Origin of the sequence: Amycolatopsis palatopharyngis (assembly GCF_003385185.1) — a bacterium.
GTDB classification, from domain to species: domain Bacteria; phylum Actinomycetota; class Actinomycetes; order Mycobacteriales; family Pseudonocardiaceae; genus Amycolatopsis; species Amycolatopsis palatopharyngis.
The window spans coordinates 57,672-114,543 of record NZ_PQHZ01000015.1 but is presented as its reverse complement, the minus strand read 5'-3'; the positions used below and the strand labels follow the sequence as shown (position 1 = coordinate 114,543).

Sequence of the window (56,872 nt, the reverse complement as noted above, 5' to 3'; positions counted from 1 at the left end):
ACGTCACGCCGATTTGGTTACCCTCCGTGCTTGTCCGGCGACATTGGAGCCGTGCACTGACCCAAGCGCGGGACTTTCCTCCCGTAACGCACCGCAGTGCGGTACAAACTTAGTGGTTACCTGACGATGCAGGTCTGACACAGAAACGGGATGGAGCGTCGTGGACGTCAAGAAGCTCCTCACATTCGCGGGGATCGCGCTGGTGCTCTACTTCGTGATCGCCCAGCCTGCTGGAGCGGCCGGGCTCGTATCGAACATCATCGGCTTCCTCAGGGATGCGGCAGAGTCGGTGATCAGTTTTGTCAGCAGCGTGTTCGCCTAGTCGCCGTTAGTCTTCGGGTATGTTCGCGCCCCGAGATCCCGATGAGTACCTGCTCGACACCGAGCGGCGGGTCATTCGGATCCGCAGGCATTGGGCGGCGCTGGCCTGGGATGCGTTCGAGGCCGTCGCGCTGATCGCGATCTTCGTCATGGTGTCCTACCTGCTGCCTCCTTCGATGTGGGTCGTGCAGAACGTGCTCTGGTACGCCGCCCTGCTCGTGGTGCTGCGGTTCGCCTACGTGGTGATGGAGTGGTGGGTCGAACGCCTGGTCGTGACCGACAAGCGGTTCATCATGACGACCGGCGTGTGGACCACCAAGGTGCTGATGATGCCGATCAGCAAGGTCACCGACCTGACCTACCAGCGCTCGTTCTGGGGCCGGATTCTCGGCTACGGGACAACGGTGGTGGAGTCCGCCGGACAGATCCAGGCGCTGAACCACATCGCCTACCTGCCCCGGCCCGAGGAGTTCTACGACACGATCTCCGAGCTCGTCTTCGGTGACAAGCAGAAGCAGGCCGAGCGTTTCTCCATGATCAAGGCCCAGCGTGCGGCCAGGGGAAAGCGGATGGTCGGCTGAGTCTGCGCCGGCGCGCTGTGGGCGGCCCGACGGGGCTCACGGCGCAGGGGAGCGGCCTCTCGTCCAGAATGGGCGGGTGCGCATCGACCTGCATACCCATTCCACGGTCTCGGACGGTACCGACAGTCCGGCCGAACTGGTCGCTGCCGCGGCGCGAGCCGGGCTCGACGTCGTCGCCCTGACCGACCACGACACCACCGCGGGCTGGGAACCGGCGATCGAGGCGTTGCCGTCAGGATTGCGGCTGATCCCCGGGGCGGAGCTGTCCTGCGTATCCGTCGACACCGATGGCAGGTACGTCAGCGTGCACCTGCTGGCCTACCTGTTCGATCCGACGTCTCCCGCGATCGTGTCCGAGCAACTGCGGCTGCGTGGCGAGCGCAGGGCGCGGCTGCGGTCGATGGCCGTACGCATGGCCGACGACGGCCTGCCGATCGATCCGGACGAGGTGATGGGCCTGCTGGGCCCCGACGCTCCCGCGGGGCGGCCACACCTGGCGCAGGCCCTGATGCGGGCCGGCGTGGTCGCCAGCGTGGACGAGGCGTTCGCGGGATACCTGGGCAACGGTCGCGGCTACTACCTGCCACGGCAGGACACGCCGGTCGAGGCGGCGATCGACATGATCGCCGACGCCGGAGGGGTGACCGTGCTGGCGCATCCGTTCGCCAGCTCCCGTGGCCCGACGGTGACGCCGAGGGTGATCGAGGCCCTCGCGGCGCGCGGGCTGGCGGGCCTCGAGGTCGACCACCCGAACCACGACGTGCGAACACGGGCCGAGCTACGGGAACTGGCGGGTGGCCTGGACCTGCTGCAGACCGGGTCCAGCGATTACCACGGCACGAACAAGACGATCGCGCTCGGGCAGGAGACCACGGATCCGGAGATGCTCGAAGCGTTGATCGCCCGGTCCAGCGGGGCCACGGCCGCGGTGGACGGGGCAGCCTGATGGCGCTGCAGGACTTCTTCGACCTCAAGCTCTTCATGGAGGCGTCGATCACGCTGGTCGTGATCATGGACCCGCCGGGGACCGTACCGGTGTTCCTCAGCCTCACCGGGCGCAAGCCGGTCGCGGCCCGTGCTCGCGCGGCTCGGCAGGCGGTACTGGTCTCACTGCTGGTGATCACGCTGTTCGCGGTGGCCGGGCAGGCGATCCTGGCGTATCTCGGCATCGGCATTCCCGCACTGCAGGGTGCGGGCGGGCTACTGCTCCTGCTCATCGCACTCGACCTGTTGACCGGGAAGAACAGCACGCAACCCGAGGCCGCGGAGGACGTGAACGTCGCGCTGGTCCCGTTGGGCACCCCGCTGCTGGCCGGGCCCGGTGCCATCGCGGCCACGATTGTGTTCGTCCGTCAGGCCGACGGTCAGATGGGTGCCTACATCGCCCTGGGACTGGCGATCGTCACCGTGCACCTCGTGCTCTTCGCCTGCATGCGTTACTCCGGCCTGGTGATCCGCGTGATCAAGGAAAGTGGCATCACGCTGCTGGCCAAGATCGCCGGTCTGCTGCTCGCGGCGATCGCGGTCGAACTGGTGGCCGATGCGATCCGGGGCTTCGTCGCCGGGGTCTGAGACTGTCCGGCCCCGTGGGTAGGGTGGATGGCCGGGGGTGAGCGGATGTCCCAGCTCGGGTTCGACTTCGGCGTGCAGCCGCGCAAGCTCGCCCGCGTGACGCCTGCTCGATTGTCCACGTTCGCGAGCTGTCCGCGCCGGTACCGGATGTCGTACCTCGACCGGCCGACGCCGCGACGCACGGGCGCGTGGGCACACAGCACACTCGGCGCGGTGGTGCACAACGCCCTGCGCGCGCTGTTCGTCCTGCCGCCGCGGAAACGGACCCCGGAACGAGCGGCCGCACTCGTGACCGAGCACTGGAAGAACGCCGGGTTCCTCGACGCGCGGCAGGCCGGGCACTACCGCGAACGGGCAAAGGGCTGGATCGCGGAGTACGCCGAACATCACGACGTCACCATCGAGCCGGTCGGTGTCGAGCGCTGGGTCTCGGCGCGCGCGGGTTCCGGCGCCGATGCGCCGGTGACGATGATCGTCGAGGGCCGGGTGGATCGCATCGACGAGCGCGATGGCGAGTTGGTGATCGTCGACTACAAGACCGGTCGCTGGGCTCCGGACGAGCGGGGTGCGGGAGCGGCAAGGGCGCTCGCGTTGTACGCCGTCGCGGTCGAGCGGGAACTGCGGGCGCCGTGTCGCAGAGTCGAGCTGCACCACCTGCCCAGCAACACCGTCGCCGGGTTCGAGCACACGCCGGCCACTTTGGATCGGCACCTGGCACAGGCGGAGGAGACCGCCGACGAACTCCGGGCGGCTACGGATATCCTGGCGGACGGCGGGCACCCCGAGGAGCTGTTTCCCGCGCGGACGGGCGAGCAGTGCGCCGCGTGTGATTTCCGGCCGAGCTGTCCTCAGGGGCAGGCTGCGGCGCCCGCGGCCCGATCGTGGGATCTGCTGGCGCCCTGAGCGAGGGGAGCGACGGGGCAGGCAAATGCAGGGAGGTCACGGAGCCGGATGCGCGCAACCGAGACGACGAGTGAGCTCGAACCGGTGAGCGGGCTGGGTGCCGGACGGCCGGACAGGCCCACTCCCCGGTCGGCGCGTGGTCGCCGGTGGCGCGGACTGACCGGCGCCCTCACCGCGGGTCTCGTGTTGCTGACCGTGCTCGTCCTCGCTGCCCAGGTCAACGGCCTGATCAGCGCCTCCGAGGGACCTGGCCCGTTCATGGTGGTGGGCCACGTCGTCGCGGTGTCGCTCGCCGTGCCGGCCCAGCGGATCGCCGACCGCACGAACGGCAGGCCGGCCGCACTGGCGGCGGGAGCGGTGCTGCTGCTGACCCTAACCACCCTCACCCTCTTCTGGTGGTCCTGACGCCGTCGCCCCGCCCGGCCCAGCCCCCTCACCTCCAGGGATGGAGCGTCTGCAAGTACGCCCAAGCAAGATCGAATCCGCAGTTTTCTGCTACCCACCCGGCAGCACGGAGCCTGCGGATGGTGGTAGAAAAAGCCGGTGTTGATCTTGCTTGGGCGTACTTGCAGACGTACCAGGGGTGACCGGGGTCAGGACGTGGGGGAGAGCCAGGAGCGCCACGTGGGAATGAGGATGTTCAGCAGGGCTTGGGGGTTCTCCGTGTTGGGGGAGTGCGCGGCGTTCTCCACCAGCGCGAACTCGGCGTTGAGCCGATCGGCCATCTCCCGCTGCGCGGGGATGCTCCATGCGTCGTCGCGCTCGCCGGCCACCACCAGCCGGGCAATGTCCGACTCGTTCAGCGCGCGCGCCAGTTCGTCGACCAAATCGGGCTCGGTGCGCAGCGCGTGGGCCATGCCGAGCAATCCGGACGCGCTCGAGGCGACGAAGCGCCTGCGGAGGAACTTCTTGAGCTCCACTGGGGTCGCCTGCCAGGCCGGGAACCGCTCGTTCACCCGCTCCCGCACGGCGTAGGCGGCCTCCGGCCCTTCGGTCCGCAACAACGGCTCACCCGTCTCGAGGGCGTCGCGCCGGACCCCCTCGGACAACCGGCCCGGCCCGCTGCCGAGCAGCGTGAGGCCCGCGATCTGCGCGCCAGCAAGCACCGCGCCCCTGACGACAAGGCCGCCGAAGGAGTGACCGAGCAGCAGCACCGGGCTGCCGTCCGCGCCGAGGTGCGCGACGAGATCGGCCACCACACGGCCGAGTGCCGAAGGCAGGTAGGCGCTTTCGTCGTCCGGCCCCGGCGACTCGTGCTGCCCCGGCAGGTCCACCGCCACGGCCTTGAACCCGCTCGCCGTGCAGCCGTCGAGTAGCGGGGCGAAATCCTCCTTCGAGCCGGTGTAGCCAGGGACGAGCAGCACTGTCCCCGCCACCGCACCCGAGGGTTCGGCACCCGCCAGGGCCGCGATCGGTCCGTACGGTCCGGGAAGGTCGGTCCTGGTTCCGTTGTGCTCCGCGAGCTGGGCGGCGTTGGGCAGTCGTCCCGTCTCTGTCATCGCAGGGCCACCACGGTGCCTCCGCGTTGTTCCAGCAGAACAGGACCGGTCGACGCGAGTGCCACCGGACCGGAGTGCCCGCGCCGGTCGACCCCGATCGTGCGCACGGTCTTGCCGTCGGCCTCGTCCATCACCGCCAGCCCTCCTTCGATGGGCACGACGAACTGGCCGGCGAACAACGTTCCCGCGCCAAGCGTGTTGTTCACCGTCCACTGCGGAGTCAGATCGTCCTTGGTCAGCGCCATTGTCCGTGAACCGGTGAACCAGTACACGTTCTCGTCGCCCTGCGCGGTCGGCACCACCCCACCCGCTGGCTCATCCGCCAGGTCGGCCGCCGGCAGGTTGAGCGGATACGCCGACCGTTCACGGCCTTCCGGGCCGTAGATCACCAGCCGATTCTGCTCGGGCAGCGCCACGGCGGCGGACTTCTCCGACAATGCGATCAGTCGTGCCGAGCCACCCGCCAGCACCGTGCTGAACTCGGGCTCGGGCTTGTCGCTCTTGTCCGGGGCAGCCTTGAACACGGTCAGCCGGTCCGCGGGGTCCTCGGGACAGCGCTCGATCACGCCGACCTTGCCCGAGGCCGCGGCCACCGTGCCGAAGGTGCATCCCGTTCTCGGCTGTTTCTCGGGGTTCACCAGTGCGGGCACGCGGCCGTACTCGCCACTTTTGACCAGGTCGTCGCGCCAGGTGTTGAGCAACCGGGTGCCGGTCGTGGTGACGTGCCCGTCCCCGACGACCAGCCGGGTGCCCGCTTCGGCGTCGCCGTTGCGCTGGGCGGTCCGCTTTCCGGTGGCTGGATCGAGCTGGGTGACCTCACTGCAGCCCGTGGTGCCGGCCACGCCGGTCTTGCGATGTACCGCGAGTACCCGGTCCGAGGCAGCGGCCACAGTGCACAGGGGCAGGTCTCTCCCGTACCGCCAGCGGACCTGCCCGGTCATGGCATTCCTGCCCGCCACCTCGCCGTTCGCACCGGTGACAGCCGTGGCTCCGTCGGCGACCGGCACCGGGGTAGCCGGGCTGGGCGCCCGCCACATCTCGGTGAGCATGCCCGGTACCGAAGCCGGTGCCTCGGGCAACGGAGGCGGCGGTTCCGCCGTCACCTGCACGGTTGCCCGCTGGTCACTGAAGGCCCAGATGGTGCCCGCGGCCAGTACGCACCCAAGCACGATCAGTGCGACCGCGACCCGGTCCCTTCTGGTACTCCAGCGCGAACGGCGCGCGGGCCGCCCAGCTCGTGGCCGGGCGGCCCGCGCGTCGGGATCGGGAGCGGGATCGGTGAGCACGTCCTCTGTACCCAGTGCCGCCGCCCGGACTTCGCCGGTGTCCGGCAAACCGTCCCGCGGATATCCGCGGGACGGTTCCGGCGAGTCGGGCCTGCGGTGGCGGCCTCCGGCATTCTCGGACGCGCTGTCACTCACGGTCACTCATGCCTTCTGCTCCCGACCAGACAGTTCTCGCTCGAAGGCCGGTCTGTGCCGGCCGAAGATCGCGTTCAGTCTGCCGAAGCCGACGTGTTGGCGCCGTTTGGTGAGCCGGAACGGCGACGACGGCGGCGACGGGCGGGCCGCTCACCGTTGTCCCCTGAACCGGAATCGGCCTTGTCGCCTGCCGCCGCCTGCTCCGTGCCGGGCTTGTTGCCGCCGCCCGCACCGCGGGTCCTGCGACGCGGCCTGCGAGCTTCCTTGCTCTGTTCGCCCTGCTGATCCGGCTCCGCCGAACCCGCGGCGTCGGCGGCCTCGATGGCGGCGGCCGCATCGGCTCCACCCCTGGTGCGGCGGCGCGGCTTTGTGGTGCGAGGCGAACGCGCCGAGTCCCGGGCGGGACCACTCTTACGCTTGCCGCCGAAGTCCTCCTCGCGCTCGGCCGACAGGCCCGCGCGGGTTCGCTTCGACAGCGGCAGCCTGCCGGTCGCGTCCGAGGGGATGCCGAGGTCGCTGAACAGGTGCGCCGAGGTGGAGTACGTCTCCACCGGCTCCGGCCTTTCCAGGTTCAGTGCGTCCGAGATGAGCTTCCAGCGAGGCATGTCGTCCCAGTCGACCAGGGTGATCGCGACGCCGGTCTTGCCCGCACGCCCCGTCCGGCCGATGCGGTGCACGTAGGTCTTCTCGTCGTCCGGCGACTGGTAGTTGATCACGTGCGTGACATCGTCGACGTCAATACCGCGAGCGGCGACGTCAGTGGCGACGAGCACGTCCACCTTGCCGCTACGGAACGCCCGTAGTGCCTGCTCACGGGCGCCCTGACCGAGGTCACCGTGCACCGCGGCGGCGGCGAAGCCCCGCTCCGCGAGGTCGTCGGCCACCTTCTGCGCGGTTCGCTTGGTCCGCGTGAAGATCATCGAAAGGCCGCGGCCCTCCGCCTGCAGCGTGCGAGCGATCAGCTCGGGCTTGTCCATCGAGTGGGCCCGGTAGACGAACTGGGTGGTCCGCTCGTGCACGGCACCCGCGTCGTTCTCCTCCGCCCTGATGTGCGTGGGCTGGGTGAGGAACGTGCGGGCCAGCGTGATGATCGGCCCCGGCATCGTCGCCGAGAACAGCATGGTCTGGCGCTGCTCGGGAACCATCCGCAGGATCCGCTCGATGTCCGGCAGGAAGCCGAGGTCGAGCATCTCGTCGGCCTCGTCGAGCACGAGGCCCTTGACCTTGCCGAGCACGAGGTGCTGCTGCTCGGCGAGGTCGAGCAGCCTGCCCGGGGTGCCGATGACCAGGTCGACGCCCTTGCGCAGGGCCTCGATCTGCGGCTCGTACGGGCGGCCACCGTAGATCGCGAGCGTGCGCACCCCGAGGTGCTTGCCCGCGTCGGTCAGGTCGTGGCTGACCTGGAGGCAGAGCTCACGCGTGGGGACCACGACCAGCGCCTGGGGCGTGCCGTCGCCGGGCACGGTGATCCGCTGCAGGAGCGGAATGCCGAAGCCGAGCGTCTTGCCCATACCGGTGCGGGCCTGTCCGATCAGGTCATCCCCGGCCAGCGCGAGCGGCAGGGTCAACTCCTGGATCGCGAAGGTGCGTTCGATGCCGGCCTCGTTGAGGGCCCGGACGATCTCGGGGCGGACGCCGAACTCGGCGAACGTCGGGGACTCCGGCTCCACATCGGGGCGGGCCTGGAGGGGGTGTGACGGGTCGACTGCCGGAACGCCGCTCTCGCTGTGCTCCAGCGCGACCGGGTCGGTGCCGTTGATATTGGTGTCGTCGTTCTCGGACGGATTCGCGGTCAGAATGATCGCCTCTCTCATACCAGCGCGCACAGCCAGGTATTTCGCGACACTCGACCGCTGGGGATGGGCTCCGGCTCCGTATTCCCGGGCCGAACCGCACCAGCGGGAATGCCGTTCGAGGCGTGCACGCACATGTTGTCGCTGAATCACAGTGGGAACGTCCGCAGGTAGCGGGTTCTGCATGATCCAGTTGTTGTCGCTGGATCGCCGGCAGGAAGACCGGGTCGTGATCCAGATATTCTGTTCGCGACCTGCGGCGGTGTGCCCGCTTCAGTTCGCTCCCGCCGCGCTCCGGCGATGGCCTGCACCACTCGAGTGGGAGCCGCCTCCCAGACGGACGCCCGGCAGGAGCACGGAAGATTCTGTCGTTATCACCCCACAGTGTACCCGGGCCACCCGGTATCGCGTGAGGATGGTCGCATCTGCCTGCGTGTCCTTCGTCATTTCCGATTGCTCTACGGTGGCAGTCGTGACTGAGGCTGGAAACGAGCGCGCCGCCGAGGCGGAAGCAAAGGTCAGCGCCGGCGTGGTGGACCTGATCGGTGTGCTGGCGTACGGCGAACTGTCCGCTTTCGACCGGATGTCCGAGGACTCCCGAACCGCCCCGACGCTGTCCGGACGTGCCGCGCTGGCCTCCATGGCAGCCGCCGAGATCGGCCACTACGCCCGGCTGGAGCGCTTTCTCGCCGAGCACGGGGTCGCGGTCGAGGACGCGATGAAACCGTTCGTCGCGCATATCGACGCCTTCCACGCTTCAACGGCCCCGCGCTCGTGGCTGGAATCGCTGGTCAAGGCGTACGTGGGGGACGGGCTGGCCGCCGACCTCTACCGGGAGATGGCCAGCTGGCTGGACCCGGAAACGCGGGAACTCGTACTCGGGGTGCTGGCCGACACCGGGCACTCGGCCTTCGCCGAACGTGAGGTCGCAGCGGGAATCGCGGCGGACGCACGGCAACGTGACCGCCTTGCGCTCTGGGGTCGCAGGTTGCTGGGCGAGGCCCTGACCCAGGCGCAGTACGTGGTCGCCGAGCGGGACGGTCTCTCGGAGCTGATCGTCACCGGTTCGGGCGACCTTTCGGGAATAGCCGGCCTGTTCCGCCGGTTGCAGCAGGGTCACACCAAACGGATGCAGGTGCTCGGGCTCGGATAGCCTGGTTGTAAGAGCACAGCACGACATCAGGCGGAGGTTTGCACGTGGAGGTCAAGATCGGAATCAAGGACACCCCGCGGGAGCTGGTGGTGGCCAGTGGCCAGACGTCCGACGAGGTCGAGGCGCTGGTTTCCGAGGCCTTGAACGCCGATGACGGTTTGTTCCGCATCTCCGACGAAAAGGGCCGCAAGTTCCTCATCCCGGCAGACCGGATCGCCTACGTCGAAATCGCGGCCTCGGACGTCCGTAAGGTCGGTTTCGCGGTCGGTGGCTGATCTTCGTGAGCTCGCGCCCACGGGCGCGGGCGTTTTCGGATAACTGTGTACGGGCCGGTCGAAAAGGCCAGGCGTGACGAGTGGGCACCGCGCACGAGCGGTGCCCGCTCCGCGTCCAGGCTGACGGGTATCGACATCGCGCGGGGTATCGCGGTGATCGGGATGTACGCAGCGCATGTCGGCCCCCGGCCCGACTCTGGGGGATTCGGGCTGTTCACGGTCTTCAACGGCCGGTCCGCGGCACTTTTCGCGGTGCTCGCGGGGGTGTCTCTCGCCCTGATGTCAGGTGGTCGAGAGCCTAGGACGGGTCTGGCGGCGGCCCATGTCGCCATGCGGGTCGCGACCAGGGCGCCGCTGCTGATCCTGCTCGGACTCGGGCTGGTGGCGCTGAACACCGGCTATATGAACATCCTCGCCTACTACGGCATATGTTTCGCGCTGGTGTTTCCCTGGCTTCGCTGCGGGTTTCGGCCACTGGCCATCGCCGCGGCCCTGTTCGTGACGCTGTCGCCCGCGTTGTCCTTCGTCGCGCGGTTCCTCATCGCGCCCCGTGAGGTCACCGACCCGGTGCCGGACGTGTCACTCGAACTGTTCACCTCGCTCGGCGGCTTCACCCAGGCGATCGTGATCCTGGTGCTGACCGGCGCGTTCCCCGCGGTGAACCTGCTCGGCTACGTGCTGGCGGGGATGGCGATCGGCAGACTCGACCTGCGCTCGCCCGGCGTGCGCCGGGGGCTCATCGCGGGCGGGGCGGGTATGGCGGTAACGGCATACAGCCTCTCCTGGGTGGCCACCCAGGTGCTCGGCGGCAGGCAGCTGATCTACGAGGATCTCCGGAGCCCAGCCGCCGCGGCCGGAATGTCGCCCGAGCAGTTCTTCGACGCGAACTACGCGAACCTGTTCGGCACCACTCCCACGACGTCCCCCGCGTGGCAGCTGCTTTCCACCAGTCACGCCTACACGTCGTTCGACCTGCTCGGCTGTCTTGGCGTCGCGGCCGCGGTGCTCGGCGTTTGCCTGCACCTGGGTGACCGGTTCAGCAGGCCGCTTCGGCCACTGGCCGACCTCGGCTCACTGGTGCTCACCGCTTATATCGGGCATTTCCTGGCGATCCGTCTGCTGGAGCCGGAGCCGGGCACGTTCGCCTGGCTGGCGTTCGTGGCCGTGGCCCTGGTGGCCGCCGTGGCGTGGCGGCGGTTGCTCGGCCGGGGCCCATTCGAGTGGTTGCTGCACGTGGTCTCGGGGTGGCCGGTCAGAATCGCGAACAGCGCCCGGAAGTAGCCCCCGCGTGGGGCGCACGCCCGGTCAGGACGTGGCCGCTTCGACCTCGTCGAGTGAGACGGGCACGTTGAACGGGGGCGTGCTCGTGCCCATGATCCGGTAGCGGTCCCAGGGGTCCGGGTCGGAAAGCTCCCCGTTGGCCGTTCCCTGCGGCGTTCGGATCTCGGCCTTCTTCTTCCGGCCTGCCGCGAGCGTGGAGAGTTGCTCGTTGGCCTTCACCCGGCCGTACCACCGGTAGTAGCCGTCGATCGGCTGGAAGTGACCGCGCAGTTCCACCTCGATCGCGATCTCGGTCTCGTCCACCAGCAGGGTCGCTGGGCCGCTGTAGCCGTCCTCGTCGTGGTCGTGCTCGCTCACGAAATTCTCCCTTGAACTTCAGCTGATCTCGGACTGCTGATCCGGCCCGCTCTGCCGGGCCAGGCGGATTACCTTGTTCTCCTCCAGCGGCGTGTTCGGGTCGATCACGATGCCGTGCTGGCGGGCGAGGCCGTCGATGGCGGCCCAGATGATCTGGGTCAGGTACTCCACCACGCTGTCCCGGCTCATCGAGTGGCGTTCCAGCCACCACTCGCCGGTGTTCTGCACCATGCCGACGATTCCGTACGCCCACGGTTCAGCCGCGCCGGAGTCCATGTTGAACATTCGCATGTAGTCGCCGAGCAGGGCGGTCAGCGCGGTCGCGATGATCTCCTTGTCCTCCGCGACGACGTCGGCGTCGACGGGCTTCTCCGCGAAGGATCCCCTGGCCAGCAGGCGGTAGAGATTCGGGTGTTCCTCGATGACGGTGAAGAACGCGTCGAGCGCCATCCGGATCCGGGGCACCGGGGCGAGTTCGGCGTTGATCGCCGGAATCAGCCGTTGCAGCAGGATCTCGGTGCCGCGCTGGCCGAGGGCGAGGAACAGGTCCGCCTTGTCGTCGAAGTGCCGGTACAGCACCGGCTTGGTGACGCCCGCCGCCGCGGCGACGTCGTCCATGCCGAGGTCGGGACCACGCTCGTGCAGCGCGGTCAGCGCCGCCTCGACGAACTCCGCACGCCGGGCCACCCGATGCTTGCGCCAGCGGTCCCTGCGGGCGTCTCCGGTGGGTTGGGCGTCCTCGCGCATGTGCTTGCTGGATCGCTTGCTGTTGCGCTTGACACGGTCGGACATGCCCAGCATGCTACCAGAGGTAACTGTTACCAGTGGTTACATAAACATGCGAGGAAGGCGGTGTCGGCAGTGACGCGGACGCTCAAGGATCCGACCAGGGAGAAGACCGCGGACCGGTTGCTGAAGTCCTCGGCGAACAAGTTCTACGACCCGGACGTCGACATCGACTGGGACGCCCCGCTGGTCGAGGGCAAGCGCTACATCCCGGAGTACCGCTCCTCCCTGTACGGCACCGACCTGTGGGATCGGTTGTCCGACGAGCAGCGCATCGAACTCGGCAAGCACGAGCTCGCCAGTATCGCGACGACCGGACTCTGGTTCGAGATCCTGCTGATGCAGATGCTGCTCAAGGAGGTCTACGAGCAGGACCCCACGAGCAGCCACGCGCAGTACGCGCTCACCGAAATCGCCGACGAGTGCAGGCACTCGACGATGTTCGCCAGGATGGCCGACCGCGTCGGCTGTCCCGCATACGGCCCGGTGCCCTGGCTGCGGCAGCTGGCGAAGCTGATGCCGACGATCAGCTACGGTCCCGCCCGCTACGGCGCCATCCTGGTCGCCGAGGAGGTGCTGGACCGGCTGCAGCGCGAGCAGATGAACGACCCCGAGATCCAGCCGCTGGTGCGGATGGTGAACCGGATCCACGTGCTGGAGGAGGCGCGGCACGTCACCTTCGCCCGCGAGGAGGTCACCCGCGGGATGGCGAAGCTGTCCAAGGCCGAGGTGCCCTACCAGCGCTTCACCATCGCGTTGGTGTCGTACTTCGTCACCAGGGCCTTCATCAACCCGGGTGTTTACAAGGCCGTTGGCATCTCCCCTCGCGAGGGCGTGCGCACCGCGCTGAACAATCCGCACTGGCAGGAGACCGTCCGGTTCGGCGGCGAGAAGATCATGCCGTTCCTACAGGAGAACGGCCTCGTCGGCGCACCGGGAATGCAGCTGTGGCGTAAGTCCTTCCTGTTGCCGGCCCGGTGAGTGAGGTGCGATTGCCGATGGCCGTGACCACGCCGCTGACCACGATCGCCCCCCTGCGCTCCGGTTCCGCGCGGGCCGGGAGCAGGCCCGCGGGGGAGAACTGCTTCGTGACCCGCGACGGTACGGCGCTGCACGTGGAGTCCGCGGGGCCTGGGGACGCGCCACTGACCCTCGTCCTCGTGCACGGCTGGACGCAGGATCACCGCACGTGGGACGGCGTCCTGGAGTCGGTTGCCCGCGACGCGCGCTCCGGGCCGGTCCGGGTGCTGCGCTACGACCTGCGCGGACACGGCGGATCGGATCCGGCGCTGGCGGGTACCGCCACTATCGAACAGCTCGCAGACGACCTGGCCGAACTCCTGGCCGACCGCGTGCCGCACGGCCGGGTCGTCCTCGCAGGGCACTCCATGGGCGGAATGACGATCATGCGCCTGGCCGAGCGGTATCCGGAGTTCGTCTCCCGGCGAGTGGCCGGGGTGGCCTTCGTGGCCACGTCCTGTGGGCAGATGGATCGAATCACCCTCGGCTTGCCCGGCGTCGCGGGCAACGGTGCCGCGAGGTTCGAACGCAGGCTCGCCGCGCTACTGAGCCGCCACCGCCGTGACCGGCTACCGCTGCGGCCTGCGATGGTCCGCCCGGGTGCCCGTTGGCTGGTGTTCGGCAAGCGGCCGCGCAGGTCGGACGTCGATTCGGTCGCCGATCAGCTACTCGGCGCCCATCCGGCCAGCCTCGGCGGATTCCAGGACGCGATCTCCCGGCACGACTGCAGGGCGGCGCTGGCCGCGCTGAGTGATCTGCCCGCGGTGGTGCTGGCAGGTGGTCGCGACCGGCTCTGCCCGCTGGAACACGCCAAGGTGATCGCGGAGGAACTGCCCTCGGCCGAGTTCGTGCGCTATCCGGGTGCCGGTCATATGTTGCCGCAGGAACGGGCGGACGAGGTGGGTTCGCGGATCGCGGGCCTTGTCCGGGTGGCGGCCGGAAGGACGAGGATCGTTGCGTAGGTCCCTGTTGACGCTCGCCGCGTGCGCGTTCGCGCTCACCGCATGCGGCGGGTCCCCTGGAGAGGTCGAGGACGGCGGGCCGAGCGCGCCGAACGGTCCGCCGTCCGTGACCGGGTCGGCGGCGCCAGGGGAAACCTCGGCCCGACCGGGCAACGCCGCCGAGCCCGTGGTTTTCACCGTGGCCGGCGGATCGCGAACGCAGGGGCCGGACACCGTCGAGGTGGGCGCGGGGGAGACCGTGCTGCTCGAGGTGACCGCTGATGTGGCCGACGAGGTGCACGTCCACGGCTACGACGAGACCCTCGACCTCGCGCCGGGGACACCGGGGCGGCTCGAGTTCACCGCCGACATCCCCGGCTCCTTCGAGGTCGAGCTGCACGAGCAGGGGCTGCTGCTGACCCAGCTCAGGGTGAGCGGATGATCCTGGCCCATGGGCTGGGTGGGCGGTCGGACCTGCCTGTGCCGCTGTGGCTGGCGCTCTACGGCGGCGCGATCGCGGTTCTGGTGTCGTTCTTCGCGCTGACGGTGTTCTGGAAGACCCCGAAGCTGAGCGGTGAGCGCTCCGGCAGGCCGCTGCCCGCGGTGCTCCAGCGGCTGGCGGACGGTGCGGGGTTGCGAGTCCTGCTGCGCGCCTGCGGTGTGCTCGCCTTCGCGGCGCTACTGGGCACCGCGTGGGCCGGTACCGGAAGTTCGGCGACGAATCCGGCCCCGACCTGGTTCTACGTCTGGTTCTGGGTGGGTCTGGTGCCGCTGTCGCTGCTGTTCGGGCCGGTGTGGCGGCTGCTCAACCCGCTGCGTACGCTCGCCGACCTCCTCGGCAGGGGACGATCCCGCGCGCCCCTGCCTGCCTGGGGCTACCGTCCCGCGATCGCCGGTCTGGCCGCGTTCCTCTGGCTCGAGCTGGTGTACGACCGGTCCGACTCTCCGCGCGCAATCGCCGTTTTCGTGACCGGCTACGCGGTACTGCAGATCGCCGCCGGAGTCCGGTACGGGCCGCGATGGTTCGACCGGGGCGAGGGGTTCGAGGTGTACGCCGGACTGATCGGCAGGCTCGCCCCCATCGGCCGTCGTGGCGACGGCGTGCTGGTGCTGCGCAACCCGCTGGACGGCCTCGCCGCAGGTTCGGGTGCCGGCATCACCCCGGTGGTGCTGTTGTTGCTCGGGTCGACGGCGTTCGACGGTCTCACCCGCCTGCCGGTCTGGACCGAGCTGACCCGGGAAGCCTCCCGGTTGCCGGGGCTGCTCCTCGGTACGGCGGGTCTGGCGGCGTCGGTCGCGGTGATCGCGCTGGCCTACGCGGGCGGTATCCGGCTGACGCGCCCCTACCTGCGGAGAAAGGCCGGTGGGCAGCCGGTCGAACCGTACGGCGCCTTCGCGCACTCGCTAATCCCGATCATGGTCGGCTATACCGTCGCCCACTACTTCTCGTTCGCGGTGTTCCAGGGGCAGGCCGGCTATCTGCTCGCCACCGACCCGCTCGGGCTCGGGCACGACTGGCTCGGACTTGCGGGTGGCCGGATCGACTATACGGTCGTCTCCGTGACCGCGATCGCGTTCGTGCAGATCATCGCCATAGTCGCCGGGCACGTCGCGGGCGTGACCTCGGCGCACGACAGGGCGATCTCCGTGCTGCGCAGGGACCACGTGACGGTGGGCCAGTTCCCGATGCTCGCGGTCATGGTCGGTTACACGGCCGCGGGAATCGCACTGGTCGCGGGGGCCTGAACCATGTTGCTGGCGGACCGGCTGGTGTTGATGCACCAGGGCGGATGGGACGAGATCGCGATCGTCGGCGGTCCGTTGCTCGTCATCGGAGTGCTCATCGCGGTGGCCCGTAAACAGCGTCCCCTCGACCAGGACCCCGAGGAAGACGACCCCGAAGACGCCCCGCCGGCCGATCCCGCCGACGGCCCCGACGGCCGCTAGGTCCCTGCCCTCCCGCACCGGATGGTGCGCCTGCAAGTACGCCCAAGCAAGATCATCTACGTCGCTAACCGCTACCAAGCCCGTACTCGCGCGAGGTCACTTGGTAGCGGTTGGAGCACTTGTTGACCTTGCTTGGTGGTACTTGCAGACACTCCTACCCCCGTGCGGAGGTGAGGTGCGGTGGGTCAGGGGTGCTGCTGGAGGGGGAAGCCCGCGCCGATGCCGCGCCAGGCGAGGGTCGAGGTGAGGGTGACAGCCTCTTCCCGGCTCATGGAGCTGTGGTGGGCTAGCCAGAAGCGGGCGCTGACCTGGCTGAGGCCCACGAGGCCGACCGCGAGCAGCCGCGCCCGGTCCTCATCGAGCCCGGCGTCGGAGGTGATCGTCTCGGTGATGGCGTCGACGCTGGCCGAGGTGGCCCTGTCGACGGCCTGCTGCACGGCGGGCTCCCCGCGCAGGTCGGACTCGAACACCATGCGGAACGCCCCGGCGTCGCCGTTGACGAACTCGAAGAACGCCCCCACCGCGTTGTGCACCCGCTGCTTGTTGTCGGTGGTGGAGGCCAGCGCCTCCTGCACCCGGCCGACGAGGTTGTCGACGTGACTCTCCAGCAGCGCGATGTACAGGTCCAGCTTCCCAGGGAAGTGCTGGTAAAGCACGGGCTTGCTGACCCCTGCCTGTTCGGCGATATCGTCCATCGCGGCGGCGTGGTAGCCGTTGCCCGCGAAGACGTGCTGCGCCGCGGCCAGCAGCTGCGCCCGCCGCTCGGTCCTCGGCAGCCGCACACCGCGACCGAGTTGTCCCGAACCCGAGCTGTCGCCATTGCCGTACGCGTGCGCTCGCGCCGTCTCCGTCATTCCGCCTGCCTCTCCGTCGACCCGCACCCGGATACTGTTCGCGACCCCGGGTGCTGCCTCGCGGGCGGGGTCACCACGGCGCGAGGCGCCCTTGAGATTACTCGTCGGTACGGCCGAAACGCCAAGGGTCGCGCGATTCGGTCTGAGGACCCATCCTGAAATGGTGTCCGAAACCCTGATCGATCCCGCCGATACCCCCCAGGATGCGCCCGGGGACCGGCCTCGGGTCCGTCCCGCGCTGACCCACGTGCCGATGTCCTCGGCTCCGCTGCCGCCCCTGGACCAGCACATCGAACCCTGGTCCGGAGGGTACGAACAGGTGGGCGAGGTGTCGCTGCACGTGCGGCGCACGCCCGGCGAGGGTAGCGAGACGGTGGTCTACGTACACGGGCTCGGGGGTTCCTCGACGAACTGGACCGACCTGGCCGCCCAACTTCGTACGCGGGCCGCCGGGGTCGCGGTGGATCTGCCCGGTTTCGGATTCTCCGAGCCCGCCGACGGCTTCGACTTCAGCCTCGCGGCCCACGCCGAGACGCTCGGTGAGTTCGTGCGGGGGCTCGAAGCGGGTCCAGTGCACCTCGTCGGCAACTCGATGGGCGGGGCGGTCGCCCTGCTGCTCGCCGCGCGCAACCCGGAACTGGTCCGGACGATGACCCTGATCTCCCCGGCGATGCCGGATCTCAGGCCGAATCCGCGCAGGCTCTCCGACCCCAGGATGGCGCTGGCGTACCTGCCCCTGCTCGGCAAGCGGGTACGGCGGCAGATGGCTCGGCTGACCCCGAGGGAACGTGCCGAACAGGTGATCAATCTCTGCTTCGCCGACCCGTCCGCGTTCTCCGACCGGCGCCTTGACGAACTCGCTGAAGAACACAGCGCACGAGCCGATCTGAAATGGGCCGCGCCCGCGCTGGCGCACAGCACGCTCGGCATCTTCCGCGCTTGGTTCGCGCGGGGGCAGGCCTCGCTGTGGTCGATCGCTCCGAAGGTCGAGATTCCCGCACTGGTGGTCTGGGGCACCGAGGACAAGGTGATCTCGGTCCGCCGCGCCGTGCGGACCGCGAAGGCCTTGCCAAGGGGCAGGCTGCTGGTGTTGCCGAGGACCGGGCACGTGGCGCAGATGGAACGACCGGTGTCCGTGGCGCGGGCGGTGCTCGGATTGTGGGAGAGCGTCGACGCGGACCGGTGGTGAGCCTGACTCCAGCAACTTTGCGCCGATCGGGTGACGTTCGATCTGTGATTGAGCCGCCGGTCGCGCTGAGCGCCACTGAGGGGTATGGCACGCTGGAGCCGTGGACCGGGTGACTCACGGAGTGCGAGGCGACGGCCGGCGGGCAGCGCAAGCGCCGCTGCCCCGGCGCACCCCCCGTGCGAAACCGGCGGCCTCGGCAGGCCGGGAGCAGCCCGAGTCGAGCGGCGCCAACCTCTTCGAGGACCGTTATCAGCCGGGTGTACGTCGCACCACCGCGGAACCGTTGCGCGCCTCTTGGCGGCCGGCGCCGGTCGGCCAGCAACCACCCGGCGGCAAGGGAAGCGGCGACAAGGGAAGCGGCGACAAGGGCAAGGAGCCGGAGCCGCCCCGGAAGAAACGCAGCAAACTGTCCGCCTACGGCTGGCGGGTCTACGCGCTGCCGGTACTGCTCGTGCTGACCGCGCTCGTGGTGTTCGATACGGCGACCGATCCGCCCCAGGCGGCCAACGGTGCCGAGAACACGGCGAGTACGGCGGCCGCCGCCACCGAGGACGCCTCGAGGGAACCGCTGGCAACGGAGAATCCGCCGGAGCCGGTGAACCTGAAGATCCCCACGGCCGAACTGCCGGACGGCGGGAAGTACACCCAGTCCGGCAAGGGCACCTGGCACGTCGTTCCCGGCAAGGGCGAGAAGGTCGGCAAGGGCGGCGAGTTGCTCACCTACACCGTCGAGGTGGAGGACGGACTCGATCCGGCCACCTTCGCCGGTGAGGACGCATTCGCGAACACCGTGGAGCAGATCCTGTCCGACCCCCGCGGGTGGACCGGCACTGGCGACGTGTCCCTGCAGCGGATCGACGCCAGCGCTCCGGAGCCGGACTTCCGGGTGAGCCTCACCTCACCTGACACCACCCATCGCCCGGACATGTGCGGCTTCTCGATCGAATACGAGTCCTCGTGCAACCTGTCGCTGAAGAAGCGAGTGGTGATCAACCTCGCGCGATGGGTGCGGGGTGCGAAGGCGTACGGCGGCGACATGGCGGGGTACCGCCAGTACGCGATCAACCATGAGGTCGGTCACGCACTCGGTAACGGTCACGAGGGCTGCGCCAAGGACGGCATCCTCGCACCGGTGATGATGCAGCAGACCTTCGGCGTCTCGAACGACTACGTGGCCAAGCTCAACCAGTACGACCCGAACCAGGGAGTTCCCGCCGACGGCAAGGTCTGCAAGCCGAACGCCTGGCCGAATCCCTGACAACCGACGCGAGCCGGCACCAGCAGGCTGTGGGACGGTCCGCGGCCGTATCGCAACCGCCACGGCCTGTCCACATGGTGGACGTGGGGAAGACGGACCCGGTCACGTGCGTTATGGATACTGGAACGCGATAATGCAGTCCGCGCCCCCGCGCGAGATGGAGGACCCGATGTCAGGCACCCTGCCGCCGCTGGTCGAGCCGGCCGCCGAGCTCACCAAGGACGAGGTGGCCCGCTACAGCCGTCACCTGATCATCCCGGATGTCGGGATGCAAGGACAGAAGCGGCTGAAGAACGCGAAGGTGCTGGTGATCGGAGCCGGTGGCCTCGGTAGCCCGGCACTGCTTTACCTGGCCGCGGCCGGGGTCGGCACGCTCGGCGTGGTCGACTTCGACTCGGTCGACGAGTCCAACCTGCACCGCCAGGTGATCCACGGTCAGTCCGACATCGGCAAGCTGAAGGCGGCCTCCGCTCAGGAGTCGATCGCCGAGGTCAACCCGTTCGTCCAGGTCCACCTGCACACCGAGCAGCTGACCAGCGACAACGCACTGGACATTTTCCGCGACTACGACCTGATCCTCGACGGCACCGACAACTTCGCCACGCGGTACCTGGTCAACGATGCCGCCGTGCTGCTCGGCAAGCCCTACGTCTGGGGCTCGATCTTCCGGTTCGAGGGCCAGGTCAGTGTCTTCTGGGAGGACGCGCCGGACGGCCGCGGCCTGAACTACCGCGACCTCTACCCCGAGCCGCCGCCCCCGGGGATGGTCCCCTCCTGCGCCGAGGGCGGGGTGCTGGGCGTGCTCTGCGCCTCCATCGGCTCGATCATGGTGAACGAGGCGATCAAGCTGCTCACCGGTATCGGCGAGCCGCTGCTCGGCAGGCTCATCAGCTACGACGCGCTGGAGATGCGTTACCGCGAGGTCAAGATCCGCAAGGACCCGGAGACCCCGAAGATCACCGAGCTCATCGACTACGACGCGTTCTGCGGTGTCGTATCCGATGACGCGGCGACAGCGGCCTCCCAGCACACGATCACGCCCGCGGAGTTGAAGGCCAAGTTCGACAACAGCGAGAACTTCGAGTTGATCGACGTCCGCGAGCCGCACGAGTACGAGATCGTCAACATCAAGGGCGCGAAGCTGATCCCGAAGGACCGCATTCTGTCGGGTGAGGCGCTGGCCGAGTTGCCGCAGGACAAGCCGATCGTCCTGCACTGCAAGTCGGGTGCGCGTTCGGCGGAGGCGCTCGCGGCCCTGCACGCGGCTGGTTTCAAGGACGCGTCGCACCTCGGTGGCGGCGTGCTGGCTTGGGCCAGGCAGGTGGACACGAGCCTGCCGACCTACTGATCCATGTGTCAGCGGTGGGGGAACGGTAACGTCGGTCACCGTGCCCCCACCGCGACAGCCCCCGCCCGCGCACGTGTGCGCGGCGTTCGGGGCCGATGTCACCGAGGCCGAGCCACTGCCCGGCAGTGATTCGTGGCGCTGTGGCCCGGTCGTGCTCAAACCGGTCACCGATCGGGCGCATGCCGTGTGGCTGGCGCGCACCCTGGAACAGCTGGAGGTGCCGGATCTGCGCGTCGCGCGCCCGATCCGTTCCACCGACGGCCGCCACCTGCTCGCGGGCTGGCGGGCCTACCGCTACCTCACCGGCACCGCCGAACATCGGTACGACGAGGTCCTGCTGACCGCGATCAAGCTGCACCAGGCGACCGCGCATCTGCCCCGGCCGTCGTTCCTGCCCGCGCGTGATGACGTCGCAGCCGTGGCCGATCGGGTGGCCTGGGAGGAGCAGCACCTCGAACTCGACGAGACCAAGGGTGGCCGCTGGTTCGAGGTGCTCTCGGGTGCCCGGCGGAAGGTGCACGGAAAAGACCAGGTCGTGCACGGCGAACTGTTCGGCACCGTGCTGTTCGACGGGGACGCGCCACCAGGGATCGTCGACTTCACCCCCTACTTCCGCCCTGCCGAATGGGGAGCCGCGGTGGCTGCCGTGGACGCCCTCGCCTGGGGCGGCGCGGAGGCGGACCTGCTTCACCGCTGGGCGCATCTGCCGGAGTGGCCGCAGCTGTTGTTGCGCGCGACGCTGTTCCGGCTGGCGCTGCACGCGCTGCACCCGCGCTCGACAAGGGCCGCGCTCGACGGCCTGCTGGACGCGGCGCACGAGGTGAGCGAGACGCTGTGACCGCTCAGCGACCCGTGGTGCGGATCCAGACCGAACTCGCCGTATCGGTCGAACCGTTGTGGGCACACGTCACGAGTTTCGCGGGGATCAACGACGAACTGCGCCCGTTGCTGCGGATGACGGTGCCATCCCGGCTGCGCGCGGGTGGATCGCTCGAGCTGGCTTCTCCCGCGAAACTCGGGAAGAGCGTGCTCCTGGTGTTCGGCGTACTCCCCGTCGACTACGACGACATCGCGATCGTGGAGATCGAGCCACCACACAGGTTCCTGGAGCGATCGCGCATGCTCAGTGCCGCGAGCTGGGAGCACGAACGCACGCTGACCCCGACCGAGCGCGGTTGCCTGCTGGTGGACCGGGTCGAGTTCCAGCCACGGTTCGCCGGTACCGGCGCCGTGCTGCGCGAAGTGGTGCCGCGGCTGTTCCGGCACCGGCACGCACGCCTCCTCCGCCGCTTCGGCCGGGTCTGAGCGCTGGCGCCGGATCTCACAAACAGGTCCGGGCATCGGCGGCGCAATGTCGCATGCCTGAAACATTGGAACGTTTCCGGGTAACACGTCCTGCCTAGCGTCGGTACTGCCGCCGACGAGCAGGAGGTATCCGTGACGCTGACGGCAGAGGGAACACGGGCGCAAGACGCGACGAGCCCGGCCCGGACCGACACCCATTGCCCGTACTGCGCGCTGCAATGCGCGATGACCGTCACCGCCAAGGCTGAGGTGGCGCCGAGGGACTTCCCGACGAACGCGGGCGGGCTCTGCCAGAAGGGCTGGACCTCGGCGGCGCTACTCGGGTCGCCACGAAGGCTGACCAAGCCCTTGGTCCGGCGGGACGGTGAGCTGCGACCCGCGAGCTGGGACGAAGCCCTGGACCTGGTCGCGGACCGGCTTCGCTCGATTCGCAGTGAACGCGGCGCGGACGCGGTCGCGGTGTTCGGCGGCGGCGGGCTGACCAACGAGAAGTCGTACCTGCTGGGCAAGTTCGCCCGGATCGCGCTGGGCACCTCGCAGATCGACTACAACGGCCGGTTCTGTATGTCCTCGGCGGCGGCCGCGGGGCTCAGGGCGTTCGGCGTCGATCGGGGTATGCCGTTTCCCGTCACCGATCTCGCCGGGGCTGACGCGGTCCTGCTCGCGGGCAGCAACCCGGCGGAGACGATGCCGCCGTTCACCCAGCACCTGCGCAAGGCGCGGGCTGCTGGCGGGCTCGTCGTCGTGGACCCGCGCCGCACCCCGACGGCCGAGCAGGCGAGCCTGCACCTCGCTCCCGCGCCGGGCACGGATCTGGCTCTGGCACTGGGAATTCTGCACGCAGTCGTCGCGGACGGGTACCTGGACCAAACCTATGTGGACAGCAGGACCACCGGCTTCGATGAGGTCTGGCACGCGGCGGCCGCGTGGTGGCCGGAACGGGCCGAACGCGTCACCGGCGTCGCTGCCGCCGATCAGCGCAAGGCGGCCCGGATCCTCGCGACCGCCGCGAACACCTATGTGCTCACGGGCCGGGGCAGCGAGCAGCACGCCAACGGCGCGAACATGGTGAGCGCCTGGATCAACCTGGCCCTCGCGCTCGGTCTCCCCGGCACGCCGGGCTCCGGCTACGGCTGCCTGACCGGGCAGGGCAACGGCCAGGGCGGCAGGGAGCACGGGCAGAAGGCCGACCAGTTGCCCGGTTACCGCCGGATCGACGACCCGGCCGCCCGCGAGCATGTCGCGGGTGTCTGGGGCGTCGACCCCGCGACTCTTCCCGGGCCGGGCCGGTCTGCCTACGAACTGCTCGACGCGTTGGGGACCGAATCCGGCCCGAGTGCGCTGCTCGTGTTCGGCAGCAACGTCGTCGTCTCCGCGCCCTCCGCGGGGCACGTCACCGACCGTCTTGCCGACCTCGATCTACTCGTGGTCGCCGATCTCGTCCTCTCCGAAACCGCTGCCATGGCCGATGTGGTGTTCCCGGTCACCCAGTGGGCCGAAGAGGACGGGACGATGACCAACCTCGAGGGCAGGGTGCTGCTGCGCAGGCGCGCGCTCGAGCCGTCGGAGGGGGTCCGCACGGACCTGGAGCTACTCGCCGGGCTCGCGACCAGGCTCGGCTTTCCCCCGCATGCCTTCCCCGCAGACGCGGAATCCGTCTTCACCGAACTGCGCGCCGCGTCGAAAGGCGGCCCCGCCGACTACTCCGGCATCAGCTACGAACGCCTGCGGGCAGGGGAGGCACTGCACTGGCCGGTGCCCGCCGATGACCATCCGGGTACTCCCAGGATGTTTCTCGACGGTTTCGCGCACCCCGACGGCCGCGCGCGTTTCTTCCCGGTCGAGCACATCGGACCCGCGGAGCCGCAGGACGCCGAGTTTCCCTTGCAGGCCACCACCGGGCGGGTACTGCAGCACTATCAGTCCGGTGCGCAGACCCGGCTCGTCGACGAGCTGAACGATCTGGTTCCGAGGTCCTTTGTGGAGATACATCCGGACACGGCGGCGCGGTACGGCCTGTCCGAGGGGGAGCTGGCACGCATCACCTCGCGCCGGGGTGAGGCGACGGCCATCGTCCGGTGCCTGCCGTCGATGCGGCTGGACCTGGTGTTCCTGCCCTTCCACTTCGCGGGTGACGAGCGGGCGAACCTGCTCACCAATCCCGTGCTGGACCCGACCAGCAGGATGCCGGAGTTCAAGGTCTGCGCGGTCCGCCTGGCCACAGCCCACACCGCGGCCGAGGAGGCGTCATGACATCGCGAAAGGTGGTCGTTCTCGGATACGGCATGGCGGGATCGCGCCTCGCCGAGGAGATCCGCAGGCGCGACCCGGAGGCACGAACGGTGGAGCTGACCGTGGTCGGGGCGGAGCGGGAACCCGCGTACAACCGGGTGCTGCTGTCCTCGGTGCTCGCGGGCACGATGAAGCTGGACTCGGTGCGGCTGCACGACGAGGACTGGGCGGGCAGGCAGGGCGTCGACCTCCGGACCGGGGTCACCGCGGTGCGGATCGACCGAGCACACCGCGTCGTGCACCTCTCCGACGGATCCACTGTGGACTACGACGGGCTGGTGCTCGCGACCGGGGCCGACCCGTGGATTCCGCCGACGGAGGGGTTGTGCTTCGACGACGGGAGTCTCGCCCCGGGTGTCGTCACTTTCCGCACGCTCGCGGACTGCGACCGGATTCTGTCCGCCGCGCGGGTCGGGGCACCGGTCGCCGTGCTGGGCGGTGGACTGCTCGGGCTCGAAGCGGCCCGGGGTCTCGCGGGCCGCGGCAACCTGGTGACCGTGGTACATCCGCCCGAGCACCTGATGGAGCGGCAACTCGACGCGGAAGGCGGCAAGGCGCTGGCGCGGACACTGGGCGAGCTGGGGATCGACTTCCGGCTCGGCACCACCGCGGCGCGGTATCTGCCCGGCGACGGGCTGAAGCTCGCCGACGACTCCCATGTGCAGGCCGACCTCGTCGTCGTCTCCGCCGGTGTGCGAGCCAACACCGCGCTGGCGGTCCACGCCGGACTCGCCGTGGATCGCGGAGTGCTGGTGGACGACGCACTGCGCACGAGCGACGGGCGGGTGCACGCGATCGGAGACTGCGCGCAGCATCCCGGCACGGTCTCCGGGCTCGTGCAGCCTGCCTGGGAGCAGGCCGAGGTGCTGGCGGACCTGTTGACCGGAACGGACGCCGCCGCCCGTTATCGCGGCACGGCCGTGCTCACCCGGTTGAAGGCGCGGGGCGTGGACCTGGCCGCCTTCGGCGACGCGCAGGCGGGGCAGGACGACGCGGGCACCGAGGTCGTCAGCGTGAGTGACGCGGGCAGGGGCCGCTACGCGCGGATCGTGGTGCGGGAGAACAAGATCGCGGGCGCCATCCTGCTCGGCGCACCGGAGGCCGCCGCCACGGTGACCCAGCTTTACGACAGGTCGACCCCGCTGCCCGACGACCGGCTCGGCCTGCTCATGGGCAGGGGCACACCGGGAGGTTCGGCGCCGGTCGCGGCGAGCCCGGCCGACCTGCCCGCGAGCGCCGTCGTATGCCGGTGCAACACCGTGAGCAAGGGAAAGCTCGTCGAGGCGTGGCGCTCCGGGGCGACGACCGTGCCGGAACTGGCGCGGGCGACGCGGGCCACCACCGGATGCGGGTCCTGCGCCGACGCCGTCTGTGGCATCGCCGACTGGCTCACCACCACCGCCTGACGCCGACGTCCCGATCCCGCGCCCGGCGCGATCGGACGTCCATCACGAAGCACAAGGAGCAGACCAGATGAGTGTGATTACCGACGAGCCGGCAGTGCGAAAAGGACGCTGGATCGAGAAGTGGGAACCGGAGGACCCCGGTTTCTGGGCGCGCACCGGAAAGCGGACGGCCTGGCGGAACCTGGGTTTTTCCATCCTCGCCGAGCATCTCGGGTTCAACGTGTGGATCCTGATGAGCATCGTCGTGGTGAGCCTCGGCGATGCCGGCTTCGCGTTCAGCGTGGGGCAGACGTTCTGGCTGCTGATCCTGCCGAATCTGATCGGCGCCGCGCTGCGCGTGCCGTACACCTTCGCGGTGCCGAAGTTCGGTGGCAGGGCGTGGACGACCATCAGCGCAGGACTGCTCACGATCCCGTGCACGATGCTGCTGATCGCGGTGACCACCGAGGCTCCGTACTGGTTCTTCCTGCTCACGGCGGGCGCGATGGGCTTCGGTGGCGGGAACTTCTCCTCTTCGATGGCGAACATCTCGTTCTTCTTTCCCGAGGGTAAGAAGGGCCTCGCGCTCGGGCTGAACGCCGCGGGCGGCAACCTCGGGGTGGCCGTGACCCAGTTGTTCGTGCCGATCGTGATCAGCCTCGGCACGGGGATCCAGCTGGCGTACGCCGCGCTGATGTGGATGCCGGTGATCCTGATCGCGGCATTGTGCTCCTGGTTCTTCATGGACAGCCTCACCCAGGCCCGTCCGGACGGCACCTCCTACAAACTCGCCATGTACAGCAAGCACACCTGGATCATGTCGCTGCTCTACATCGGCACGTTCGGTTCGTTCATCGGCTTCTCCTTCGCCTTCCCCTCGCTGATCAAGATCAGTTTCGTCGAGTTCGAGAACTTCGTGGCCCTGGCCTTCCTCGGCGCTCTCATCGGCTCGATCACCCGGCCGTTCGGCGGCTGGCTGGCCGACCGCATCGGAGGTGCGCGGATCACCCTGCTCAACTTCGTCGGGATGGCGATCGGCACCGTCGGAGTGCTGGTGGGTGTGGCGCAGCAGAGCTTCGCGCTGTTCTTCGGTTCGTTCATCCTGCTGTTCGTGCTCACCGGAATCGGGAACGGCTCGACCTACCGGATGATCCCGATGATCTTCTCGGCGAACGCCAGGTCCAGGGCGTCGGAGACCGGCGAGGACCTCGGTGAGCTGATGACCTCGGCCAAACGCCAGGCGGCCGCGGTGGTCGGGGTGGCTGGCGCGATCGGCGCCTTCGGCGGAGTGCTGGTGAACCTGGTGTTCAAGTTCTCCCTCGAGGGTGAGAGCAAGAGCCTGACCTCGGCCCTGAACGCGTTCCTCGCCTTCTACGGCGTGTGTGTGGCGACCACCTGGTGGTTCTACCTGCGCAGGAGTTTCGCCATCGCGCGCGTCCCCAGCCTCGCCTACGCGGGCGTCTGATCGGCGCACCCTTCGCTGATCCGCGAGGGGAGCTTCTCTTAACACCGGCGCAACGTCGAGGCAGCAGGTCCGACATGCGCCGCGATGACCATAACCACGAGAGGTGGAGGTGGACGATGTTGCCAAACCCTGGTGTGCCAAGGACGTTGGTGGTCGTCGGCAACGGAATGGTGGGCCACCGTCTGGTGGAGGCCGTTCGCGCGGAGGACACCGGCGGCGCATGGCGGGTGGTCGTGCTCGCGGAGGAACCACGGCCCGCCTACGACCGAGTCGCTCTCTCCTCCTATGTGGACAGCTGGGACGCGAGTGCGCTGGAGCTCGACCGCTCCGACTACGCGGGTGACGATCTGGTCGAGCTGCGGCTCGGCGATGCCGTCACCGTGGTCGACACCGAACGCAGGACGGTAACCACCGGCAGCGGACACGAGCAGGCTTACGACGCGCTCGTGTTCGCGACCGGTTCGCGGCCGTTCGTCCCGCCCGTCGCGGGACACGATCTGCCGGGTTGTTTCGTCTACCGGACGATCGAGGACCTCGATGCCATTCGTGCGGCGGCCGAGCACTCGGCCTCGGTCCGGGGCAGGCGGGCTGGAATGGTCGTCGGCGGTGGCCTGCTGGGATTGGAGGCGGCCAATGCGTTGCGGGGCATGGGACTGTCCCCGCACATCGTGGAGATGGCTCCGCGGTTGATGCCGCTGCAGATCGACGACGGGGGCGGCGCGCTGCTGCGCGGACTCGTCGCCGACCTCGACGTCACCGTCCACACCGGAACCTCCACGGAGCGGATCGAGTGCGATGGCGACCGGATGTTCGCCAAGCTCGGAAACGGCACCGAACTCGACGTCGACCTCGTCGTGTTCTCGGCGGGCGTGCGCCCGCGCGACGACCTCGCGCGAGCGCACGGACTGGCGGTGGCCGAACGGGGCGGCATCCTGGTGGACTCCTCGTGCCGGACGGCCGTGCCGGACGTGTACGCGATCGGCGAGTGTGCCGCGGTGGAAGGACGCTGCTACGGCCTCGTCGCTCCCGGCTACTCGATGGCCGAGATCGTCGCGGCGCAGCTTCTCGGCAGGGACGGGACGTTCCCCGGCGCGGATCTCTCCACCAAGCTCAAGCTGCTCGGCGTCGACGTCGCCAGCTTCGGGGACGCCCATGCGAGTACCGAGGGCGCGCTCGAGGTGGTGGTGAACGACGCGGTTTCGGGCACCTACAAGAAACTCGTCGTCTCCGACGATGCGAAGACCCTGCTCGGTGGCGTGCTGGTCGGCGACGCGAGTGACTACAACCTGCTGCGCCCGCTGGTCGGGCGGGCACTACCCGCCGCGCCCGCCTCGATCCTCGCCCCGTCCGGCGGTGCGGAGGGCGGCGTCGGCGTGGACGCGCTTCCGGACGAGGCGCAGATCTGTTCCTGCAACGCGGTGAGCAAGGGCGCCATCAACGAGGCGATCCTGGCCAAGGGCTGCGACACCGTAGCCGCGATCAAGGGCTGTACCAACGCGGGAACGGGCTGCGGCTCCTGCGTGCCGATGCTGAGCAAACTGCTCGACTCCTGCGGCGTCGAACAGTCGACCGCGGTCTGCGAGCACTTCAGCCAGTCGCGGGCGGAGCTGTTCGAGATCGTCCACGCGACAAGGATCCCCACGTTCAGTGAGCTGATCTCCCGGCACGGCACCGGAAAGGGCTGCGCGATCTGCAAGCCTGCCGTCGCCTCGATCCTGGCGACCCTGGCCCCGCTGATCGGCACCCCCAACCACATCCTCAGCGGTGAACAGGCGACGCTGCAGGACACGAACGACAGATACCTGGCGAATTTGCAGCGTAACGGCACCTACTCGGTCGTACCACGCATCCCGGGTGGGGAGATCACCTCGGAGAAGCTGCTGGTGATCGCGGAGGTGGCCAGGGACTTCGGGCTCTACACCAAAATCACCGGCGGGCAGCGGATCGACCTCTTCGGGGCGACCGTGGATCAGCTGCCGCTGATCTGGCGTCGGTTGGTGGACGCGGGGATGGAGTCCGGGCACGCCTACGGAAAGGCCCTGCGCACGGTCAAGTCCTGCGTCGGCTCCACCTGGTGTCGCTACGGCGTGCAGGACTCGGTCGGGATGGCGATCGAACTGGAGTTGCGTTACCGGGGCCTGCGCTCGCCGCACAAGATCAAGGCCGGGGTGTCCGGCTGCGCCAGAGAGTGCGCCGAGGCGCGCGGGAAGGACTTCGGCGTCATCGCCACCGAGAACGGCTGGAACCTCTACGTCGGCGGCAACGGCGGCGCGATGCCGAGGCACGCGCAGCTGCTCGCGTCCGATCTGGACTCGGAGACGCTGATCCGGACCATCGACCGGTTTCTGATGTTCTACGTGCGCACCGCCGACCGGTTGCAGCGCACCGCACCCTGGATCGAGGAGATGGAAGGCGGCCTCGGCCATCTGCGTGCGGTGATCATGGAGGACAGTCTCGGCATCTGTGATGACCTCGACGCGGCGATGGCCAAGCACGTGGGCGACTACGCGGACGAGTGGCGCGGAGTGCTGGAGGACCCGGAGAAGCTGGCCCGCTTCTCCTCCTTCGTCAACGCGCCGGGAGCACCGGATCCGACGATCTCGTTCCGGACCGAACGGGAGCAGCAAGTGCCTGTTTTACTTGGCTTTCCGGAGGTGGCGAGTCGATGACCGCGGTGACCGGAGTGAGCGAGCCGCACGGGATGACCTGGACAGCGATATGCGCCGCCGAGGAGGTCGTGCGCGGCGGCGGTGTCGCGGCCCTGTTGCCCGGTGGGCGGCAGGTTGCGGTGTTCCGCACTGTGGATGATGAGCTCTTCGCGCTGTCCAACATAGACCCGTTTTCCCGGGCGGCCGTACTGTCCCGCGGCATCCTCGGCGACAGCGAAGGCGTGCCGTTCGTGGCCTCCCCGATGCTCAAGCAGCGATTCGATCTGCGTACCGGTAGCTGCCTCGACGACGACTCGGTCGCGGTCGCCACCTACCCTGTCCGGCTGCGGGGTGGGATCGTGCACGTGGGTTCGCCGTGACCGCGCCGTCCGACCTGCTGCCACTGGCCGGGTTCGCGGTGGGCATCACAGCCGCCCGCCGTGCCGACGAACTCGGTGCGTTGCTCGTGCGAAAGGGCGCGGTGGTGCGGTACGGCCCCGCGATCCGGATCGTCCCGCTTTCGGATGACACTGAACTGCATGCCGCGACGCGCGAGTTGCTGACGGAACCGGTGGATGCCGTGGTGGCCACGACGGGGATCGGTTTCCGCGGCTGGATCGAGGCAGCCGAGGGATGGGGCGTCGGTGAGCGACTACTGGCGCGGCTGCGGAACACCAACCTGCTGACCAGGGGGCCGAAGGCCAAGGGGGCAGTGAGGGCCGCGGGGCTTTGCGAGAACTACTCCCCGGTTTCGGAGAGCAATGCGGAGGTGCTGCGGCACCTGCTGGAGTCCGGGGTGGACGGACGGCGGATAGTGGTCCAGTTGCACGGCGAGCCATTGCCCTACTTCGTGGACGCCCTGCGTTCGGCAGGGGCCGAGGTCATCGAGATCCCGGTCTATCGCTGGGTCGCGCCCGCCGATCCCGGTCCGCTCGACCGCCTCATCGACGCGGTGCTGGACGGGACGATCGACGCCATGCCGTTCACGAGCGCGCCCGCAGCGGCGAGCACGCTGGCGATGGCCCGACGCACCGGCAGGCAGGCAGCGCTGGTGGAGGCGTTGTCCGGCAGGGTGGTGGCGGCCTGTGTGGGGCCGATCGCCGCGGCACCGCTCACGACGCTGGGCATCCCGGTGGTCCAGCCCGAACGTGCCAGGATCGGTGCGCTGGCACGGGCTCTCGCGCACACCCTTGTCGACCGCTCGCCCCGGTTGTCCGCCGCCGGACGGCAGATAGAGCTGCGCGGCCAGGCCGCCGTGGTGGACGGCGAGCTGTGTGAGGTGGCACCGGCGCCGATGTCGGTCCTGCGAGCGCTGGCCAGGAGCCCGGGCAGGGTGGTCTCCCGCAGAGAGCTGACCTCGGCACTGCCAGGTGGCGGTGAGGAGCACGCGGTGGAGACGGCGATCGGCAGGCTCCGGATCTCACTGGGGGAGGCCACGCTGGTGCAGACCGTGGTCAAGCGCGGCTATCGGCTTGCCGTTCAGCGGCGGGAAGGGGCGCAGCGGCCGTGATCGTGCTGGCAGCTCACGGAACCCGGGATCCGGCAGGGCCGTTGGTGATCGAGCGGCTCGCCGAACTGGTGCGGCGGTCGGGTGTGCCGGTGCGGGTCGCCTACGCCGACGTACGGGAGCCGGATGTCACCTCGGTGCTACGCGACGTCGGCGACCACTGTGGACCAGTCGTTGTGGTGCCTGCCTTCCTGGCCTCGGGCTACCACGTCCGGACCGATATTCCCGCCCAGATCGCGGCAGCGCGGGATCTCCGGTGGCAGGACGTGCTGCTGGCGAAGGCATTCGGTCCCGCACCGGAGTTGGTCGAGGTGCTACTGCGGCGGCTGCGGGCGGCGGGGCATCGCGAGAACGACGCGGTGGTACTGGCCGCGGCCGGATCGAGCGACCCACGCGCACTGTCCGAAGTGGAATTCGTGGCGCACGCACTGGCGGACCGGCTGCGGGCGCCGGTCCGGATCGGATACGCCGCCACGGCGGAGCCGGACATCGCCGGCGCGGTCAGTGCCGCGCGCAGGGCGGGCGGGCGTGTCGCGGTCGCATCATGGTTGCTGGCCCCCGGGCTGTTCCAGCGCAGGGTCGACGCGGCGGGGGCCGACGTAGTGGCCGGCCCGTTGTGCGCCTACTCCGCCGGCGGTGGCCCTGACGTCCTCCCCGGAGTCGCCGCCCTGGTGCTGCGGCGCTACTCGGCGGCGCTTGCCGGGTCGAGCTGGGCTCGTGAGCCTGCCACGTCGTGGGTCTCGTAATAGCGGGCCATCTGCTCCCAGTAGGCCATGACCAGTCCCATCTGGACACATGTGGCGACGACCGCGGGAACGAGTTTTCGCTTGCGGGCGGCGAGTACGGCAGCCCCCATCATCACCGTGCCCGCGGTGTTGACGGCCAGTGCGGCGTCTTTCGGCCGCTTGGCGATCCATCGTTCTTCGCCGAGAATCGCCCTGGTGGCCCACGCGCTGTCGTCCGGCGGCTTGGGGAACACCACGGGGTTGAGCGCCATCCAGGCACCGACAACCGCGCCGTGGCTCCATTTCCGGGTCCACACCGGCACCAGTGTCAATGGGGTGCTGAGCCAGCGGGTCCACGCGCTCCACGGGCTGGAGTGCCTGGCGAAGATCGTGTGCCGGAGCGCGCTCGCTTTCCGGTTCATACTCACATCTGCTTTCGCTCGGCTCGCCAGCGGTCGATCACCGCGGGCAGTTCCTTCATCAGGTAAGCGTAGAAATCCCGCATGTCCATCAACCGGCGTCCGGCTGTGGTCTCCGGCCCCACAGCGGCGGCCCCCCGTTCCGCCGCCTCCTGCATGAGCCGGACGACGTCGTTCTGCGCGGACATGAGTGTCGGCCAGCCGTCGTCAGGGAACCGGAAGTGTTCGCGCCTGCTGCCGGGTACGGGGACCTTCTCGATGAGGCCGGTGGGGGTCAGCATCTTGATCGCACCCGACACCGAGCCGGGGCTGGCCTTCAACTGCTCGGCGATCTCGCCTGCCGTGATGGTGTCCTGCTGCGTGAAGAGCAGGATCCCGAGCACCCGCGCGGTCATCCGCTGCATCCCGTTCCTGGTCAGGATCAGGGCGAGTTCCTCGGCAGCCTCTGTCGTGTGCTCGGTCATGAGCCTCCCATCCACCTCGCGTCAATTCTAGCATTTCGAACTCTTCAAAAAGTTCCGAATATTGCTGGAGGTGGCAGGCGCTCACCAGACGACCTGCGCGAAGTACGCCGTCGCACCGAGCGCGAGCAGCAGGTACAGCGACGGAAAGCCGATGTTGTAGAGCACTCGCGCCCGGATGTGCGCACCTACGGCGCCGATGAAGAACACGACGAGGCCGATCCCGGCAGCGAGTCCCAGCCAGGGAAGGCCCACGAAGCCGATGGCCAGACCTGCCGCGCCCGCCGTCTTGAGCGTGGCGAGATATGGAATCGTCGACGGCGGCAGGCCGACCTCGGCCGAGTTCGCCAGCACGAATTCGGCACGGCGGAAGTCGGCGACCGAGATGACCAGGTTCGCGACGATGCACAAGACCGTCACGACTGCGAGTGCCGTGACGACACCGCCGCCAGTGCCGGATACCGCGAGTATGCTCATGCCGTTGCCTCCTGAGTGCGTCCCGTCGTGGTGGTTGCGCGACCGTCCTGACGTCCCGCACACGTGAAAGGTGACATCACCCGTGGAATCGATCGAGGAGTTCGAGGCAGCGCGCCCCCGGCTGCTGTCCCTTGCACACCGGATACTCGGGTCGGTGCACGACGCCGAGGACGCCGTGCAGACGGCGTGGCTGCGCACGCGGACCGCAGGCGAGCGGATTGACAACCCGGTCGGCTGGTTCACCACGGTCACGACGCGGGTGTGCCTCGACCAGTTGCGCGCCCGGCACCGGCGCGGCGAGGTACCGCTGCTCGCTGACGCGATCCCCGCCGCCCAGATCGCTGCCGACGAAGACTTCATCCGCCGCGAGGACGTGTCGCGCGCACTGCTGGTGTTGCTCGAACAACTGCCACCGCGGCAGCGCGTCTCCTACGTGTTGCACGACCTGTTCGCCGTCCCGTTCGCCCAGGTCGCGGCCATTCTCGACACCACGCCGGCCACCGCGAAGAAGCTGGCCAGCAGAGGCAGGGCGCGGACGCACCGCGCCGCGGAGCAGCTCGAGGCGGGTGGCGACGAGCCACGGCACCGTGAGGTCGTGACCGCGTTTCTCGACGCGGCGCGCGGCGGAGATCTGCAACGGATGATCATGCTGATGGCACCGGGCTGTGTGCGTACCGTCGACGCCGAACTCCTGCCGCCGGGAGTCGCGCCAACGGTGGTCGGCGCGGTCGCGGTCGCGGAAGAAACCCGGCTGTTCGCGGACCGCATCCAGGCCAGCACGACGTTGCGGCTCAACGGGCGGACGGTCGACGTCATCGCGCCCGGCGGCCATCCCCTCGCCGCCGTCGTGGTGACGACGGTCGGTCCCCGTGTCGCCGCGATCACCATCACCCGCATCCGCGGCACCGACCTGCTCACCGCGGCGTGACGTCGCCACTCCTTGGTCGCACTTTCCCGGGAAAGTGCGATCCCGGGTGGGCGGTTCCTGAGGTGTCTAGGGCCAGTCCACCGTGGTCTCGGTGTATCCCCGGACGGCCGCCACGCGTTCGGCCTCGTCCTCGATCTGCTCGCGGACCGGCCGGGGGAGGTTCCAGAACAGCGACACGGTGATACGCAAACGCTTGCCCGAGGTCTTCGCCCGCCACGTACCCGCCAGTTCACCGTCGGCGAGGATCACGCCGGGATTGCCGAGGATTTTCCAGATCTCCTTGTGCAGCAGTTTGTCCGGCACGAGGGTCAGCCGGTCGCGTCCTTGCAGCAGGGGATCCGACGGTGGCAGGAGCCGGACCACGGCGGGTTCGGGCGGGTTCTCCAGCAGGGGTAGCCGCGCGGCGGGCAGGAACGTCTTCCGGCCGTCGAACCCGACCTCAGCGAGCTCGTCCGGCCAGACCGGGCCGATGGCCTTTCTGGTGGTTCCGATGAAACCGGCCGCCTCACCGGATGTCGCGGGACCGTGCAGGCAGAGGTAGGCGGTGACGATCGAGGTGACGGCGCTCAGATCTGGATCACCGGTGACCGGCCGCCTGTCCTCGAGCGGGGCGAGCGTCGCGGGGCTGGCGCCGGCCACCAGCCGAACGCCGCCGATCGGCGCCGCGAGACGCATGAGCTGCTCCAGCACGTGCGTGCAACCGCAGGGGCGGCACCACACGGACAGCCCGGCGGGCACGAGGCCGGTGACGATCGTGCTGGCCGCGCCTTTGGTCATCGGCCGGTCCACGGCTTCGCGGATCGCCTTCGCCGTGGTGAGCAGCGCCTCCTTCGGTGGCATGCCGGCAGCGGCGACTCGGCTCCGTTGCCAGCCCATGCGCGCCTGCGCGTCGCTGTCGTCCAGCGGTACCAATGCGGCGGCGAGTCCCGCGAGGTCACCCGCGCGATGCCAGTGTGGCGCGCCCCGGTGCGACCAGGCGAGGCCGAACCGGGGATCGTCGGCCAGTGCCTGCGCGCTGCGGTCGCCACGGACCCTCGCGGCCATCGCGAGCGCACCGGAATCCCGCTGATTGTCCTGAATACCGAGATCCAGCACTGCCAGTCCGGCCGGATCCGTTTCCTGGCGATGCAGGCCCTGTGTGGCGATCCGATAGGCCAGTACCTGCTTGCGGTCCACCCTGAGCATTCCGCGACTCCTACTCGTTCAGGTTTCGTGGCCCAGTCTGCCCCGGATACCTGTCAGCTCCTGTCAGTTTTAGGAGTTACGCTGCCTTCATGCGTGCGAGCAGGCTGCTCTCGGAGCTGCTGTTGCTGCAGAACCGGGGCCGGATGACGGCGACCGAACTGGCGGCGGAGCTCGAGGTGTCCGTCCGCACCGTGTATCGCGACATAGAGGCGCTCTCCGCGTCCGGCGTGCCGGTGTACGCCGACCGGGGCAGGGCAGGCGGATACCAGCTCGTCGACGGTTACCGCACCCGGCTGACCGGGCTGACGGAGGAGGAGGCGCAGTCGCTGTCGCTGGCCGGGCTGCCGGTGGCGGCGGCGGAACTGGGACTCGGCACCGTTCTCGCCGCCGCGCAGCTGAAGCTGTACGCGGCGCTGCCCGCCGAGTTGCGGGACCGGGCGGGCACCGTGGCACAGCGTTTTCACCTGGACGTCCCTGGATGGCACCGAGGAATCGAAAGCCCCCCGTGCCTCGGCGAGCTGGCGGAGACCGTATGGCAGTCGCGGCGTGTTTCGGTGCGTTACCGGCGGTGGGGCAATCAGGTGGTGGAGCGCACGCTGGAGCCGCTCGGTCTCGTCCTCAAGGCGGGCAATTGGTACCTGGCCGCCCACGCCTCGAGTGGCAGGGAGCCGGGTGTGCGCACGTACCGGGTCTCGCGGATCGTCGAGCTCACCGTCCTCGACGAGCGGTTCGACCGGCCTGCGGACTTCGATCTCACGCAGTACTGGCAGGAGTGGTCGGCGGAGTTCGAAAAACGGCTCTATCCGCGGAGCGCGGTGGTCCGCATGTCCGCCATGGCCCGAGAACTCGTACCGTTCTACTGCGGGGCCGTCGGCGTGCGGGCAGTGCGCGCTGCCGGGGGCGAACCGGATGAGAACGGATGGTTACGCGTGGAACTGCCGGTGGAACCGACGATCGCCGCGATCGGCGAGCTGCTGAGATTCGGGGCGGAGATCGAGGTGCTGGAACCCGCGGAACTGCGCGAGCAGGTCGCGGACGCACTTCGCCGATCGGCGGCGCGGTATGGTTGAGCACGCCGCCCTGGCGGGGGTGACGATCGGTATCACCGCCGAGCGCAGGGCCGAGGAGTTCAGTGCGGCTCTGAGCAGACATGGCGCCACCGTGCGGCACGCCCCGACCATCCGGATCGTTCCGCTCGCCGATGACGAACAGCTGCGGATCGCGACGGAGAACGTGCTGGCCGGGCCCGTGGATCTGGTGGCTGTCACCACCGGCGCGGGGTTTCGCGGCTGGATCGACGCGGCACGCGGCTGGGGGATGGCCGATCGGCTGCTGGCGACGCTCGGGCAGGCCCGGATCCTGGTCCGGGGGCCGAAGGCCACCGGCGCGGTGCGCGGGGCTGGATTGACCGAGCACTGGTCGGCGCCAGGGGAGAGCAACCGGGAACTGTTCGACCGGGTGCTGGCCGAGGAAGTGGCTGGGCGCAGGGTCGTCGCCCAGCTGCACGGCACCACGCTGCCCGAGTTCACCGGAGAACTGCTCGACGCGGGAGCCGAGTTGCTGCTGGTGCAGCCCTACCGCTGGCAGTGGCCTCGGGACCTGGCTCCCGCCCGGGAGCTGATCGGCGGTGTGCTGTCGGGCGAGGTCCGAGCACTCGCGTTCACCAGCGCGCCCGCGACCGCCAATCTGCTGACCCTGGCACGCGAGGGCGGCCGATTCGAGGAGTTCCGTGCGGCGCTCGCTGATCCGGCCAGCGTCCTGTGCGCCTGTGTCGGACCGGTGACCGCCGCGCCGCTGGCCGACATCGGTGTGCCCACGGTGCAGCCCGAACGCCAGCGCCTCGGCGCGCTGGTCAAACTGCTCGTCGCCGAACTCGGCCGGTAGGGGAGTTTCAGAACTCGTCCTCGGGGATCTCGCCGGAGTCGATCCGCCGCATGCTCTCCCTGCCCTGGTCGTCCTCCGACGCGCCACGGCGCCAGTAGCCGGTGAACGTGATCGCCCGCTTGTCCACGCCGCGCTCGCGCACCAGGTGCCGCCGGACGTGTTTCACCAGCGTCGCCTCGCCGGAAACCCAGGCGTACACGGCCTCCGATGGGAAGTCCGCGGCCCGTACCGCAGCCAGCAGCGCGTCGCCGTGCTCGGCCTCGCCGCGGTACACCCAGGCGACGTCGGCGTCGCCCTGACTCTCCAGCCGGATCCGGTCGGCCGGGCCGCCGACCTCCACGATCACGGTGGCGCTTTCGTCCCGCGGCAGGGCGTCGAGGATCGCGCCGATCGCGGGCAGGGCCGACTCGTCGCCGACGAGCAGTTGCTTTCGGGTGCCCTCGGGGACCGAGTACAGCCCGTGCGGGCCGAGAAACGCCACCTCGTCGCCGGGAGCCGCCGAACCGGCCCAGGCGGAGGCAGGACCCGCGTCCGGATGCAGGACGAAGTCGATGTCGAGTTCGCCCCGCTCAGGCCGGAGTGCGCGAATCGTGTAAGTGCGCATCGGCGGGCGCACCCCGTCGGGCATCGCGAGGTACCTGCGATACCAGGAGGCCACCTGGTCCTCGGCGGCGAGAGGCGGCGGCAACTGGGGACGCGCCTGGCCTTCCAGCGGCAGGAACAGCTTGATGTACTGGTCGGGGGCGACGTCGCGGACGTCGTGCAGGTCGGCTCCGTTGAAGCAGACCCGGACCAGGTGTGGCGTCAGCGGTTCCACGCGCGCCACGTGCATCATCCGGTACGCCAGCGTTGTGTCCTGTGCCGTCGCCGTCATCCATGCCCCTCGGTCCTCGACGGTATTTAGGGCAGCCTAACCTGCGCTGGGCGTCCAGCGATAGGTGCGCAGGTTAACCTTTTCCCCGTCCGCCAGCACACCCTCGGCACGCAACAGTTCCAGTTGCTCGCGCGCGAGGTGCGGTGCCGGAGTGCCGTTGGCACGCAGGATCCGGTGCCAGGGCACGTCGTGCCCGTCCTCGGCGAGAATGCGACCGACCAACCTGGGGGTGGGGGCGCCCGCCAGTGCGGCGATGTCACCGTAGGTCGACACGGAGCCCTCCGGTACCGCCGCGATCAACTCGCGCACCCGCTCGTGCAACTGCTCGTCCATGTGCCCATGCTGCCCGGGAAGTTCCCCAATGTGGCATTGGGGACGTTCAACGTCCCCAATGCCACATTGGGGAACTCCAGCGTCCCGAATGCCACATTGGGGAACTCCAGCGTCCCGAATGCCGCATTGGGGAACTCCAACGTCCCGAATGCCGCATTGGGGAACTCCAACGTCCCGAATGTGGCATTGGGGGCATGGCGGTGGTCAGGTGTGTCGGACCGGCATGATTCCATCGCATCTGTGAGCAACCGCGGCAGGACTGCGCAGGTGGGCGCGCGCCTGGTTCGCCCGGCGGCCGCGCCCGACGAGCCGCGCGTCTGGGAACCCGATGCCCGGCGGCTGATCGACGAGCCCGCTGGTTTCGTACGGGTACTCGGTGGGCCCGGCACGGGCAAGACCACGCTGCTCGCCGAGGTCGCCGCGCAGCGGGTGCGCTCGGGTGGGGCCGATCCGGAGCGGGTGCTCGTGCTCACCACGTCCCGCAGGGCCGCCGAGTCGCTGCGCGCCGACATCACCCGCAAGCTCACCGCCGCGGACGGCCCTGAGCCCCGCACCGTCCGCGAGCCGCTGGTCCGCACCGTGCACTCCTACGCCTTCGCCGTCCTGCGGCTGCAGGCCGCCGCCGACGACCTGCCGCCGCCTCGCCTGCTGTCCGGGCCCGAGCAGGATGTCGTCGTGCGCGAACTGCTCGCCGGCGACCTCGCGGGAGGCGCGGTCGACTGGCCGGAGCGGCTCCGTCCCGCACTCTCGGTTCCCGGGTTCGCCGAGGAGTTGCGCGATCTGCTCCTGCGGGCCGCCGAACGCGGGCTCGGCCCGGAGGACCTGATCAAGCTCGGGCACAACCGGGGGTGTGAGGAGTGGATCGCCGCTGGGATCTTCTGGCGGCAGTACGAGGAGGTCACCCTTCTGCAGGGCGCGGGGGGCAATGCGCTGGGCCAGCCCGGAGCACCCGCGCTGGACGCCGCTGAGCTGGTGTCCTCGGCGCTGGTCGCCCTGGAGTCCGACCCCGATCTGCTCGCCAGAGAGCAGGCCAGGATCCGGCATCTGCTGGTCGACGACGCCCAGCACCTGGACCCGCTGCAGTCTCGCCTGGTGCGCAGGCTGGGCGGTGCCGCACAGGACCTAGTGCTCGCAGGTGATCCCGACCAGTCGGTGTTCTCCTTCCGAGGCGCCGACCCCCGGCTGTTCACCGACGCCGATCCGCACGGCGAGCGCACCCTCACGCTGCGCAGGGTGCATCGGATGGCGCCCGCCGTGCACGACACGGTCGCCAGGATCGCCGGGCAGCTGACCGGCGGCGGCAGGCACCGCGCGATGCTGCCCGGAGCCCAGTCCGGACCGGGCTCCGTGCGAACGAGGCTGCTGCCCACTCCCGCGGCCGAGGCCGGTTGGGTGGCCGACCAGTTACGGCGGGCCCATCTGATAGACGAGGTGCCCTGGTCGGAGATGGCCGTGCTGGTCCGCTCGCCGTCGCGTTCCTTTCCCGTCCTGCAACGCGCACTGCGCGCCTCCGGGGTGCCGATCGCGGCAGCCGAGGACGAGCTCCCGCTGGCCAGGCAGTCCGGGGTGCGTCCACTGTTGACCGTGCTGCGTCTCGGCGCCGACCCCGAACTGCTCGACGCCGATATCGCCGAGCAGTTGCTGTCCTCACCGTTGGGCGGGGCGGATCCGCTCGCGTTGCGCAGACTGCGCAGGGGACTGCGCAGACTCGAACTCGCCGCGGGTGGTGAGCGCTCGAGCGACGAACTGCTGATCGAGGCCCTGCGGGGAAACGACGTGCTGGCGGGGCTCGCCGAATCGGAGGCGGCGCCGGTACGGCGCGTGGGCGGCCTGCTGGACCTCGCCCGCGCGGGCGTGCGCCGCGGCGACGGGGTGGAACAGGTGCTCTGGGAGCTGTGGCAGGCCAGCGGGCTGGAGCGGCGGCTCCTTCGCCTCGCGGCTCGGGGTGGCTCCCTCGGGATGCAGGCCGATCGGGATCTCGACGCGGTCGTGGCGCTTTTCCACGCCGCCGGTCACTATGTCGACCGGTTGCCGAAGGCGAGTGTCGCCGGATTCGCCGACTACCTCACGGCACAACAGATCGCGGGGGACAGCCTGGCCCCCGTCGCCGCCCGAGGCGAGGGCGTCTCGCTGCTCACCGCACACGGTTCCGTCGGGCGCGAGTGGGGCCTCGTCGCGGTCGTCGGGGTGCAGGAGGGCAGCTGGCCCGATCTCCGGCTGCGCGGATCCTTGCTCGGCGTGGAGCGGCTGGTCGACCTGCTGTCCGGAGTGGACTCGGAGTCCGTTTCGGCGACCGCGCCACTGCTCGCCGAGGAGCGGCGGCTGTTCTACCTCGCCGCGAGCCGCGCACGGCATACCCTGATCGTCAGTGCCGTGCAGGGCGAGGACGAGCAGCCGTCCCGCTTCGTCGACGAGCAGGACGACTCCGCCGACGAACAGCGGACCGATTTGCGAGCTGTTGGTAACGAACGCTCGCTCGTACTCGCCGAACTGGTCGGTGAGCTGCGGGAGGTGGTCTGCGATGGCGAGTCCGAGCCGGACAGGCGCAAGCTCGCGGCGCGGCAACTCGCCAGGCTGGCCGCTGCGGGTGTGCCCGGCGCACATCCCGACTCCTGGTACGGCCTGGGAGACGTTTCCACGGAGACGCCGCTGTTCGGTCCCGGTGATGTGATCGGCGTATCACCGTCCACTGTGGATGTCCTTGCCAGGTGCCCGTTGCGCTGGCTACTGGAACGACACGGTGGCAGCGACCCGGCGCAACTTGCCGCGGTCACCGGCACACTGGTGCACGCACTGGCGCAGGCCGCGGCGAGCGGAGCCGACGACGAACAGTTGCGGGCCGCGCTGGACGACGCGTGGAGCCGGGTGGACGCGGGTGCGCCGTGGTTCTCGCGGCGGGAACGCCGCCGGGTGGAGAAGATGGTGCAGAACTTCCTCACCTGGCTGAAGGGCAGTCGCGCCGAGCTGACGCAGCTGGCGGTGGAACAGGACATCGAGATCGCCCTCCCGCCGTCCGGAACAGGTCCGGAGGAGCCGAAGATCGTGCTGCGCGGGCGGGTCGACCGGCTCGAGTCCGACCGGCAGGGCAGACCGGTGATCGTCGACATCAAGACCGGCAAAACGCCGGTGACCGCTGCCGACGCGGAGCAGAACCCGCAGCTGGCCACCTACCAGCTCGCGGCGCTGCTGGGTGCCTTCGCCGACTCGGCAGGCTCGAGTTCCGGCGGTGCCAGGCTCGTCTACGTCGCCAAGTCGAACGCCAGAACCGGTGCGACACAACGGGACCAGCCGCCACTCGACGAGGAGGCCAGGCAGCAGTGGCTGGAACAGATCCGTGCGGCGGCCACCTCCACCACCGGACCGGGATACACGGCCAGGGAGAACACCGACTGTGAACGCTGCCCCGGTCGCACCGCCTGCCCGATCCGGCCGGAGGGAAGGCAGGTGACCGGACCATGACGGAGAGGGCAGCAGCTGGCACAGTGACTCCGCCTGGCGCGGAATCACTCGTCTCGCCCGCGGAGATCGCGCTCGCGCTGGGGCTGCATCCGCCGACCGACGAGCAGGCCGCGGTGATCGCGGCGCCCGCCGAGCCCGCCCTCGTGGTCGCGGGCGCGGGTGCGGGCAAGACGGAGACCATGGCGGCCAGGGTGGTGTGGCTCGTCGCGAACGGCCTGGTGACCCCCGAACGCGTGCTGGGTTTGACCTTCACCCGCAAGGCGGCGCGCCAGCTCGCCGAGCGGGTGCGGGCCCGGCTACGCAGGCTCGCCGGTTCCGGACTGCTGGAACGGATCGATCCCGGCGGACAGCGGCGCGCCGCGGTACTCGCCGGTGAACCCACCGTGCTGACCTACCACGCCTACGCGGGCAGGCTGCTCGGTGAACACGGCCTGCGCCTTCCGGTGCAGCCGGGTGTGCGGCTGCTGTCGGAGACCGCTTCCTGGCAGCTGGGCCATCGCGTCGTGTCCACATGGGACAGCGATCTGGAGACCGACAAGGTGCCGGCCACGGTTACGGCCCAGCTGCTTTCGCTCGCCGGTGAACTGGGTGAGCACCTCGTGGAGGCGGAGGCGCTGCGGGCCTATACGGCGCGCTTCTGTTCCCTTGTGGAGAACGCTCCCAGGGCGAAGGGGCAGCGCGCCGATCCGCCGGTGGTACTGACGGAAATTCTTGCCGCGCAAAGATTCCGGCTCGAACTGCTCCCACTGGTGGACAACTACCAGCGGCGCAAGCGCGCGGAGGGCGCGCTGGACTTCGCCGACCAGATGTCGCTGGCAGCACGGCTGGCGGCCGAGCATCCGGAGGTACCCGCGGGAGAACGGGACCGCTACGGTGCGGTGCTGCTGGACGAGTATCAGGACACCGGACATGCGCAGCGGGTACTGCTGCGGGCGCTGTTCGGCGGCAGCGCGGACAGTCCGCTGCCGATCACCGCCGTCGGCGACCCGGCACAGGCCATCTACGGCTGGCGCGGTGCGAGCGCGGCGAACCTGCCCCGGTTCACCACCGACTTCCCGCGAAGGGAGCAGGATCGGCTGGTGCCCGCGCGCCGGTACGGATTGCTGACCAGCTTCCGCAATCCGCCCGAGGTGCTCACCCTCGCCAACGGGATCGCCGAACCCCTCCGCGCCGGTGGTCTCGGCGTGGAACGGCTACGGGCACGTGAGGGTGCGGGACCGGCCGACATCCGGTGCGCGCTGCTCACCGACGTCCGGGCGGAGCGGGAGTGGCTGGCTGACGCAATGGCACAGGTCTGGTTCGCCGAGCGCGCGGAGAACGGAACCCCGCCCACCGCGGCCGTACTCGTGCGCAGGCGTGCCGATATGGCGCCCATCGCCGCCGCGCTTCGCGAACGGGGGCTGCCCGTCGAGGTGGTCGGTCTCGGCGGCCTGCTCGACGAACCCGAGGTGGCCGACCTGGTCAGCACCCTGCGGGTACTGGCCGACCCACTGGCGGGTACCGCAGCAGCCCGCCTGCTCACCGGAGCTCGGTGGCGGATCGGCGCTGCCGATCTCGCGGCATTGTGGCGGCGGGCGAAACTGCTGGCGGGGCCCGCGCCGACCGTGGAAACAGGTCAACCGCTGGAGGATCCGGCGCTCTACGCGGAGCGAGCCGAGCAGACCGGGCTGGTGGACGCGATCGACGACCCCGGTGCTCCCGAACACTACTCGACGGCCGGATACCAGCGTGTTCGCAGACTCAGCGGGGAGCTCTCCGCGCTCCGGCGCAGGCTGGACCAGTCGTTGCCCGAACTGGTCGCGGATGTGGAGCGGACGATGCTGCTCGACGTCGAGTCCCTCGCGAGGCCCGGCAGTGCGGGAAGGGCGCACCTCGACGCGTTCGCCGACGTGGTGACCGAATACGCCGAAGCCGCGCCCACCGCCACCCTGCTGTCCTTTCTGGACTACCTCGCCGCCGCCACGCACGCGGAGGACGGACTCGCACCCGGTGAGGTCGAGGTGGTGCCGGATCGGGTGCAGGTACTCACCGTGCACTCGGCCAAGGGCCTGGAGTGGCGGGTCGTCGCGGTCCCGCACCTGGTGAAGGACGTCTTCCCCGGCAAACGCCGATCCTCGTCCTGGCTCAAGACAGTCCCGTCGCTGCCCGCCCCGTTGCGTGGGGACGCCCAGGACCTGCCCGAGGTGCGCCTGTACGGCGGGGAGAACCGCAAGGAGGTCGTCGAGTCACTGGCCGAGCACGAGTCAGCGTTCGCCGAGCGCCAGGCCGAGGAGGAGCGCAGGCTCTGCTACGTGGCGCTGACCCGTTCCGAGCACTGCCTGCTCGCTTCGGGGCACTGGTGGAACGAGACCAGCGCCAAGCCGAAGGGGCCGTCCGACTTCCTCACCGAGATCGCCGCGATCATGGGCGAGGCCGCCGGGCCGGATGCGGTGGGCACGGTGGGTGAGTGGGCGAGCGAGCCGGAACCGGACGTGCCGAACCCGTTGATCTCCCAGTACCGCACGGCACAGTGGCCCGTGGATCCACTCGGCGGGCGCAGGGCAGCCGTACTGGAAGGCGTCGAGCTGGTGAAGTCCGAGATGGCCGCACTCGCGGAGCCGGAGCCCGCGGCGCATGAGGGCATCGAGGATGCGGAGCCCCAGGAGGACCCGGACGGCTGGATCACCGATACCGACGTGCTGCTCGCCGAGCGGGCACGGGCCGCGGGAGCGGTCGAGCAGGTGACCCTGCCCGATCGGCTCTCGGTGAGCCAACTGGTCGAACTGGCCGGTGACCCCGAGGCGCTCGCGCGCAGGCTGCGGCGGCCGCTGCCGATGCCGCCGAACTCCTTCGCGCGGCGCGGTACTGCCTTCCACGGCTGGCTGGAGCGCCGATTCGGCGCCGACCGGTTGCTGGAGATCGACGATCTGCCTGGAGCCGCCGACACGGGAGCGGCGGGCGACGCCGAACTCGCGGCGCTGCAGCACGCCTTCGAGCGCAGCGAGTGGGCCACCCGCACTCCGTACGAAGTGGAGGTGCCGTTCTCCACCGATGTGGACGGAGTCACCCTGCGCGGGCGGATGGACGCCGTGTTCGCCGATCCGGACGGCGGTTGGACCGTTGTGGACTGGAAGACCGGTTCGGTGCCCGACTCCGACCGGTTGCCCGCGCTGTCCGTCCAGCTCGCGGCATACCGGCTGGCCTGGGCGGCACTGGCCGGAGTGCCGCTGGACCGGGTACGGGCCGCGTTCCACTACGTCCGGTCCGATCACACCGTGCGGCCGGTGGACCTGCTGGACGCCGACGGGCTACGCCGGCTGTTGCGCAGCGTCCCGGAGAACAGTGCCCCGGAGAACAGCGCCCCGGAGAACGGCGCCCCGGAGAACGGCCCGCAAGGCGGCACTCCATCCCAGGAGTGAGCGGGTCAGCCCCGCCGGGCGACGGACAGGGCCCAGGCCACCAGCGGTGCCTGCAACGGGAGCCGCGCCCACGCGGCCAACCGGTGTGCACGCGGCTTGCGAGCCCGCTGGTAGTCGATAGCCATCTTCAGGTTGCCGGGAAAGACCGCGACGAACAGCGCCGCTGCGGCGCTACCGCCCAGTTTGCGGGTTCGGGGAGTGGCCACGGCGGCGGCACAAGCGAGTTCTGCCGCTCCCGAAGCCCTGGTCCACCAGCGCTTCGTGCCGGGGAGCCGGTCGGGGACCAGCGCGTCGAACGGTGTGGGCGCGACGAAGTGCAGCACACCCGCCCCACCCAATAGGCAGGCGAGGGCAATTGCGGGACGATCCGGCCGCGAGGTGGTCATGGGGACACTTTCGCACGCCGCCGACACCGCCCACCGGCCGTCCGGCAGTGCACGGTCGGTGAGGTCGACTACGATCACGCCAGCGTGAGTGACGCTGAGCACGGGCGGCCGAATTGCCTCGTGCCGCACGAATGCCGCCGAGACCAGGGACGCTGCCGATGGTGAGTAAGTTCAAGCGCTTCCCGCTGTCCGATCGGCTGGCCGAGCAACCCGATCACACGCTGACCAGCGTGATCAAGATGCCGGTGAGCACGGTCAGCCCGATGAACGCGATCGCCAGGCGGATCATCGGTGCCCTGCTCGCGCTCGGACTGGCCGTATTGATCGTGTACCTCGACCGGGATGGCTACACCGACTCGAACGGTGACGGGGTGTCACTGCTCGACGCCTTGTACTACGCCACCGTATCGCTGTCGACCACCGGCTATGGCGATATTTCCCCGGTGACGGCGCAGGCCAGGCTCGTGAACATCGTCGTCATCACCCCACTGCGGGTGATGTTCCTGATCGTCCTGGTCGGGACCACGCTGGAGGTGCTCACCGAGCGCTCCCGGCAGGCGTTCCGGATCCAGAAGTGGAGGACCAAAGTGCGTGACCACGTCGTAGTCGTCGGATTCGGCACGAAGGGCCGGGCCGCGGTGAAAACACTGCTCGGCGACGAGGTCATGGAGCCGAATCGGATCGTGGTCGTCGACCCCGATCAGTCGGCGCTGGACGCGGCGGGCGCGCTGGGGCTGGTCACCGTGCACGGCTCGGCGACCAGATCGGACGTGCTCAGGGTGGCCGGGGTGCCACGCGCGCGAGCGGTGGTGGTCGCGGCCAACCGCGACGACTCCGCCGTGCTGGTGACCCTCACGGCCCGCGAACTCGCTCCGAACGCGCATATCGTCGTCTCGGTGCGGGAGGCGGAGAACGTGCACCTGCTCAAGCAGTCCGGTGCGAACCAGGTGGTGATCTCCAGTGAGACGGCGGGCAGGCTGCTCGGAATAGCCACCTCCACGCCCCGTGTGGTGGACATGGTGGAGGACCTGCTCACGCCGGAATCGGGGCTCGCCATCGCCGAGCGGGCGGTCGAGCCCTCCGAGGCGGGCGGCTCGCCAAGGCATCTGCCCGACACCGTGCTCGGCCTGGTACGTGGCGGGAACCTGTACCGGGTCGACTCGCCGGAGGCCGATGCCATCGAACCGGGTGACCGGTTGCTCTACGTCCGCAAGGTGACACCGGCGGAGGACGCCAATCGCTGAGCCTGCTCCGATCGGGGCGCGACTGTGCCCCAACCGGCGTATCTGTGTTTCCACCCGGTGATCTGGAACGATTGACCTGTGCGGCGTCGATCAGAGCAGGGTGGCGAACCCGGCCCGGTGGAGTGGAAGGTGCTCGCCGTTGCCGCGTTCGCCGGATTCCTCGTGCTCGTCGGCGCCTGGTGGGTCGGACCTGACCTGTTCGGCCGCGCGCCCGCGCCGGAACACCGGATCACGCAGGCCACGGTGACCATGCCGACGTCGTGCACGGACGCGGGCGGCGGTGAGACGGTGCAGTTCGAGCTGGACGGCGAGACCCGCAGCGGCAACCTCAACGCCTGCGGCCACAGCCAGGGCGAACTGCTGGACATCGCGGTTCCCGCCGACGCCGGAACGGGCCTGATCGATGTCCGGCTCGCCGCGACCGCTCCCGGCCACAGCGATCTGCGCCGACCCGTCGGCCTCGTGCTGCTGGCGCTGTCCTGCGCAGGCGGCGGGGTCTACAGCTACCTGCTGCGTCGTGGACCCCGCCGCAGGGCAGTCCTCATCTGATCCTCATTCGACCTGGGCCGAAGAGCGCGCCGGTCCCATGTCCTTCACCGACCGCACCGTCAGCCTGCCCAGCGCGAACGCCGCGAGCGCGGTGATCAGGGCGCCGAGCCCGTAGAAGGCGACGATCTGTTCGAGTGTGCGCATGCCGGCGCCGCCGAGAGGCTGTCCGATCGGCGCGCCGGCCCCGCCCGCACCCCACAGCTGGCTCATGGCGGGGCCGATCACGAACCAGATTCCGCCGGCCAGCGCCAGCCAAGCGCCGAGTCCGCCGGTGATCCGGTTCGCGCTGGGCGCGAGCAGCAGCCCGCCGAGCACCACCACGATCCCGGGCAGGATGCTCAGCCAGAAGCGGTCGCCGCTGAAGGCCCACGTCTGGTCGGTGCCGAACGCGACGTTGAAGTACGGCCCGATGAACGGGATCAGGGCGCCCCAGATCCCGAGGGGCACGAGCAGGGTGCCGCTCACCGCACCGCGACTGCGCTGCATCGACAACACCGAACGGTGCCGATGCGCGCCCCTGTTGTCGTCGACGTCTCTGCCGGTGTGGTCGACGACCCCTGCTGGGGCGCCGGCGGGTGCCGGTTGTGCTGGGTATGCCGGATTTTCGTATGCCGGGTTCTCGTGGGAGTAGTGCCGCTCGAGTGCGGATTCGGTCTCGGGGGCGAGGTCGTCCCCTGTTCCGCCGTCGTCCGGGGGAGCGTGGCGCACCTCGTCCGCCCCGGCCGCGACGTGCAGACCGTCCGAGCCCGGTGTGGCGCCGTCCAATGGCACCAGATGCCGTTTGTGGAAGCGCGAGGTCACCAATCCCCAGGCGGGCGCGCCCGAGCGGCGGCCGCGGTAGATGTGGTCAAGCTTGCCGAGCCGCTTGCCGTCCTTGCTGGTCACCGTTTGGCCGGTCAAGGTCCCGGCGTTGGCTCCCTCATCGGCCGGAGTCTGTCCCGTCGTCACAACGATCACCTACTCAGCTTGTGGACATGGTCCGCCCATGCCGTCCGTTTTGCCGGGATACCCGGACACGGACCGCTGAAACAACGACAACCAACTCCCGCACTTTCCCGGGAAAGTGCGCCGGTTGGGCCTGCCTCACCTGGGTGGATGGCGGTTGCTGCGCGCGCTTTCCCGGGAAAGTGCGGGTGGAACTCAGGAGACGTCGGCGCTGGCGGCGGCGAAGGTGTTGCAGTCCACGATGCGGTTCTCCTTCGCACCTGCCCGCCACCAGCCCGCGTAGTGCGCGTTGCTGCCGTGGTCGCGCGTCCCCGAGGTGTCATCACCCCTGGTTTCCTGGTCGTCCCAGGCCTTGTTGTACATGTCCCTGGTGATCGTGCCGCCCTGGTCGACGTGGGCGCCGAGGAACATGCCGGAGAAGCACTGTGCCTGTAGTTCCTTGCGTCTCGACATCTCCAGTCCCTGCTGGCTGTTGGGACCGGCCTCGTAGATCTTCTCCCAGGCTGCGTCCATCAGCCCGCTGACCTCCTGGACGTGGTGGCCGTACTCGTGGGCGAACAGGGCGAGGTAGACGCCGGGGTTGTCGCCGTACTGGTCGGTCTGCAACCCGGCGAAGGGCACGTACAGGTTGTTCTCGCAGTAGTAGGCGGCCGTCGCGATGCCGACCTGGATCGTCCCGCACTCGGTCTGGAAACTCGCGCCCGAAGGAAAGTGCAGGTTCGGCGAGGTGAAGGGCAGGTTGTAGTGCTCGAGGAACGGGCCCCAGGCCGCGTCGAGACACTGACCCGCCGCCGTGAAGAAGGCCTGCGCGGAAGCCGGGTCGCTGCGCCACTGGGGGAGGTCGCAGGCGCGGTTCTTCAGCCCGGCGTCAGGATTCTGCAGCATCGGATGGTCGGCCAGCGTGAAGATCTTCCGCGGCCCGGTGTCGCTCGGCCGTGTCTCCGGTGACCGGTAGGTCGGCGGACCGCTGCTGATGCTCGGCGAGGGTGCCGCGCTCGTGGCGGTGCTGCTGCTCGTCTCGACCGGCGGCGCGCCCGTGGCTTTCGGGTAGTCGCCGTACCCCGTGCCCGCGACCTGGTCCTTGCTGCCGCCCAGCAACGACACCACCACAACCGCGCAGAGCACCAGGGTCGCGACGACGCCGAGGCAGATCGCGATGATCGGACCCCGGGAATGGGCCGGGCGGGCCGCCGCATGTTGCCCCTGCTGGGGAGCCGGGTACTGCCACGGACCAGGCAACGGCCGGGGCACCGGTGGCGGCAGCGGCCCCTGCGGGCCGCCGGGTCGCCGGTCCTCGGGGCCCGGGTACCACGGGCCCTGCGGCGGTTGCGTCATCTCTGCGTTTCCCCGGGTCGTCGGTCTGGCCCGCCGCTGTCAAGCGTCTGACGGTGCGTCTGGAGATGTTCCCGTCCGGTACGGGTCCTGTTCGAAGCATAGCCAGCGGGGTCGGCGTTATGTGCCACTGCGCGGGTTCGGACCCATGGTCGTGCTGGTCACGGCTTGGTCGAGACAGGGCGTTTCGCATTGGCCACCCAGTGGTAGCTCTGCCAGGCTGTCACCAATTTCCGACGAGTGAGGGCACAGGTTTTTTCGATGAGCGATTCGGGTGGATGGTCGTCGCCAGACCCGCGGTACGGCCAAGGGCAGCAGAACAGCGGGCACGTCCCACCGGACCAGGGACTGCCGCCTGCTCCGCCGCCGCCCGGCTATGGGGGGCCGATGTCTCCGATGGGGCACGGCAAGCCGGGCGTGATTCCACTGCGCCCGCTGCGGGTGGGGGAGATCCTCGATGGCGCGATCACGACGATGCGCAGGAATCCCGCCCTGATGATCGGTGCCGCCGCGGCGGTGATGGCCGTCGTGCAGTTGCTGAACGCGCTGGTGCTGACGACGATGCAGGACCAGTTCCAGGCCGTGGAGGCAGGCGCGGCCATGACCGAGGACGAGGCCCTGGACATGCTCGGCGATCTGGCCGGCGCCAGTGGCATCACGGTCGTGGTGACCGTGCTGGCTACCACGTTCCTGTCCGGTTACCTCACCGTGGTGATCGGCAAGGCCGTGCTCGGCAGGCCGGTGCGGGCGGGCGAGGTGTGGAGTGAGATCCGGCCGCTGCTGCTGCCGCTGCTGGGGCTGACCGTCGTCTACACGCTAATCGTGATGGTCGGGCTCATCCTGTTGATCATCCCGGGAATCTGGCTGTACGTGCTGTTCGCGCTCGCCACGCCCGCGCTGGTGCTGGAACGCGGCCGGGTGTTCAGCTCACTCGGTCGTTCGCGGCTGCTCGTGCGCGGATCGTGGTGGCGCACCTTCGGCATCCTGCTGCTCGCGGCGATCATCGCCGGAATCATCTCGATGATCATTTCCATCCCGTTCGAGCTGTTCGGTGACGGTGCCAGCGCGTTCGGCAACAGCACGGCGATGTCCACGGGCGGGATCTGGTTGTCCGCCCTCGGCGGGGTGGTCGCGGGCGCGATCACCTATCCGTTCAGCGCAGGCGTCACCGCGCTGCTCTACATCGATCAGCGGATGCGCAAGGAAGGCATGGACATCGAGCTGGCGCGCGCTGCGGGCACGGCCTGACACCCGGTGTTTCTGGCCGAGGTGCCGGTCGAGATCGACCGGGAGGCCGCGCGGGAGGCCGCGCGCGCGGAACTGGCCGATCCCGTTTACGCCGAGGCCCAGCCGAGCTGGTTCGACCGGCTGGTGAAGTGGGGGCTCGACCGGATCGGCGAGATGATCGACGGGGTCACCGGACTGGTGCCAGGTGGCCCGGTGGGCCTCGTCGTGCTGGTGCTCGTCCTGGCCGCGATCGTCGTGGTGATCCGGCTGCGAGTCGGCAAACTGGCCAGGGGCAGGCGGAGCGGGGATACGCCGGTCTTCGCGGGGCGCGTGCGTTCCGTGGCCGATCACCGCGCCGGTGCCGAGCGGGCACTGGCCGCCGGTGACACCGGCGAAGCCGTGCGCGAGCGGTTCCGTGCCCTCGTACGCGGACTGGAGGAGCGTGGCGTGCTGGACGAGCGGTCCGGCCGGACGGCGGACGAGGCCGCGGTGGACGCGGGACACGTGCTGCCAGGCGAGGCCGAGCGGCTGCGTCGTGCCGCCGTGCTGTTCGACGACGTGCACTACGGGGGCAGGAACGTGGACCAGCAGGCCTACCAGTGGCTGGCCGACCTCGAGCTGAGCGTTTCGGCGGCCCGGCCGACGGTGGCGTCGCGGTGACGACGACCTCCACCAGCCCGGACGCGGCGGGGATCTGGCGCAGGGCCCGCGCGCCGGTCGCGATCGTCACGGTGTTGCTGCTCAGTGCGTTGCTCACCGTTCTGATCGGCGCAGGCGCGGGAGGTGCCCTCGACCCTCGTTCGGCAGAGGAGGCGGGCAGCAGGGCCTTGGCCAGACTGCTGGAGGCACAGGGCGTCCGGGTGGAGCTGGCCGGGACCGCGGAAGAGGCGCGCGAACAGCTCGGCGGTGCTGCCACGTTGCTGGTCACCCACCCGAACCGGATCCGGGTCGAGGAACTGCGTGGACTGCGGGACAGTGCCGCGGAACTGGTACTGCTGGATCCGGCGCCCGACACACTCGCCGGCCTGACGGGGAAACTGGCGACCGCGGGTACGGGCCAGGCCGAGATCGTGCCCCCCGGCTGCGAACTCGAAGCCGCGAGGGCCGCGGGCCCGCTCGCACTGGGCGGGAGCATGTACCGGACCACGGGAGCGGGTACCGACGCCGAGGTCTGCTATCGCCACGGCGGCGAAGCGGGCCCACTGGCCACAGTGGCCGATCGCGTCGGCGGGCTCACCGCACTCGGCGACACGGCACCACTGACCAACGCCCGGCTCGCCGAGCAGGGCAACGCCGCGCTGGCATTGCACCTGCTCGGGCAGCGGCCGACGCTCGTCTGGTACCTCCCGGCAGCAGGCGACGGCGCCCTGCGTTCCGGCGAAGCCTCGATCTACACCCTGATTCCCGGCGGCTGGACGTTCGGGGCCGTGCAGGTTGGCGTCGGGGTTTTGCTGCTGGCGTTGTGGCGGGCCCGGAGGCTGGGGCCGGTGGTCACCGAACCGCTGCCGGTGGTGGTGCGGGCGGCCGAGACCGTGGAGGGCAGGGCGCGGCTGTATCGGAGGGCGGGCTCAGCCGAGCACGCTGCGCAGGCGCTGCGTAAGGCCGCGCTGGAGCGAATGCTGCCCTCGATCGGGCTGTCCCCTGCGGAAGTGGGCGATTCGCGGGTGGTGGCCGAGGCGGTGGCGGCACGTACGGGGCGAACGCCGGGTGCGGTGTGGACGCTGCTGTACTCGACCACGGGTATCGGCGAGGGCGAACTGGTCCGGCTCGCGAACGAACTGGACGCGCTCGAGCGCGATTGTGCCAGTCTCGGCAGGTGAACCGGATGTATGTCGAATGACAGTGAGGCTATGCGAATGAGAGAGGTCTGGCAGTGAGCGATCCGGCGATCGATCCCACCGCGGCACGGCAGGCGCTGATCGCGCTGCGGGCAGAGGTCGGTAAAGCGGTGGTGGGCAATGACGCCGCGGTGACCGGGTTGATCCTGGCGCTGCTGTGCCGGGGACACGTGCTGATCGAAGGCGTTCCCGGAGTGGCGAAGACGCTGCTCGTGCGCGCGCTGGCCACCGCGCTCGACCTGAGGACCACCCGGGTGCAGTTCACTCCCGACCTGATGCCCGGCGATGTCACCGGATCGATCGTCTACGACCCAGGGGCCGCCGAGTTCTCCTTCAGGGAGGGGCCGGTGTTCACCAACCTCCTGCTGGCCGACGAGATCAACCGCACGCCGCCGAAGACCCAGTCCGCGTTGCTGGAGGCGATGGAGGAGCGACAGGTGACGGTGGACGGCACCGGGCGCAGGCTGCCCGATCCGTTCATCGTGATCGCGACGCAGAACCCGGTGGAGTACGAGGGCACGTATCCACTGCCCGAGGCGCAGCTGGACCGGTTCCTGCTCAAGCTGACGATGCCCGCACCGTCGCGGGATGACGAGATCGGGATTCTGCGCAGGCACGCCGAAGGCTTCGACCCGCGCGATCTCGGTGCGGCGGGGGTCCGTCCGGTCGCGGGTGTCGAGCAGCTGGCGGCGGGCAGGGCCGCGGTCGCGGCTGTGGCCGTCGGTCCCGAGGTGATCGGGTACGCCGTGGATCTCTGCCGTGCGACCAGAGGGGCGCCGTCGGTGCGGCTCGGGGTGTCCCCCCGAGGTGCGACGGCCCTGCTGGGGGCGGCGCGGGCGTGGGCGTGGCTGTCCGGGCGGGCGTACGTGACGCCGGACGACGTGAAGGCACTCGCGCGGCCCGCGCTGCGCCACCGAATCGAGCTGCGTCCCGAGGCGGAACTCGAGGGCGCGACCACCGACGGGCTGCTGGAGCGGGTGCTCGCGACAGTGCCCGTGCCGAGATAGCGGGTGATGCGGGCATGGCACTGACCGGACGTGCCGGACTTCTCGCCCTGCTGGGCGCGCTCGTGGTCGGCCTTGCGTTGCCGTCCGCGGCGGGAGTGCTGGCGGTCTCGGGCGTCGTACTGCTGGCCGTGCTCGTGGATCTGCTGCTGGCGGGGAACGTGCGGGCGTTGGGGTTGAGCCGTTCCGGCGACACGGCGGTGCGGCTCGGTGAAACGGTTGAGGTGCGCTTGGCGGTGCACAACCCCGGTGGCCGGACGGTGCGAGGCCTGCTGCGCGACGCCTGGCCACCCAGCGCGGGCGTGCTGGGGGACCGGCACGCGCTGACGGTACGGCCGGGGCAGCGGCAGGTCGTCGCGGTGGCGCTGCGTCCGACACGGCGGGGTGATCGGCGAGCTCACCGGGTGACGGTGCGCTCGGTCGGGCCGCTGGGGCTGGCCGCGCGGCAGGGTTCGCATTCGGTGCCGTGGGCGGTACGGGTGCTGCCGCCGTTTCACTCCCGCAGACACCTGCCGGGCAGGCTGGAGCGGCTGCGCGAACTCGACGGGCGACGCGCGACGCTGATCCGTGGACAGGGCACGGAATTCGACTCGCTGCGGGAGTACGTGATCGGGGATGACGTGCGCTCGATCGACTGGCGCGCGACGGCCCGATCGCCGGAGACCATGGTCCGTACCTGGCGCCCGGAGCGGGACCGGCATGTGCTGCTGGTCCTCGACACCGCCCGGACCGCGGCGGCCAGGATCGGTGACGGCACCCGGCTGGACACGGCGATGGACGCGGCCCTGCTGCTGGCGGCGGTGGCGTCGCGGGCCGGGGACCAGGTGGACCTGCTCGCCTACGACCGAGGCGTGCGGGCGAGCGTGCAGGGCGCGTCGTCGGCGGAGCTGCTGCCCGCACTGGTCAACGCGATGGCGCCACTGGAACCGGAGCTGGTCGAGTCGGACGCGCGGGGCATGGTGCACGAGCTCCTGCGCCGAATCCGCAGGCGATCCTTGGTGGTCCTGCTGACCGGCCTGGACCCGGCGCCACTGGAGCAAGGGCTCCTTCCGGTGCTCGCGCCACTGACGTCAAGGCACCAGTTACTGGTGGCCGGGGTGTCCGATCCGAAGGTGGCTCGGATGGCGCGTGGACGGGGCGACGCGGAAGCGGTGTACGCGGCGGCCGCGGCCGAGCGCACCCTGGCCGAACGACGGCACGCGATCGCCCTGCTGTCCAGGCAGGGCGGCGGCGCCGTGGAGGTGGTCGACGCGACCCCGGACGAACTGCCACCCGCGCTGACCGACCGCTACCTCGACCTCAAGGCCGCGGGCCGGCTGTAGGGCTCGGCTCAGAAACCCTCGCACTTTCCCGGGAAAGCGCGGTACTTGCACGTGCACGTAGCGCGCTTTCCCGGGAAAGTGCGTACCTACTGACCCGGTCCCTCGGGTCAGCCGGAGGTCGGTGCGAGGTCTCCCGCCTGGTCGGCGCCGATGTCACCGGTCTCGCCGGCCAGCCGCGCGCGGCGGCCGAGGATGAACACGTACGCCAGGAACGCCACCTCGGCGAACACTCCGATGCCGATCCTGCCCCAGGTCGGCAGGCCCGACGGGGTCACGAACGCCTCGATCACCCCGGACACCAGTAGTACGGCCGTCAGGCCCAGCGCCATCGCGACCACCGCGCGGCCCTCGCGGGCCAGCGCCGCCGTCCGGGTGCGCGGGCCCGGGTCGATGACCGTCCAACCCAGCCGCAGACCGGCTCCCGCCGCGACGAACACCGCCGTCAGCTCCAGCAGTCCGTGCGGGACGATCAGGCCGAAGAACACGTCCAGCCTGTCGGCATCGGCCATCAGCCCCGCCGACACCCCGAGGTTGAGCGCGTTGCTCCACAGGATGAACACCACCGGCAGGCACAGCAGTACCCCGAGCACCAGCGCCCCTGCCGCCACCCACGCGTTGTTGGTCCACACCTGCGCCGCGAAGGACGCGGCAGGCTCGCTGGAGTAGTAGGACTCGAACGCTCCTCCCGGAGCGGTGAGCTGCCGGATCTCCTCCGGCGCCGCGATCGAGGCCTGTACGTCTGAATCCCCGGCGACCCACACCGCGAGCAGACCGCTCACCACGACGAACGCCGCGGTGCTCGCCAGCCACCATCGCCTGCTCAAGTAGACCGCCGCGGGAAACCGCTGGGAGAAGAACAGGCCGACCTCCCGCCAGGCGGGACTGTGCGTCCCGGCCACGGCGGAACGGGCGCGTGCGACCAGCGACGACAGCCGCGCCAGCAGTGCGGGATCCGGGGCGGCCGACCGCGCGATCGACAGATGCGTCGCGGCCCGCTGGTACAGGAGCACGAGTTCATCGGCCTCGGGCCCGCTCAACCGTCCGCTGCGCCGGACCAGCTCCCCGAGCCGGTCCCAATCGGCACCGTGCTCGGCGACGAAAAGGTCGACGTCCACTCCGGTACCGGGTCCTCTCCTCGGCCGGGCCCCGAGGGGCCGGGCATGGGCATCCGACTGCCGGAACAAGGCTTATGCAAATGAGTGTTACGCACACGCGCAGGCTCGGCTGTCGTGCGCATGTTACCTGCACTCGGCCGCCGCGAGCTGCCCCTACTGCGGCGGAAAAGCATGCCGTAGCGGGGGCCCTTCTCCGCAAGCTCCGGGCAGCCCCCGTCCACCGAGTTGTGCTAACCCTCAATACATTCTTCACATGCAGCCAGAGTCCGATCTTGTCACCGGAGACGCCGTCGTTCTGGAACTGCGGCTGGCCAGGCTCGCCAGCCGCAGCGTCGCGTTCGCCCTCGACGTGCTGGTCCAGGTGGTGTTGCTGCTGGTCGCACTGCTGTTGCTCGCTGGGCTCGGCGACGTCGACGGAGCGCTGCTCGGCGCGATCATGCTGGCGCTCGCCGTGCTGGTGCTGGTCGGCTACCCGACGATCTTCGAGACCCTCAGCCACGGCAGGACCCTCGGCAAGCTCGCGATGGGTCTGCGCACGGTGCGCGACGACGGCGGTCCCATCCGCTTCCGGCACGCGCTGACCAGGGCGCTCGCCGGGTTCTTCGTGGACTTCTGGGCCCTCGGTTTCCTCGGCGTGGTCGCGATGATCGTGTCGCTGATCTCGGA

55 protein-coding genes (1 of these 55 running past the window's edge) are annotated in these 56,872 nt (G+C 69.7%); 39 read left to right on the top strand and 16 right to left on the bottom strand.

The genetic code is table 11. The features are described from left to right. The first annotated feature begins 160 nt into the window (after positions 1 to 160). From D0C15_RS34520 to D0C15_RS14345, 6 genes are all read left to right on the top strand, one after another. Positions 161 to 322 carry a hypothetical protein gene (locus D0C15_RS34520; protein WP_091675433.1) on the top strand — a complete coding sequence of 54 codons (162 nt, stop codon included), beginning with the start codon at positions 161 to 163 and terminating at the stop codon, positions 320 to 322. A gap of 19 nt (positions 323 to 341) precedes the next feature. Beyond that, positions 342 to 902, top strand: coding sequence for a PH domain-containing protein (locus D0C15_RS14365; protein ID WP_116045243.1), 561 nt, complete (start codon positions 342 to 344; stop codon positions 900 to 902). Between the two features lie 76 nt (positions 903 to 978). Next, entirely contained in the window at positions 979 to 1,848 is an 870-nt protein-coding gene (locus D0C15_RS14360; protein WP_116045240.1) for a PHP domain-containing protein, read from the top strand. Then, on the top strand, positions 1,848 to 2,474 hold the full coding sequence (locus tag D0C15_RS14355; RefSeq protein WP_116045238.1) for a MarC family protein: 627 nt from the start codon (positions 1,848 to 1,850) through the stop codon (positions 2,472 to 2,474). The genes D0C15_RS14360 and D0C15_RS14355 overlap by 1 nt, the downstream gene beginning before the upstream one ends. Before the next feature lie 45 nt (positions 2,475 to 2,519). After that, positions 2,520 to 3,377, top strand: coding sequence for a RecB family exonuclease (locus D0C15_RS14350; RefSeq protein WP_116045236.1), 858 nt, complete (start codon positions 2,520 to 2,522; stop codon positions 3,375 to 3,377). A 48-nt stretch (positions 3,378 to 3,425) separates the two neighbouring features. Then, positions 3,426 to 3,782 carry a hypothetical protein gene (locus tag D0C15_RS14345; RefSeq protein WP_245975782.1) on the top strand — a complete coding sequence of 119 codons (357 nt, stop codon included), beginning with the start codon at positions 3,426 to 3,428 and terminating at the stop codon, positions 3,780 to 3,782. Between the two features lie 188 nt (positions 3,783 to 3,970). Here D0C15_RS14345 and D0C15_RS14340 read toward each other — a convergent pair whose 3' ends face one another. The 3 genes from D0C15_RS14340 to D0C15_RS14330 form a co-directional block, all read right to left on the bottom strand. Further along, a complete protein-coding gene (locus D0C15_RS14340; protein ID WP_116045234.1) occupies positions 3,971 to 4,876 on the bottom strand; it encodes an alpha/beta fold hydrolase in 906 nt (301 codons plus the stop codon). Continuing rightward, positions 4,873 to 6,297, bottom strand: coding sequence for an Rv3212 family protein (locus D0C15_RS14335; protein ID WP_425455392.1), 1,425 nt, complete (start codon positions 6,295 to 6,297; stop codon positions 4,873 to 4,875). Before D0C15_RS14335 ends, D0C15_RS14340 begins: the two co-directional genes overlap by 4 nt. Positions 6,298 to 6,371: 74 nt before the next feature. Next, complete coding sequence (locus D0C15_RS14330) at positions 6,372 to 7,967, bottom strand: DEAD/DEAH box helicase (protein ID WP_245975792.1); 1,596 nt, start codon at positions 7,965 to 7,967, stop codon at positions 6,372 to 6,374. 595 nt (positions 7,968 to 8,562) lie between these two features. Here D0C15_RS14330 and D0C15_RS14325 point away from each other — a divergent pair. The 3 genes from D0C15_RS14325 to D0C15_RS14315 are packed head-to-tail and all read left to right on the top strand — an operon-like array spanning position 8,563 to position 10,799. Continuing rightward, entirely contained in the window at positions 8,563 to 9,243 is a 681-nt protein-coding gene (locus tag D0C15_RS14325; RefSeq protein WP_245975780.1) for a ferritin-like fold-containing protein, read from the top strand. Between the two features lie 44 nt (positions 9,244 to 9,287). Beyond that, positions 9,288 to 9,518, top strand: a complete 231-nt coding sequence (locus D0C15_RS14320) for a DUF3107 domain-containing protein (RefSeq protein ID WP_116045228.1) — start codon at positions 9,288 to 9,290, stop codon at positions 9,516 to 9,518. 45 nt (positions 9,519 to 9,563) lie between these two features. Further along, a complete protein-coding gene (locus D0C15_RS14315) occupies positions 9,564 to 10,799 on the top strand; it encodes a heparan-alpha-glucosaminide N-acetyltransferase domain-containing protein (RefSeq protein WP_245975778.1) in 1,236 nt (411 codons plus the stop codon). A gap of 24 nt (positions 10,800 to 10,823) precedes the next feature. Here the strand turns inward: D0C15_RS14315 and D0C15_RS14310 are convergent, their stop codons facing one another. Both D0C15_RS14310 and D0C15_RS14305 read right to left on the bottom strand, forming a co-directional pair. Next, positions 10,824 to 11,156 carry a DUF4873 domain-containing protein gene (locus tag D0C15_RS14310; protein WP_116045225.1) on the bottom strand — a complete coding sequence of 111 codons (333 nt, stop codon included), beginning with the start codon at positions 11,154 to 11,156 and terminating at the stop codon, positions 10,824 to 10,826. 18 nt (positions 11,157 to 11,174) lie between these two features. Further along, positions 11,175 to 11,948, bottom strand: coding sequence for a TetR/AcrR family transcriptional regulator (locus D0C15_RS14305; RefSeq protein ID WP_116045340.1), 774 nt, complete (start codon positions 11,946 to 11,948; stop codon positions 11,175 to 11,177). A 69-nt stretch (positions 11,949 to 12,017) separates the two neighbouring features. Here D0C15_RS14305 and D0C15_RS14300 point away from each other — a divergent pair, with 69 nt between their 5' ends. The 5 genes from D0C15_RS14300 to D0C15_RS14280 are packed head-to-tail and all read left to right on the top strand — an operon-like array spanning position 12,018 to position 15,850. Next, positions 12,018 to 12,923 carry an AurF N-oxygenase family protein gene (locus D0C15_RS14300; RefSeq protein ID WP_162830081.1) on the top strand — a complete coding sequence of 302 codons (906 nt, stop codon included), beginning with the start codon at positions 12,018 to 12,020 and terminating at the stop codon, positions 12,921 to 12,923. Between the two features lie 17 nt (positions 12,924 to 12,940). After that, positions 12,941 to 13,924 (top strand): alpha/beta fold hydrolase, encoded by a 984-nt coding sequence (locus D0C15_RS14295; RefSeq protein WP_116045221.1) that lies wholly within the window; start codon positions 12,941 to 12,943, stop codon positions 13,922 to 13,924. Continuing rightward, positions 13,917 to 14,345 (top strand): cupredoxin domain-containing protein, encoded by a 429-nt coding sequence (locus tag D0C15_RS14290; RefSeq protein WP_116045219.1) that lies wholly within the window; start codon positions 13,917 to 13,919, stop codon positions 14,343 to 14,345. Before D0C15_RS14295 ends, D0C15_RS14290 begins: the two co-directional genes overlap by 8 nt. Beyond that, positions 14,342 to 15,649 (top strand): hypothetical protein, encoded by a 1,308-nt coding sequence (locus D0C15_RS14285; RefSeq protein ID WP_116045217.1) that lies wholly within the window; start codon positions 14,342 to 14,344, stop codon positions 15,647 to 15,649. The genes D0C15_RS14290 and D0C15_RS14285 overlap by 4 nt, the downstream gene beginning before the upstream one ends. Positions 15,650 to 15,652: 3 nt before the next feature. Continuing rightward, positions 15,653 to 15,850: a hypothetical protein gene (locus D0C15_RS14280; RefSeq protein WP_116045215.1), complete on the top strand. Its 198-nt coding sequence runs from the start codon at positions 15,653 to 15,655 to the stop codon at positions 15,848 to 15,850. A gap of 185 nt (positions 15,851 to 16,035) precedes the next feature. On the opposite strand, the gene D0C15_RS14275 is transcribed toward D0C15_RS14280, so the two are convergent. Continuing rightward, positions 16,036 to 16,704 (bottom strand): TetR/AcrR family transcriptional regulator, encoded by a 669-nt coding sequence (locus tag D0C15_RS14275; protein WP_162830080.1) that lies wholly within the window; start codon positions 16,702 to 16,704, stop codon positions 16,036 to 16,038. A gap of 163 nt (positions 16,705 to 16,867) precedes the next feature. On the opposite strand from D0C15_RS14275, the gene D0C15_RS14270 reads away from it, so the two are divergent. From D0C15_RS14270 to D0C15_RS14215, 12 genes are all read left to right on the top strand, one after another. Beyond that, positions 16,868 to 17,893: an alpha/beta fold hydrolase gene (locus D0C15_RS14270; protein WP_425455391.1), complete on the top strand. Its 1,026-nt coding sequence runs from the start codon at positions 16,868 to 16,870 to the stop codon at positions 17,891 to 17,893. 100 nt (positions 17,894 to 17,993) lie between these two features. Beyond that, positions 17,994 to 19,151, top strand: a complete 1,158-nt coding sequence (locus tag D0C15_RS14265; protein ID WP_116045210.1) for a DUF3152 domain-containing protein — start codon at positions 17,994 to 17,996, stop codon at positions 19,149 to 19,151. Positions 19,152 to 19,320: 169 nt separating this feature from the next. Next, positions 19,321 to 20,499: an adenylyltransferase/sulfurtransferase MoeZ gene (gene moeZ / locus D0C15_RS14260; RefSeq protein WP_116045335.1), complete on the top strand. Its 1,179-nt coding sequence runs from the start codon at positions 19,321 to 19,323 to the stop codon at positions 20,497 to 20,499. Between the two features lie 40 nt (positions 20,500 to 20,539). Next, positions 20,540 to 21,337, top strand: a complete 798-nt coding sequence (locus tag D0C15_RS14255) for a TIGR02569 family protein (RefSeq protein WP_116045208.1) — start codon at positions 20,540 to 20,542, stop codon at positions 21,335 to 21,337. Then, the gene (locus D0C15_RS14250; protein WP_116045206.1) at positions 21,334 to 21,804 is read left to right on the top strand and encodes an SRPBCC family protein; all 471 of its coding nucleotides are present in this window, start codon (positions 21,334 to 21,336) and stop codon (positions 21,802 to 21,804) included. Before D0C15_RS14255 ends, D0C15_RS14250 begins: the two co-directional genes overlap by 4 nt. 132 nt (positions 21,805 to 21,936) lie before the next feature. Then, positions 21,937 to 24,057, top strand: coding sequence for a molybdopterin oxidoreductase family protein (locus D0C15_RS14245; RefSeq protein WP_116045204.1), 2,121 nt, complete (start codon positions 21,937 to 21,939; stop codon positions 24,055 to 24,057). Then, the gene (locus D0C15_RS14240; RefSeq protein ID WP_116045202.1) at positions 24,054 to 25,502 is read left to right on the top strand and encodes an FAD-dependent oxidoreductase; all 1,449 of its coding nucleotides are present in this window, start codon (positions 24,054 to 24,056) and stop codon (positions 25,500 to 25,502) included. Before D0C15_RS14245 ends, D0C15_RS14240 begins: the two co-directional genes overlap by 4 nt. Positions 25,503 to 25,569: 67 nt before the next feature. Continuing rightward, positions 25,570 to 26,946, top strand: a complete 1,377-nt coding sequence (locus D0C15_RS14235; RefSeq protein WP_116045200.1) for an MFS transporter — start codon at positions 25,570 to 25,572, stop codon at positions 26,944 to 26,946. 116 nt (positions 26,947 to 27,062) lie between these two features. After that, on the top strand, positions 27,063 to 29,615 hold the full coding sequence (gene nirB, locus D0C15_RS14230; protein ID WP_211323194.1) for a nitrite reductase large subunit NirB: 2,553 nt from the start codon (positions 27,063 to 27,065) through the stop codon (positions 29,613 to 29,615). After that, positions 29,612 to 29,974, top strand: coding sequence for a nitrite reductase small subunit NirD (gene nirD, locus D0C15_RS14225; protein ID WP_245975776.1), 363 nt, complete (start codon positions 29,612 to 29,614; stop codon positions 29,972 to 29,974). Before nirB ends, nirD begins: the two co-directional genes overlap by 4 nt. Then, positions 29,971 to 31,104 (top strand): uroporphyrinogen-III synthase, encoded by a 1,134-nt coding sequence (locus D0C15_RS14220; protein WP_116045195.1) that lies wholly within the window; start codon positions 29,971 to 29,973, stop codon positions 31,102 to 31,104. The genes nirD and D0C15_RS14220 overlap by 4 nt, the downstream gene beginning before the upstream one ends. Next, positions 31,101 to 31,847, top strand: a complete 747-nt coding sequence (locus tag D0C15_RS14215; protein WP_116045192.1) for a sirohydrochlorin chelatase — start codon at positions 31,101 to 31,103, stop codon at positions 31,845 to 31,847. The genes D0C15_RS14220 and D0C15_RS14215 overlap by 4 nt, the downstream gene beginning before the upstream one ends. Here D0C15_RS14215 and D0C15_RS14210 read toward each other — a convergent pair. The 3 genes from D0C15_RS14210 to D0C15_RS14200 all read right to left on the bottom strand — a co-directional run bounded on the left by D0C15_RS14210 (position 31,784) and on the right by D0C15_RS14200 (position 33,183). Next, the gene (locus D0C15_RS14210; RefSeq protein WP_116045189.1) at positions 31,784 to 32,248 is read right to left on the bottom strand and encodes a DUF6653 family protein; all 465 of its coding nucleotides are present in this window, start codon (positions 32,246 to 32,248) and stop codon (positions 31,784 to 31,786) included. The two genes, D0C15_RS14215 and D0C15_RS14210, sit on opposite strands and share 64 nt — an antisense overlap. A 2-nt stretch (positions 32,249 to 32,250) precedes the next feature. Next, on the bottom strand, positions 32,251 to 32,709 hold the full coding sequence (locus tag D0C15_RS14205) for a GbsR/MarR family transcriptional regulator (protein ID WP_116045186.1): 459 nt from the start codon (positions 32,707 to 32,709) through the stop codon (positions 32,251 to 32,253). An 81-nt stretch (positions 32,710 to 32,790) separates the two neighbouring features. Then, on the bottom strand, positions 32,791 to 33,183 hold the full coding sequence (locus tag D0C15_RS14200; RefSeq protein WP_116045184.1) for a DoxX family protein: 393 nt from the start codon (positions 33,181 to 33,183) through the stop codon (positions 32,791 to 32,793). An 82-nt stretch (positions 33,184 to 33,265) separates the two neighbouring features. Between D0C15_RS14200 and D0C15_RS14195 the strand changes: the two genes are divergently transcribed. After that, positions 33,266 to 34,111 carry a sigma-70 family RNA polymerase sigma factor gene (locus tag D0C15_RS14195; protein WP_116045182.1) on the top strand — a complete coding sequence of 282 codons (846 nt, stop codon included), beginning with the start codon at positions 33,266 to 33,268 and terminating at the stop codon, positions 34,109 to 34,111. A 66-nt stretch (positions 34,112 to 34,177) separates the two neighbouring features. Here D0C15_RS14195 and D0C15_RS14190 read toward each other — a convergent pair whose 3' ends face one another. Beyond that, a complete protein-coding gene (locus D0C15_RS14190) occupies positions 34,178 to 35,296 on the bottom strand; it encodes a DNA glycosylase AlkZ-like family protein (protein ID WP_116045180.1) in 1,119 nt (372 codons plus the stop codon). A gap of 89 nt (positions 35,297 to 35,385) precedes the next feature. On the opposite strand from D0C15_RS14190, the gene D0C15_RS14185 reads away from it, so the two are divergent. Further along, on the top strand, positions 35,386 to 36,366 hold the full coding sequence (locus D0C15_RS14185; RefSeq protein WP_116045178.1) for a helix-turn-helix transcriptional regulator: 981 nt from the start codon (positions 35,386 to 35,388) through the stop codon (positions 36,364 to 36,366). Beyond that, positions 36,359 to 37,180 (top strand): uroporphyrinogen-III synthase, encoded by an 822-nt coding sequence (locus D0C15_RS14180; RefSeq protein WP_116045176.1) that lies wholly within the window; start codon positions 36,359 to 36,361, stop codon positions 37,178 to 37,180. Before D0C15_RS14185 ends, D0C15_RS14180 begins: the two co-directional genes overlap by 8 nt. A 7-nt stretch (positions 37,181 to 37,187) precedes the next feature. On the opposite strand, the gene D0C15_RS14175 is transcribed toward D0C15_RS14180, so the two are convergent. Both D0C15_RS14175 and D0C15_RS14170 read right to left on the bottom strand, forming a co-directional pair. After that, positions 37,188 to 38,054 (bottom strand): siderophore-interacting protein, encoded by an 867-nt coding sequence (locus D0C15_RS14175; RefSeq protein WP_116045173.1) that lies wholly within the window; start codon positions 38,052 to 38,054, stop codon positions 37,188 to 37,190. 36 nt (positions 38,055 to 38,090) lie between these two features. Beyond that, a complete protein-coding gene (locus D0C15_RS14170; protein ID WP_116045170.1) occupies positions 38,091 to 38,387 on the bottom strand; it encodes an MGMT family protein in 297 nt (98 codons plus the stop codon). A 267-nt stretch (positions 38,388 to 38,654) separates the two neighbouring features. Between D0C15_RS14170 and D0C15_RS14165 the strand changes: the two genes are divergently transcribed. Then, positions 38,655 to 41,846, top strand: a complete 3,192-nt coding sequence (locus tag D0C15_RS14165) for an ATP-dependent helicase (RefSeq protein ID WP_245975775.1) — start codon at positions 38,655 to 38,657, stop codon at positions 41,844 to 41,846. Then, a complete protein-coding gene (locus D0C15_RS14160) occupies positions 41,843 to 45,244 on the top strand; it encodes an ATP-dependent helicase (protein WP_116045163.1) in 3,402 nt (1,133 codons plus the stop codon). The genes D0C15_RS14165 and D0C15_RS14160 overlap by 4 nt, the downstream gene beginning before the upstream one ends. Positions 45,245 to 45,249: 5 nt before the next feature. Here the strand turns inward: D0C15_RS14160 and D0C15_RS14155 are convergent, their stop codons facing one another. Continuing rightward, positions 45,250 to 45,630: a DoxX family protein gene (locus tag D0C15_RS14155; RefSeq protein ID WP_116045330.1), complete on the bottom strand. Its 381-nt coding sequence runs from the start codon at positions 45,628 to 45,630 to the stop codon at positions 45,250 to 45,252. A gap of 161 nt (positions 45,631 to 45,791) precedes the next feature. Here D0C15_RS14155 and D0C15_RS14150 point away from each other — a divergent pair, with 161 nt between their 5' ends. Next, complete coding sequence (locus D0C15_RS14150) at positions 45,792 to 46,874, top strand: potassium channel family protein (protein ID WP_116045328.1); 1,083 nt, start codon at positions 45,792 to 45,794, stop codon at positions 46,872 to 46,874. A 78-nt stretch (positions 46,875 to 46,952) separates the two neighbouring features. After that, positions 46,953 to 47,423 carry a hypothetical protein gene (locus tag D0C15_RS14145; protein WP_170161340.1) on the top strand — a complete coding sequence of 157 codons (471 nt, stop codon included), beginning with the start codon at positions 46,953 to 46,955 and terminating at the stop codon, positions 47,421 to 47,423. A gap of 3 nt (positions 47,424 to 47,426) precedes the next feature. Here the strand turns inward: D0C15_RS14145 and D0C15_RS14140 are convergent, their stop codons facing one another. Together D0C15_RS14140 and D0C15_RS14135 are read right to left on the bottom strand one after the other, a co-directional pair. Continuing rightward, entirely contained in the window at positions 47,427 to 48,371 is a 945-nt protein-coding gene (locus D0C15_RS14140; RefSeq protein WP_116045161.1) for a PRC-barrel domain containing protein, read from the bottom strand. Between the two features lie 192 nt (positions 48,372 to 48,563). Continuing rightward, the gene (locus D0C15_RS14135) at positions 48,564 to 49,703 is read right to left on the bottom strand and encodes a neutral zinc metallopeptidase (RefSeq protein ID WP_116045159.1); all 1,140 of its coding nucleotides are present in this window, start codon (positions 49,701 to 49,703) and stop codon (positions 48,564 to 48,566) included. 258 nt (positions 49,704 to 49,961) lie between these two features. Here D0C15_RS14135 and D0C15_RS14130 point away from each other — a divergent pair, with 258 nt between their 5' ends. The 5 genes from D0C15_RS14130 to D0C15_RS14110 all read left to right on the top strand — a co-directional run bounded on the left by D0C15_RS14130 (position 49,962) and on the right by D0C15_RS14110 (position 55,091). Then, complete coding sequence (locus tag D0C15_RS14130) at positions 49,962 to 50,948, top strand: DUF7847 domain-containing protein (RefSeq protein WP_116045157.1); 987 nt, start codon at positions 49,962 to 49,964, stop codon at positions 50,946 to 50,948. Between the two features lie 6 nt (positions 50,949 to 50,954). Next, complete coding sequence (locus tag D0C15_RS14125) at positions 50,955 to 51,587, top strand: DUF4129 domain-containing protein (RefSeq protein ID WP_116045154.1); 633 nt, start codon at positions 50,955 to 50,957, stop codon at positions 51,585 to 51,587. Continuing rightward, positions 51,584 to 52,747, top strand: coding sequence for a DUF4350 domain-containing protein (locus tag D0C15_RS14120; protein WP_116045323.1), 1,164 nt, complete (start codon positions 51,584 to 51,586; stop codon positions 52,745 to 52,747). Before D0C15_RS14125 ends, D0C15_RS14120 begins: the two co-directional genes overlap by 4 nt. A gap of 68 nt (positions 52,748 to 52,815) precedes the next feature. Continuing rightward, positions 52,816 to 53,772, top strand: coding sequence for an AAA family ATPase (locus D0C15_RS14115; protein WP_116045320.1), 957 nt, complete (start codon positions 52,816 to 52,818; stop codon positions 53,770 to 53,772). Positions 53,773 to 53,786: 14 nt separating this feature from the next. Next, entirely contained in the window at positions 53,787 to 55,091 is a 1,305-nt protein-coding gene (locus D0C15_RS14110) for a DUF58 domain-containing protein (protein WP_116045150.1), read from the top strand. A gap of 107 nt (positions 55,092 to 55,198) precedes the next feature. Here D0C15_RS14110 and D0C15_RS14105 read toward each other — a convergent pair whose 3' ends face one another. Further along, complete coding sequence (locus D0C15_RS14105; protein ID WP_116045148.1) at positions 55,199 to 56,206, bottom strand: stage II sporulation protein M; 1,008 nt, start codon at positions 56,204 to 56,206, stop codon at positions 55,199 to 55,201. Between the two features lie 253 nt (positions 56,207 to 56,459). Between D0C15_RS14105 and D0C15_RS14100 the strand changes: the two genes are divergently transcribed. After that, positions 56,460 to 56,872, top strand: partial view of an RDD family protein gene (locus D0C15_RS14100; RefSeq protein WP_116045146.1) — the beginning only. It continues 466 nt past the right edge of the window; the window shows 413 of its 879 coding nt (coding positions 1-413); its start codon is at positions 56,460 to 56,462; its stop codon lies beyond the right edge, outside the window.

Coding starts and splice junctions, on each gene's coding strand:
- moeZ (WP_116045335.1), top strand. CDS start 19,321: ATGTCAGGCACCCTGCCGCCGCTGGTCGAGCCGGCCGCCGAGCTCACC.
- D0C15_RS14130 (WP_116045157.1), top strand. CDS start 49,962: ATGAGCGATTCGGGTGGATGGTCGTCGCCAGACCCGCGGTACGGCCAA.
- D0C15_RS14170 (WP_116045170.1), bottom strand. CDS start 38,387: ATGGACGAGCAGTTGCACGAGCGGGTGCGCGAGTTGATCGCGGCGGTA.
- D0C15_RS14110 (WP_116045150.1), top strand. CDS start 53,787: ATGGCACTGACCGGACGTGCCGGACTTCTCGCCCTGCTGGGCGCGCTC.
- D0C15_RS14275 (WP_162830080.1), bottom strand. CDS start 16,704: ATGACGGAGACGGCGCGAGCGCACGCGTACGGCAATGGCGACAGCTCG.
- D0C15_RS14190 (WP_116045180.1), bottom strand. CDS start 35,296: ATGCTCAGGGTGGACCGCAAGCAGGTACTGGCCTATCGGATCGCCACA.
- D0C15_RS14200 (WP_116045184.1), bottom strand. CDS start 33,183: ATGAGCATACTCGCGGTATCCGGCACTGGCGGCGGTGTCGTCACGGCA.
- D0C15_RS14210 (WP_116045189.1), bottom strand. CDS start 32,248: ATGAACCGGAAAGCGAGCGCGCTCCGGCACACGATCTTCGCCAGGCAC.
- D0C15_RS14355 (WP_116045238.1), top strand. CDS start 1,848: ATGGCGCTGCAGGACTTCTTCGACCTCAAGCTCTTCATGGAGGCGTCG.
- D0C15_RS14205 (WP_116045186.1), bottom strand. CDS start 32,709: ATGACCGAGCACACGACAGAGGCTGCCGAGGAACTCGCCCTGATCCTG.
- nirD (WP_245975776.1), top strand. CDS start 29,612: ATGACCGCGGTGACCGGAGTGAGCGAGCCGCACGGGATGACCTGGACA.
- D0C15_RS14365 (WP_116045243.1), top strand. CDS start 342: ATGTTCGCGCCCCGAGATCCCGATGAGTACCTGCTCGACACCGAGCGG.
- D0C15_RS14160 (WP_116045163.1), top strand. CDS start 41,843: ATGACGGAGAGGGCAGCAGCTGGCACAGTGACTCCGCCTGGCGCGGAA.
- D0C15_RS14280 (WP_116045215.1), top strand. CDS start 15,653: ATGTTGCTGGCGGACCGGCTGGTGTTGATGCACCAGGGCGGATGGGAC.
- D0C15_RS14340 (WP_116045234.1), bottom strand. CDS start 4,876: ATGACAGAGACGGGACGACTGCCCAACGCCGCCCAGCTCGCGGAGCAC.
- D0C15_RS14155 (WP_116045330.1), bottom strand. CDS start 45,630: ATGACCACCTCGCGGCCGGATCGTCCCGCAATTGCCCTCGCCTGCCTA.
- D0C15_RS14185 (WP_116045178.1), top strand. CDS start 35,386: ATGCGTGCGAGCAGGCTGCTCTCGGAGCTGCTGTTGCTGCAGAACCGG.
- D0C15_RS14305 (WP_116045340.1), bottom strand. CDS start 11,948: ATGTCCGACCGTGTCAAGCGCAACAGCAAGCGATCCAGCAAGCACATG.
- D0C15_RS14350 (WP_116045236.1), top strand. CDS start 2,520: ATGTCCCAGCTCGGGTTCGACTTCGGCGTGCAGCCGCGCAAGCTCGCC.
- D0C15_RS14180 (WP_116045176.1), top strand. CDS start 36,359: ATGGTTGAGCACGCCGCCCTGGCGGGGGTGACGATCGGTATCACCGCC.
- nirB (WP_211323194.1), top strand. CDS start 27,063: ATGTTGCCAAACCCTGGTGTGCCAAGGACGTTGGTGGTCGTCGGCAAC.
- D0C15_RS14135 (WP_116045159.1), bottom strand. CDS start 49,703: ATGACGCAACCGCCGCAGGGCCCGTGGTACCCGGGCCCCGAGGACCGG.
- D0C15_RS14175 (WP_116045173.1), bottom strand. CDS start 38,054: ATGACGGCGACGGCACAGGACACAACGCTGGCGTACCGGATGATGCAC.
- D0C15_RS14240 (WP_116045202.1), top strand. CDS start 24,054: ATGACATCGCGAAAGGTGGTCGTTCTCGGATACGGCATGGCGGGATCG.
- D0C15_RS14295 (WP_116045221.1), top strand. CDS start 12,941: ATGGCCGTGACCACGCCGCTGACCACGATCGCCCCCCTGCGCTCCGGT.
- D0C15_RS14345 (WP_245975782.1), top strand. CDS start 3,426: ATGCGCGCAACCGAGACGACGAGTGAGCTCGAACCGGTGAGCGGGCTG.
- D0C15_RS14285 (WP_116045217.1), top strand. CDS start 14,342: ATGATCCTGGCCCATGGGCTGGGTGGGCGGTCGGACCTGCCTGTGCCG.
- D0C15_RS14235 (WP_116045200.1), top strand. CDS start 25,570: ATGAGTGTGATTACCGACGAGCCGGCAGTGCGAAAAGGACGCTGGATC.